The organism is Rothia endophytica (genome assembly GCF_039543885.1).
GTDB classification, from domain to species: Bacteria; Actinomycetota; Actinomycetes; order Actinomycetales; family Micrococcaceae; genus Rothia; species Rothia endophytica.
This window is the reverse complement of the sequence record NZ_BAABKP010000005.1, coordinates 1-57,671: the sequence shown is the minus strand read 5'-3', so window position 1 is coordinate 57,671 and position 57,671 is coordinate 1. Positions and strand designations below refer to the sequence as shown.

The 57,671-nt window shown below is 58.2% G+C and carries 43 protein-coding genes; 21 read left to right on the top strand and 22 right to left on the bottom strand.

Annotation, left to right across the window (positions count from 1 at the left end):
- Nucleotides 1-140 precede the first annotated feature (140 nt).
- From ABD982_RS09655 to ABD982_RS09645, 3 genes are all read left to right on the top strand, one after another.
- Nucleotides 141-5,036: an NAD-glutamate dehydrogenase gene (locus ABD982_RS09655; protein ID WP_345446961.1), complete on the top strand. Its 4,896-nt coding sequence runs from the start codon at nt 141-143 to the stop codon at nt 5,034-5,036.
- Nucleotides 5,037-5,286: 250 nt separating this feature from the next.
- A complete protein-coding gene (locus tag ABD982_RS09650; protein WP_345446959.1) occupies nt 5,287-5,478 on the top strand; it encodes a helix-turn-helix domain-containing protein in 192 nt (63 codons plus the stop codon).
- Nucleotides 5,475-6,677: a type II toxin-antitoxin system HipA family toxin gene (locus tag ABD982_RS09645; protein ID WP_345446957.1), complete on the top strand. Its 1,203-nt coding sequence runs from the start codon at nt 5,475-5,477 to the stop codon at nt 6,675-6,677. Before ABD982_RS09650 ends, ABD982_RS09645 begins: the two co-directional genes overlap by 4 nt.
- A 114-nt stretch (nt 6,678-6,791) precedes the next feature.
- Here ABD982_RS09645 and ABD982_RS09640 read toward each other — a convergent pair whose 3' ends face one another.
- Together ABD982_RS09640 and ABD982_RS09635 are read right to left on the bottom strand one after the other, a co-directional pair.
- Entirely contained in the window at nt 6,792-7,253 is a 462-nt protein-coding gene (locus ABD982_RS09640) for a GyrI-like domain-containing protein (RefSeq protein WP_345446954.1), read from the bottom strand.
- A 54-nt stretch (nt 7,254-7,307) separates the two neighbouring features.
- Nucleotides 7,308-7,955, bottom strand: a complete 648-nt coding sequence (locus ABD982_RS09635) for an arsenic metallochaperone ArsD family protein (RefSeq protein ID WP_345446951.1) — start codon at nt 7,953-7,955, stop codon at nt 7,308-7,310.
- A 178-nt stretch (nt 7,956-8,133) separates the two neighbouring features.
- Between ABD982_RS09635 and ABD982_RS09630 the strand changes: the two genes are divergently transcribed.
- Entirely contained in the window at nt 8,134-8,910 is a 777-nt protein-coding gene (locus tag ABD982_RS09630) for a MerR family transcriptional regulator (RefSeq protein WP_345446949.1), read from the top strand.
- A gap of 93 nt (nt 8,911-9,003) precedes the next feature.
- Here the strand turns inward: ABD982_RS09630 and ABD982_RS09625 are convergent, their stop codons facing one another.
- The 3 genes from ABD982_RS09625 to ABD982_RS09615 all read right to left on the bottom strand — a co-directional run bounded on the left by ABD982_RS09625 (nt 9,004) and on the right by ABD982_RS09615 (nt 10,868).
- Nucleotides 9,004-9,738 carry a hypothetical protein gene (locus ABD982_RS09625; protein WP_345446946.1) on the bottom strand — a complete coding sequence of 245 codons (735 nt, stop codon included), beginning with the start codon at nt 9,736-9,738 and terminating at the stop codon, nt 9,004-9,006.
- Nucleotides 9,739-9,748: 10 nt separating this feature from the next.
- A complete protein-coding gene (locus ABD982_RS09620) occupies nt 9,749-10,078 on the bottom strand; it encodes a PadR family transcriptional regulator (RefSeq protein WP_345446944.1) in 330 nt (109 codons plus the stop codon).
- Nucleotides 10,079-10,178: 100 nt separating this feature from the next.
- Nucleotides 10,179-10,868 carry a TetR/AcrR family transcriptional regulator gene (locus ABD982_RS09615; RefSeq protein WP_345446942.1) on the bottom strand — a complete coding sequence of 230 codons (690 nt, stop codon included), beginning with the start codon at nt 10,866-10,868 and terminating at the stop codon, nt 10,179-10,181.
- A gap of 140 nt (nt 10,869-11,008) precedes the next feature.
- On the opposite strand from ABD982_RS09615, the gene ABD982_RS09610 reads away from it, so the two are divergent.
- From ABD982_RS09610 to ABD982_RS09575, 8 genes are all read left to right on the top strand, one after another.
- Nucleotides 11,009-12,433, top strand: a complete 1,425-nt coding sequence (locus ABD982_RS09610) for a flavin monoamine oxidase family protein (RefSeq protein ID WP_345446939.1) — start codon at nt 11,009-11,011, stop codon at nt 12,431-12,433.
- A gap of 190 nt (nt 12,434-12,623) precedes the next feature.
- Nucleotides 12,624-13,520 (top strand): universal stress protein, encoded by an 897-nt coding sequence (locus tag ABD982_RS09605; RefSeq protein ID WP_345446936.1) that lies wholly within the window; start codon nt 12,624-12,626, stop codon nt 13,518-13,520.
- A gap of 236 nt (nt 13,521-13,756) precedes the next feature.
- On the top strand, nt 13,757-14,920 hold the full coding sequence (locus tag ABD982_RS09600; RefSeq protein ID WP_345446933.1) for an NAD(P)/FAD-dependent oxidoreductase: 1,164 nt from the start codon (nt 13,757-13,759) through the stop codon (nt 14,918-14,920).
- Between the two features lie 11 nt (nt 14,921-14,931).
- Complete coding sequence (locus tag ABD982_RS09595) at nt 14,932-16,395, top strand: cryptochrome/photolyase family protein (protein WP_345446930.1); 1,464 nt, start codon at nt 14,932-14,934, stop codon at nt 16,393-16,395.
- 145 nt (nt 16,396-16,540) lie between these two features.
- Nucleotides 16,541-18,130 carry an APC family permease gene (locus ABD982_RS09590; protein WP_345446927.1) on the top strand — a complete coding sequence of 530 codons (1,590 nt, stop codon included), beginning with the start codon at nt 16,541-16,543 and terminating at the stop codon, nt 18,128-18,130.
- A 98-nt stretch (nt 18,131-18,228) separates the two neighbouring features.
- Nucleotides 18,229-19,716, top strand: coding sequence for an NAD-dependent succinate-semialdehyde dehydrogenase (locus tag ABD982_RS09585; protein WP_345447075.1), 1,488 nt, complete (start codon nt 18,229-18,231; stop codon nt 19,714-19,716).
- Between the two features lie 82 nt (nt 19,717-19,798).
- Entirely contained in the window at nt 19,799-21,154 is a 1,356-nt protein-coding gene (gene gabT / locus ABD982_RS09580) for a 4-aminobutyrate--2-oxoglutarate transaminase (protein WP_425570044.1), read from the top strand.
- A 38-nt stretch (nt 21,155-21,192) separates the two neighbouring features.
- On the top strand, nt 21,193-22,569 hold the full coding sequence (locus tag ABD982_RS09575; protein WP_345446921.1) for an NAD-dependent succinate-semialdehyde dehydrogenase: 1,377 nt from the start codon (nt 21,193-21,195) through the stop codon (nt 22,567-22,569).
- Between the two features lie 146 nt (nt 22,570-22,715).
- On the opposite strand, the gene ABD982_RS09570 is transcribed toward ABD982_RS09575, so the two are convergent.
- The gene (locus ABD982_RS09570) at nt 22,716-24,371 is read right to left on the bottom strand and encodes an alpha-keto acid decarboxylase family protein (protein WP_345446918.1); all 1,656 of its coding nucleotides are present in this window, start codon (nt 24,369-24,371) and stop codon (nt 22,716-22,718) included.
- 175 nt (nt 24,372-24,546) lie between these two features.
- Here ABD982_RS09570 and ABD982_RS09565 point away from each other — a divergent pair, with 175 nt between their 5' ends.
- The 6 genes from ABD982_RS09565 to ABD982_RS09540 all read left to right on the top strand — a co-directional run bounded on the left by ABD982_RS09565 (nt 24,547) and on the right by ABD982_RS09540 (nt 29,492).
- Entirely contained in the window at nt 24,547-25,509 is a 963-nt protein-coding gene (locus tag ABD982_RS09565) for an alpha/beta hydrolase (protein ID WP_345446915.1), read from the top strand.
- 288 nt (nt 25,510-25,797) lie between these two features.
- Nucleotides 25,798-26,529 carry a VIT1/CCC1 transporter family protein gene (locus tag ABD982_RS09560; protein WP_345446913.1) on the top strand — a complete coding sequence of 244 codons (732 nt, stop codon included), beginning with the start codon at nt 25,798-25,800 and terminating at the stop codon, nt 26,527-26,529.
- A 50-nt stretch (nt 26,530-26,579) separates the two neighbouring features.
- The gene (locus tag ABD982_RS09555; RefSeq protein WP_251380435.1) at nt 26,580-26,984 is read left to right on the top strand and encodes an RNA-binding S4 domain-containing protein; all 405 of its coding nucleotides are present in this window, start codon (nt 26,580-26,582) and stop codon (nt 26,982-26,984) included.
- Between the two features lie 7 nt (nt 26,985-26,991).
- Nucleotides 26,992-27,522, top strand: coding sequence for a GNAT family N-acetyltransferase (locus tag ABD982_RS09550; RefSeq protein WP_345446908.1), 531 nt, complete (start codon nt 26,992-26,994; stop codon nt 27,520-27,522).
- A 63-nt stretch (nt 27,523-27,585) separates the two neighbouring features.
- On the top strand, nt 27,586-28,122 hold the full coding sequence (locus ABD982_RS09545; RefSeq protein WP_345446906.1) for a GNAT family N-acetyltransferase: 537 nt from the start codon (nt 27,586-27,588) through the stop codon (nt 28,120-28,122).
- Nucleotides 28,122-29,492, top strand: a complete 1,371-nt coding sequence (locus tag ABD982_RS09540; protein WP_345446903.1) for an MATE family efflux transporter — start codon at nt 28,122-28,124, stop codon at nt 29,490-29,492. Before ABD982_RS09545 ends, ABD982_RS09540 begins: the two co-directional genes overlap by 1 nt.
- A 187-nt stretch (nt 29,493-29,679) precedes the next feature.
- On the opposite strand, the gene ABD982_RS09535 is transcribed toward ABD982_RS09540, so the two are convergent.
- The 9 genes from ABD982_RS09535 to ABD982_RS09495 all read right to left on the bottom strand — a co-directional run bounded on the left by ABD982_RS09535 (nt 29,680) and on the right by ABD982_RS09495 (nt 41,194).
- A complete protein-coding gene (locus ABD982_RS09535) occupies nt 29,680-30,627 on the bottom strand; it encodes a hypothetical protein (RefSeq protein ID WP_345446900.1) in 948 nt (315 codons plus the stop codon).
- 345 nt (nt 30,628-30,972) lie between these two features.
- A complete protein-coding gene (locus tag ABD982_RS09530; RefSeq protein ID WP_345446897.1) occupies nt 30,973-31,161 on the bottom strand; it encodes a hypothetical protein in 189 nt (62 codons plus the stop codon).
- 350 nt (nt 31,162-31,511) lie between these two features.
- Entirely contained in the window at nt 31,512-32,621 is a 1,110-nt protein-coding gene (locus ABD982_RS09525; RefSeq protein WP_345446894.1) for an ImmA/IrrE family metallo-endopeptidase, read from the bottom strand.
- Nucleotides 32,605-33,297 carry a hypothetical protein gene (locus tag ABD982_RS09520; protein ID WP_345446891.1) on the bottom strand — a complete coding sequence of 231 codons (693 nt, stop codon included), beginning with the start codon at nt 33,295-33,297 and terminating at the stop codon, nt 32,605-32,607. Before ABD982_RS09520 ends, ABD982_RS09525 begins: the two co-directional genes overlap by 17 nt.
- A gap of 124 nt (nt 33,298-33,421) precedes the next feature.
- Nucleotides 33,422-35,329 carry a hypothetical protein gene (locus tag ABD982_RS09515; protein ID WP_345446888.1) on the bottom strand — a complete coding sequence of 636 codons (1,908 nt, stop codon included), beginning with the start codon at nt 35,327-35,329 and terminating at the stop codon, nt 33,422-33,424.
- A gap of 8 nt (nt 35,330-35,337) precedes the next feature.
- Entirely contained in the window at nt 35,338-37,185 is a 1,848-nt protein-coding gene (locus tag ABD982_RS09510; protein ID WP_345446885.1) for an HSP90 family protein, read from the bottom strand.
- On the bottom strand, nt 37,186-37,674 hold the full coding sequence (locus ABD982_RS09505; RefSeq protein WP_345446882.1) for a type III secretion system chaperone family protein: 489 nt from the start codon (nt 37,672-37,674) through the stop codon (nt 37,186-37,188).
- A gap of 100 nt (nt 37,675-37,774) precedes the next feature.
- Nucleotides 37,775-40,567, bottom strand: a complete 2,793-nt coding sequence (locus ABD982_RS09500) for a YhgE/Pip family protein (protein WP_345446879.1) — start codon at nt 40,565-40,567, stop codon at nt 37,775-37,777.
- Between the two features lie 57 nt (nt 40,568-40,624).
- Nucleotides 40,625-41,194: a TetR/AcrR family transcriptional regulator gene (locus ABD982_RS09495; RefSeq protein ID WP_345446876.1), complete on the bottom strand. Its 570-nt coding sequence runs from the start codon at nt 41,192-41,194 to the stop codon at nt 40,625-40,627.
- Nucleotides 41,195-41,358: 164 nt separating this feature from the next.
- Between ABD982_RS09495 and ABD982_RS09490 the strand changes: the two genes are divergently transcribed.
- Both ABD982_RS09490 and ABD982_RS09485 read left to right on the top strand, forming a co-directional pair.
- The gene (locus ABD982_RS09490) at nt 41,359-42,816 is read left to right on the top strand and encodes a phospholipase D-like domain-containing protein (RefSeq protein WP_345446874.1); all 1,458 of its coding nucleotides are present in this window, start codon (nt 41,359-41,361) and stop codon (nt 42,814-42,816) included.
- Between the two features lie 107 nt (nt 42,817-42,923).
- Nucleotides 42,924-43,907, top strand: coding sequence for a TPM domain-containing protein (locus tag ABD982_RS09485; protein ID WP_345446871.1), 984 nt, complete (start codon nt 42,924-42,926; stop codon nt 43,905-43,907).
- A 344-nt stretch (nt 43,908-44,251) separates the two neighbouring features.
- Here ABD982_RS09485 and pdxT read toward each other — a convergent pair whose 3' ends face one another.
- The 5 genes from pdxT to ABD982_RS09460 all read right to left on the bottom strand — a co-directional run bounded on the left by pdxT (nt 44,252) and on the right by ABD982_RS09460 (nt 54,666).
- On the bottom strand, nt 44,252-44,848 hold the full coding sequence (gene pdxT, locus ABD982_RS09480; protein WP_345446868.1) for a pyridoxal 5'-phosphate synthase glutaminase subunit PdxT: 597 nt from the start codon (nt 44,846-44,848) through the stop codon (nt 44,252-44,254).
- Between the two features lie 170 nt (nt 44,849-45,018).
- Nucleotides 45,019-45,930, bottom strand: a complete 912-nt coding sequence (gene pdxS, locus ABD982_RS09475; RefSeq protein ID WP_345446865.1) for a pyridoxal 5'-phosphate synthase lyase subunit PdxS — start codon at nt 45,928-45,930, stop codon at nt 45,019-45,021.
- Between the two features lie 137 nt (nt 45,931-46,067).
- Nucleotides 46,068-50,360, bottom strand: a complete 4,293-nt coding sequence (locus ABD982_RS09470; RefSeq protein WP_345446861.1) for a type VII secretion EssC family protein — start codon at nt 50,358-50,360, stop codon at nt 46,068-46,070.
- 37 nt (nt 50,361-50,397) lie between these two features.
- The gene (locus tag ABD982_RS09465; RefSeq protein WP_345446860.1) at nt 50,398-51,660 is read right to left on the bottom strand and encodes an ABC transporter substrate-binding protein; all 1,263 of its coding nucleotides are present in this window, start codon (nt 51,658-51,660) and stop codon (nt 50,398-50,400) included.
- A gap of 3 nt (nt 51,661-51,663) precedes the next feature.
- Nucleotides 51,664-54,666, bottom strand: coding sequence for a hypothetical protein (locus tag ABD982_RS09460; RefSeq protein WP_345446857.1), 3,003 nt, complete (start codon nt 54,664-54,666; stop codon nt 51,664-51,666).
- Nucleotides 54,667-54,825: 159 nt separating this feature from the next.
- On the opposite strand from ABD982_RS09460, the gene ABD982_RS09455 reads away from it, so the two are divergent.
- Complete coding sequence (locus tag ABD982_RS09455) at nt 54,826-56,775, top strand: serine/threonine-protein kinase (protein WP_345446854.1); 1,950 nt, start codon at nt 54,826-54,828, stop codon at nt 56,773-56,775.
- A gap of 69 nt (nt 56,776-56,844) precedes the next feature.
- On the opposite strand, the gene ABD982_RS09450 is transcribed toward ABD982_RS09455, so the two are convergent.
- The gene (locus ABD982_RS09450) at nt 56,845-57,231 is read right to left on the bottom strand and encodes a hypothetical protein (protein ID WP_237225351.1); all 387 of its coding nucleotides are present in this window, start codon (nt 57,229-57,231) and stop codon (nt 56,845-56,847) included.
- Nucleotides 57,232-57,292: 61 nt separating this feature from the next.
- On the bottom strand, nt 57,293-57,671 hold a 379-nt coding region (locus tag ABD982_RS09445; RefSeq protein WP_345446846.1), incomplete at its 5' end, for a hypothetical protein.

Here is a 57,671-nt window from a genome sequence, read left to right as displayed (position 1 = left end):
TGGCATTTGATAAACCCCTCCTTCTGGGTGGTGTTGTAGTTCACCAAACCTAAAGCGGGGTCTACTATTAAGGATGAGGCACGCACTGTTGCGTCCAGATGTCACAAAGACGTGATTAGAAGATAGCGAAAGGTAACCCCTTGCTTACGAACACTCGTTCACCCCAGTGGTCCGGCTCCGAAAGCTGGATTAACGATTACTACCTCCACAGCTCAGCTGAAGAATTAGAAGGTATGACCAGCGAGGAGCTGACCAGCCTCGCACAGACCCACCGCGAACTTGCTGCTCAGCGTCAGCCTGGCGAAGCACTGGTCACCGTGCACCATAACGATGCCGGTAGCACCCTGCTGGTCGTTGTTGATGACACCAGCTTCCTGGTTTCATCCATCACCGCCCAAATTGCCGCCCAGTGGGGTGGTATCTCGGGTCTGATTCACCCCACCTTCTTGGTAGCCCGTAATGACGAGGGAGAGATTACCAGCCTGGCCGGCGCCGGCTTCGATCAGCCCGTTGCCAGCGGCGATACCGCCGTTATGCCCCGGATCGACCAGAACAAGGGTGACTCGCGCGGAACCATCATCGAATCCTGGATTGCAGTGCAACTTACCAGCCGCCTCAATGAGGAAGCCGGCTCAACCCTCGAAGAGGAAATCCAGGCAGTATTAGTGGACGTACGCCGTGCCTCCCGCGACAGTGACGCCATGGCCAGCCGCGTGCTCGATATCGCTGACCGTCTCACCGAACTCTCGGGAGTGACCCTGGGTGGGTCCGAGCATTACACCGGGGAATTGAACTCAGAAGCCGACCCCGCTACCCGTGTGGAATCCGTACAGGAGTTTTTGCGCTGGCTGACCCGCGGTAACTTCCTCTTCATGGGCGTCAAGGAGCGCGACCTCTCAGAGCGCGCTGACCAACTGGTGCTTAGCGACCGTCTGGGTAGCGCCCTGGGCATCCTGGCTGCCACGGAGGGCAATGAACCCACCGTGCTCACAGGGCTAGGGCTACATAACGCCCGCGAACCCAAACCCCTCTATGTCACCAAGGCTAACTCTCGCTCCACCGTGCACCGCCACGAATACCTGGATTACATTGGGGTGCGCGACTTTGACCGCTCTGGCGCCATCGTGGGGGAGTACGTCATCCTAGGCCTCTTCTCCCGCCAGGCCTACGCTCTACCGGCGGTTGAAACCCCCATCGTGCGTGAGCGTATTGCCATTATGCGACGCCACCTGGGCTATCAACCCAGATCTCACTCTGATAAAACTATGGCTGGCATCATCGAAGACTACCCCCGCTTGGAGCTCCTGCATGCTGGCCTTGATGAACTAACCGAAACCTTCCGCGGCATCATGGGCCTGGAGGAGCGTCGCACCACCCGCCTCTTCCTGCGCCCCGACGCCTTTGGTCGTTTCGTGTCCGCCACCGTCTTTCTACCCCGCGACCGCTACAACACCCTGGTACGCCAACGCCTTGAAAAGGTTTTCCACGAATTTTTAGATATCGAGAGTCTAGACTTTGACGTATACCTCTCCACCTCATCGCTGGCCCGTATTTTCTTCCGCCTGCGCCTGAGTGACCCCAACGTGATACCCGCGGTGGACGTTCGCGCTATTGAACGCCGCCTGCAGGAAGCCACCCGCTCCTGGGGTGAGGCTACCGCCGCTGCCGTTGAAGACACCTTCACCCAGCAGGGTCAGGAGCCAGCGTTGGGCCGCGCCGCAGCGTCCGATTGGGCAGAAGCTGTGCCTGCCACCTATCGCGCTGACTACGAAGTAGAGAACGCGGTAGAGGACATCGCGATTTTTGAGTCCCTGACCGAAACCAAGCCGGCTGCTGTGCGTTGTGCAGAGGAGGAGGGTGAAACCCGCCTCAAGACCTACCTCTCGGACGCCCACACCCTCACCGAGCTGTTGCCGGTCATGCAGAACATGGGCATGGTCGTGGTGGATCAGAAGCCCTACGACATCACTCCCGCCGATGGCCGCTCCTTCCTGCTCTATGACTTCGGCGTTAACCTGCCCGAGGGGGTAGTGCCCGGCGAGGTAGCTGACCTCTACGAGGACGCACTGAACGCCTACCTGCTGGGCAAGCGCGAATCGGATAGCCTGGACCGTCTCATTCTGGCTGAAAAGCTATCGTGGGAGCAGGTTCGTATCTTCCGTGCCTACACCCACTACCTGCTGCAGCTGGGCCGCGGCTTCACCGCCGAGTTCATGTCTGACACCCTCTTGGGCTACCCCGAGGCAACCGCTCTGCTGGCCCGTTACTTTGACGTCAGCTTCAACCCCGCAGCCGACTTCGATAGCCAGGACGCCCGTGAGCAAGTCCGCGAGGACGTCTGGGCTCAGCTGGGAGCGGTGCTAGACGCCATTCCCACCCTGGACGTTGACCGCTTCATGCGCTCCCTGGCAACCGTCATGGCAGCCACCCTGCGCACCAACGCCTACATGGGCCGTGATTCCCTGGCGCTCAAGGTCTCACCCCAGCAGATCGACTTCGCACCTTTGCCCCGCCCCCTCTACGAAATCTTCGTCTACTCCCGCCGGGTCGAGGGCGTCCACCTGCGCTTCGGCTCCATAGCCCGCGGTGGCCTGCGCTGGTCTGACCGCCGCGAGGACTTCCGCACCGAGGTCTTAGGTCTGGTTAAGGCGCAGATGGTCAAAAACGCCGTCATTATTCCGACCGGCGCCAAGGGCGGCTTCTACCCCAAGCAGCTACCCAACCCCGCCCTAGACCGCGACGCCTGGCTCAACGAGGGCCGTGAATCTTACAAGGTCTTCATCCGCTCTCTGCTGGATGTCACGGATAACCTCTCGGTAGCAACTGACGGCACCGAAACCGTCGTCCGCCCCGAAGGCGTGCTGGCCCGCGACGGAGATGACTACTACCTGGTCGTAGCAGCCGATAAGGGCACCGCCTCCTTCTCGGATACCGCCAACGCCATCAGCGCCGAATACGACTTCTGGCTGGGCGACGCCTTCGCCTCCGGTGGCTCAGTGGGCTACGACCACAAGGCCATGGGCATTACCGCCCGCGGAGCCTGGGAGTCCGTCAAGCGTCACTTCGCTGAGCTGGGCATTGACTGCCAGCACGAAGAGTTTACCGCCGTTGGTATTGGCGACATGAGTGGCGACGTCTTCGGCAACGGCCTCATGCGCTCGCGCTCCACCCGCCTAGTGGCAGCCTTCGACCACCGCGACATCTTCCTAGACCCCGCCCCGGACGCCGAGGCGTCCTTTGAAGAGCGCGTGCGTCTCTACAAGCTACCCCGCTCGTCCTGGCAGGACTACAACCCCGAGCTCATCTCAGAAGGCGGCGGCGTCTACTCCCGTGGCGCCAAGTCCATCCCCGTTTCAGATCAGGTACGTGAAGTTCTGGGGCTAGACGAGGGCGTCACCGAAATGTCACCGCCCGAGCTGCTCTCAGCCATCCTCAAGGCACCCGTAGACCTGCTCTACAACGGTGGCATCGGCACCTACGTCAAGGGGTCTACCGAGACTCATGCTGAAGTAGGCGATAAAGCCAATGACCCCATCCGGGTGGACGGCGCAGACCTGCGTGCCCGTATCGTAGGTGAAGGCGGCAACCTCGGCTTCACCCAGCTGGGACGTATCGAGGCAGCCCGCAAGGGTATCATCATCAACACCGACGCCATTGATAACTCCGCCGGTGTAGAAACCTCTGACCGCGAGGTCAACATCAAGATTCTGGTGGACCGCCTGGTGGCTCACGGTGAGCTGTCCGGCGAGGAACGTGCCAGCTTTATTGAGGCTCAGCGTGAGGACGTTGGGGCGCAGGTTCTGCAGACCAACCGCCGCCAGAACGTGCTGCTACAGGCTGAGCGTCACGGCGTCATCCCCGGGGTTGAGGGCTACATCCGCCTCATGCACGACCTGGAAAAGAATGCCGGGCTTAACCGCGAGGTGGAGTACCTGCCCACCGATCAGACCATCCGTGAGCGCTACGAAGCGACCGGGGAAACCCTCAACGGCCCAGAGCTGTCCGTGCTAGCAGCCTACGTGAAGATTCACCTAACCGAGCAACTAGAGGCCACCGATATTGCCGATGACCCCTACCTTGCCTGCGTCCTGACCGACTACTTCCCGCCTGCCCTGGTGGAGCGTTTCGATCAGCATCTAGAAACCCACCCGTTGCGCAAGCAGATTATCTGCACCCGCGTTGCCAACGAAATTGTAGATCTTGCCGGTATTACCCACGTTTTCCGCGCAATTGAAGAAACCGGTGTGGGTGTTGATGCGGTAGCGCGTGCCTTCTACGTTTCACGTGAAACTTTTAATGTTGGCAATTCCGCAAGGTTGCACCGCGACCTTCCTGCGAATATTGCCCTGGATGCTTGGCAGTCAGTCATCCGGGACTGGCAGCGTGTACTAGACCGCCTGGTGCGCTGGTTCGCTGCCGAGCGGTCAGTGGTGGTGGGCACCCCCATCACCGAAATGATTGAACGTTTCCGCCCGGTCGCTGAGCTGCTCCCTGAGCTGCCCGACTACTTTGCTGATGACACTCGCGCCCGTGTGCGTGCCATGCGCAACCAGGCAGAAGAGTGGGGTCTGCCCGAGGAGCTGACGGTCAACTGGATCCGCGAATTTGAGGCTTTTGCTCTCATGGATGTAGTGCGCACCGCAGAAGCTCACGGGTTAGATGCCAAACTGGTTGCCCGCGTCTACTACTCGGTCTACGACCGGTTCGCGGTGGACCACCTGCTCACCATGATTTCTAAACTGCCGCGCAATGACCGCTGGGAGACCCTGGCGCGATCTTCCCTGCGCGATGATCTCTATGAAATTGCTGCATCCCTTGCGCTCAAGGTGTTACAGGAGTCTGGCGAGGGAATCGTTGCCGGTGAAGAGGGGGGCGATGAGGCCTTGGAACGCTGGATTACCGCCCATCCCGTGCGTATCAGCCACGTAGATTCAATGCTGGAGGAAATTAAGCAGACAGCCCCTGCCGCTGATGGCCGACCCCGCTTGGCTGTACTGCAGGTAGCCCTGCGCACCCTGCGCGGCGCCGTCAGCTAACTCTGGCGCGAAAGGACGCCGGTGGGTAGCTTGTGTGGCTACCTGCCGGCGTCCTTTTTGTCAGCAACATAGGTAGCCCCTCACGAGTAGGGGATTAGCCCCTGCCGGTGAGGGGTTACCCATGCTAGCGCGGAATGCTGTCTATAATGAACCGAAAAACCGGCAAAGTATTGCCGATATTGGGGTTATAAGACTAAGATAGGGGAAAAATAAGGCTAATCGGCAGAATACTGCCGGGAGTGGGGTTGGTATGGGGCTAGGTCAAAAAATCAAAGCAAAGCGCAAGGAGCTGCGGATGCCGCAAGAGGAACTAGCAGCTCTCAGCGGGGTATCTGAGCGAACCCTGCGCGACTTTGAGCGCGGCAAACTGAGTATTTCCCTGCAGAAGGCCCTGGATATCGCAGAAGTGCTGGGTCTAGAACTGAAACTGGTAGAAGCATGAACCAGCCCCTTGCAGATATCTATAAGCAAGACCGGTTGGCGGGCCATTTCTACAAGACCCGGCACACCACAGAATTCCGTTATGCAACCAGCTACCTGAGCGAGAGCAACCCGCCACTAGCGTCCACCCTCCCGCTGAGTGAAGCTCCGCTCAGTTATCAAGCAGGGGCACTCCCTCCTTTCTTTACCGGTCTACTGCCGGAAGGTCGTCGTCTTACCACCCTGCGGTCCAGCCTTAAAGTTTCCCGAGATGATGAGCTTTCCTTGCTCCTAGCGGTTGGCTCAGACACCGTGGGGGACGTGCGGGTTATTAAACATGGCGGCACCCTACCCCCAGATAAAGACCTTGAAGCTCGTGACATTGACCCGGACAACTTCAAACACATCAGCTTCAAAGAGCTACTCTCTGACCAGGTTTACCGGGACCCGGCATCCCTGCCAGGGGTTCAAGAAAAGGTTTCAGGCAAGATGCTGACCTTCCCCCTGCGTCAGGGTAATGACCTCTACCTACTCAAGCTCACTCCGCCTGAATACCCACTGTTGGTTGAAAACGAAGCCTTCTTTCTCAAGGGAGCAGAGGGACTTAAAGGACGTAACGGAGTGGTTAAATCACAGTTGGTTTTTGACGGTGACGGTGTTTCTGGGCTGCTGGTTAAGCGTTTTGACCGCGGCATCAGCCCAGACGGAAAAATTGCTCGATATGCGGTTGAGGACGCCTGCCAGCTGCTGAACCTCTACCCGGCAGATAAATACGATGTGAGTGCCCTTGAGGTCTCTCGCGCAATTACCGGTCTTGTTCAGCAACCCGTTCTTACAGCCCAAGAACTACTGCGACAGTTTCTCTATGCCTGGCTAACCGGCAACGGGGACTTGCACGCCAAAAACCTTTCGGTCATTACTGCCGGGGGTAAAACCAGGCTGTCGCCGGTCTACGATGTGCCTTCAACTGCGCCCTATGGGGATCAGTCAATGGCACTAAAAATTCTGGGAAAAGAGCGCGGGCTATCGGCACGAATTTTCATTGAATTTGGTGAACAGCTAGGACTGAGAGCGCCAGCAACAACCCGCCTCATCCGCAATACTCTGACTGACACTGAAGGTCTGGTTGAGAAAGCAGCTGAGCTGCCCTTTGACTCAAGCCGCCGTAAGGCCCTCGTGAAAGTCCTAAAAAATCGGCGCCAGTCACTCATACAGGGGTAGTAGTACCCTGCTCACCGGCGTCCTTTTGGTCAGCAACATGGGTAACCCCTCACTAGCAGGGGGATTAGACCATGCTGGGGAGGGGTTACCTATGCGAGCGCGAAATGCTGTGTGCTAGGCTGCCTTAACCGGCACCCAAACCTGCATCTGGTAGTCAGCGGCTGAGGGGTCACCGGGGCCGTAGGCCTCAAACACCGGGCCGTTAGGCTTGAAACCAGCCTTGGGTAAGAAGGTGCCCATCAGGTGATCCACGCCTGCCATGATGCTCATGGGCACCGGGCCTTCAACGTTGGTTACAGCGAACTCCCCGCCGTCCACCTTCAGCGCGTTGAGCCCCAGAGCCTGAGCAGTCTCAAGGTTCTCCACCAGGATGCCCGCCATATAATCGAACTGGCCGCTGGCGTTCATGCCCACAATGACGCCCATGGAATGCACCTCGGGCATCGTCACCCCACGCGCTGTAGCGTGGTCGGTCAGCTTCTTCCACAGCTCACCCATGCCAGCACCCTGCTGAACAGTCTCGCGGAAACCCGCAATAAAAAACTCATCCTTGTGCTCTACACGTGCACCAATCATGACAACTCCCATGGGAAAATAAAAACCTAACCTGCCTGTAGACAGGCGCTAAAACTAAGAGGAACCACACCCGCAGGAGCCACCGCAGCAACCGCCACCGTTACCCACGCCCATCATCGCCTGGGTGATAGAGACGGATGACTGGGCATCGCCCTTGACTGCTACAGATGAACCGTCGCTGGGGATACCATCGCCAAAATCGCCACCCATGAGGTTAAGGCGGTGACCGATATCTGGCCCGCCTGCCGGTTTCTCGGTGACACCAGCTAGGACGGCGGCAAAACCAGCAGGTTCCTGGGTGGGCAGAGTGGGGGCATCTGCACCCCCGCCCACGGGGCCACAAGCGGCTGCTGCTGCTGATACCTTAGGCTGCTTAACCTCTGCAAAGTGGGAAAAGCGCCGCATCTGTTCTACCGAGGGGTAGTTGAAAGACACTTTAACCTGGCCTTCTACCAACACGATGGGTAGAACTTCCCACCCGTTCATGGCAATCTGGTCGGCAACCTGTGGGCAGTCAGTAAACGCTGAAGGGTAGGAATCGGTGGAATAGACGGCGATTTCTAGCCCGGCGTCAAGAAGCTCCTGCGCCTGCTCAAAGAAAGTGTTGCGGGCGACGTCCTGCGGGTCAGCAGGGTTATCACCGGCAGCAGGCACAAATACCTCAAGCGGTGTTGAGCCGATAGTGTCATTAATTTTTGCCACGAGCGCTCCTTAAAGAAGATAAAACCTACCCCACCAGACTACAGTGCACCGCCGGTTTCTCAGGTGTTCAGGGTAGGTGAAGGTAGCTCTCTTAGATCTAGAGTAAATATTGATAGGGAATAGCGCTTGACCCTCACGCAGCGTGAGTACCTAGCCTGGTAACTATCAGGAGGAAAACATGCACCCAGATTTTTTGACCGTAGGTGAAGTCGCCCGGCTCGTAGGGGTGAGCGTCCGTACGCTACACCACTACGAAAGTGTTGGGCTGCTGACCCCCAGCCGGCGCTCGGCTAGCGGCTACCGGCTCTACTCAGCGGACGATATCGACAGGCTTCACACGATTCTTGTCTACCGCGCACTCGAATTTCCGCTGGAAAAAATTCAGCAAATTCTAGTCAGCGGTACCGCGCCCATTGAAGAGCTCATCAGCCAGCGGGACCTTCTGCAAGAAAAACAGGAGCACCTACAGTCCGTGCTGGACTCGGTGCAGACAATGATTGAGGTTCACACCATGAAAAAAACCATGAGCGCGGCTGACCGCGCCAAAGCTAGTCACGCCCAGTACCGTGACGAGGCAGAAGCTGCCTACGGCAGCACTGATGCCTACCAGCAGTCAGCCCAGCGGGTTGCCGGCTTCACCGACCAAGACTGGACGCGGGTTTCTGACCGCATGGACGCCTTTGAACAGGCCTGTGCTCGGGCGCTCGCAGGCGAGGTTGCCCCTGGGTCTGACGAGGCCAACAAGCTGGCCGAAGAGCATCTTAGCCTCATGCAGGACTACTTTGACTGCTCCTATAACCAGCAGGTTCTCATTGGCATGACCTACGTGAGCGACCCCCGCTTTACCGCCCACTACGACCAGCGCTCCACTGGCCTAGCTGCCTGGATCAGCGCAGCTATCAACGCCAACGCTGTCATCCACGGAGTGGATATAGATACCCCCGTCTGGCAGTAGCCTAACGGAAGAAAATCAAAGGGCGAGCCCCTGCCGCATCAACTAAACCTAGGGTGGTGCGGCAGGGGCTTCTATCTTTGTGAGGGTGGGGGCCTAGCTCAGCAGGATGAGGGTGAAGGCGGCATCCAGTACGGCAACTAGGGGGAGCATCCAGATGCCGAAGAACATGAGGAGACGGCTGTTGCGCGATTTACGGTCCAGGGCCTCGGGACTCTCAAAGGGGCTGATCAATGGGTCAGTATCGGGGGAGCGGAGCTCGCGGGCAGTAACAAAGACCGCGGTCCCCACCAATATCACCGCTGCGATCATGGTGACGCCTAAGCTGGGCAGACTCAGTAGTGCTGGCCGGTCCATGCTAGCGGCGAGGGTTCCCATTACGGCGAAGCCTGCAGCAGCGATCGCAAAAATGCTGAAACGTAGCGGTTTTTCTGCCCACCAGCGCATGGTGGAAATAGCTGCCACAGTTGCTACCAGCGCACCAACTATTGCCACCAGCGAGACGTCATTGATTGCGAAATCCTCCGAGCGTGCCCAGGCTTTGAAAGCGGCAGAGAAGATGAAGAAGGCGGCAAGACTCACCGCTGAGGTGATGATGATCGGCAGCAGGGTGGAGTCGGGTGCCCCTGCCAGACCTAGTGAGTGCGCATAGTCCTTGGGGTCACCGAAGGCCTCGTGCGGGGTCTCGCCGCTATCAGCGCAGTGAGCGTGGACGGTTTCAAGGGCGTCACCAATAGCACTGCCGGGTACGTTGTCTAGGCGTAGTTCCAGGATGAAGGGATTCACCCAGCTCTTGTGGGTGGCGATAAAGGTATCCAGTGGAGTTTTCATAGCTATTTCCTTAGTGAGTCAGGTGGGCGGTGACGGTGGTGGAGAAGGTCTGCCAAGTGACGGTGAGGGTGGCGAGTTCTTGGGTGCCGGCGTCCGTCAGGAAGAAGTATTTGCGGCCAGGCCCGCCGTCCCCTTCGCGCCACTGCACCTCAACCAGCCCGCGATTTTCTAGCCGGTTGAGCAGGGGGTAGAGGGTGCCACCTTTGATATCGCCCAGCCCGGCTTCTGCCAGTTGGGTGATGATGGCGTAGCCGTAGGTGGGGCCCTTCTCTAGGGTTTTGAGGACGCAGGTGGTGAGGAGGCCTCGGAGCCAGTCTGCGGGGTATAGTGTTGCGGTCATATCTATATAGTTACATTAACTAGTTAGTCTGTCTAGTTTGTTTGTCTATATAGTCGAAGATTTTTTGCGCGTGTCAAAGCAGGGGGTGTGAACAGGGTGGCTAGGGGAGTCTGGTGCTCAACCCGGCCAGTAGGGCTGCCAGCCCCAGTTCAAAAGCCTCATCTTGCGGGGTGCTGCCCAATTCTGCAAACCCCTCTGCCATGGTGGGGTGGCTGCTTGCGCGCTGCCCCGGATCAAAGATATCGATGGGGGCGTCAACGTCTGTGGCGGAACCTAGCAAGAAAGCTTCGAGCGCCTCTACTGTGAGCAGGGCATCTCGCGGGGTGAATCCAAAGGCAACAAAAGCGCTGGTGACCTGTTCATACATGCCCAGAGTGCCCGGGGCGTTGCGTACCGGGGTGACTGCCAGCATTGTTACCAGGGCGGGAGAGAGGGAAAAGGCGGTGCGATAAGATCGTGCCCAGCTTGCGGTCGCTTCTACCCAGAGGTTCCGTGCTACTCTCGCCGTTAGGTCACTTGCCCTAACGCGGGCGGCGGCTTCCTGCAATTCGTGGGTACTAATACCCTGAGCGATGTGGTCTGACAGCCCTGCTAGTACTTCATCGCGCGAAGCCACGTGGTTGTAAAGCGAGGACGGGGCGACCCCCAGCTTCTTGGCCAGCTGAGACATGGTAAAGTCACCGTTTTTGGACAGTAATTCCTGTGCGGCCAGAGTGATCTTTTGGGCCGTGATAAGGGAGGCGGTGGGCCTACCTGCGGTGCGGTTTCTGGTCATTCTGGTGCCGGTCATATCTACCACCGTATAAGAAAAAATAATTTCGCCGTGCTATGACTCAACACTTCACATTTATAGTGATGTGAGATACCCTAAAACGAACGACATTCGTTTATCAGCGGTTCAGTGTCGAACCACCCAAGGAAAGGCTCCCCATGGCTCCTCAGGAAATCACCCGCGACGTCGTCATTATTGGCGCAGGCCCCGCAGGCCTCACCGCCGCCTACCGCCTCCAACAGGCAGGCCACTCCGTTGCCGTCCTCGAAGCCCGCCACCGCGTAGGCGGCCGCACCTGGAACGGCGATATCGATGGCGCCTTCATTGAAATCGGTGGCCAGTGGATATCCCCTGACCAAACCGAACTCGCAGCCCTGGTGAAAGAACTCGGCCTCACCACCTTCGACCGCTACCGCGAAGGTGACTCTATCTATAAGAACCTTGCCGGCGACGTCATCCAGTACAACGGCGACACCTTCCCCGTCGATGAAGCCACCACCGCAGAAATGCAACGCCTCATCGGACTCATGGACAAACTCACCGCAGAAGTAGACCCTGCCGCCCCCTGGGAACACCCCCGCGCCAAAGAATATGACGCCATCAGCTTCCGTGAATGGCTCAAAACCCAGACTGATAACGACGAAGCCCGCAATAACATCTCCCTCTTCATCGCTGGCGCCATGCTCACCAAGCCCGAGCACGCCTTCTCACTCCTCCAGGCTCTGTTGATGTCCTCATCTGCCGGTTCCTTCTCTCACCTGGTCGACGAAGACTTCATCCTCGACAAGCGCGTACTCGGCGGTATGCAGAAAGTCTCCCTGGGGCTGGCAGAAAAAATCGGTGACGATAACATCGTGCTTGGCCACCCCGTGCGCGTACTACGCTGGCAAGAAGAAGGCGACTACCCCGTACTGGCTGAAGCAGAAGACTTCGGCGAGGACGGCGTAGCCAACCCCGAGGGCGGCGTGAAGGTGCGCGCTCAGTACGCCATCATGGCAGTACCGCCCAACCTCTACTCCCGCGTTTCCTTTGTGCCCTCGCTGGATCGCCGTCAGCACCAGATGCACCAGCACCAGTCCCTGGGCCTGGTCATCAAGGTACACGCTGTCTATGACCGCCCCTTCTGGCGCGACCGTGGGCTTTCAGGCACCTGCTTTGCCTGCGAAAACCTGGTGCAGGAAATCTACGACAACACCAACTACGACCCCGCTACCGGCGAAGAAGAAACCCGCGGAACCCTGGTCGGCTTCATCTCGGATGAGAAAGCTGACCTCATGTTCACCCTCTCAGAAGAAGAACGCAAAACCGCTATCTTGGATGCAATGGCTGAGCTCATCGGTGAAGAAGCCAAGAACCCGGTTACCTTCTACCTCTCTGACTGGGGAGCTGAAGAGTGGACCCGTGGTGCCTACGCCGCTTCCTATGACCTTGGTGGCCTCTCCCGCTGGGGTCAGTACCAGCATGACCCCGTAGGGCCCATCCACTGGGCCTGCTCAGATATCGCCGGTGAAGGCTACCAGCACGTGGACGGCGCCGTACGCATGGGCCAGCAGGTAGCAAAACAGCTCAGCGAAAAATTGTAAATACTCCTAGGCTTATTTAAAAGGTGCTTACCGGTCCCCGCGAGCCCCCTAACCTGTCTGCTGATCCTCTTACCTGGTTCGCAAGCTCACAAGGCAATTCACGCCAGCCCCGAGCCAGCAGGCAGGTTATGAGCTTGCTCCTCCGGGTCACCTTTTGAATAACTCTTAGAACCTGGAAGGAGCCCACCGTATGCGTTACGTTGTTGGCTACTCACCCACCGACCGCGGCCGTGATGCCCTTAACCTGGGCGTCGTGCTCGCACGCTCCCTGGGGGCGCAGCTCGATGTGGTCTACGTGCTCAAAAATGAGAACCCGCACCTCGCTGCCCCACGCAGCAACTTTGGCAGTATCCTGCGGGAGCAGGCGGTAGGCTGGCTCGAAGATGCCCAGTACCTGGTGCCTACCGACCTCACGGCACGTTTTCACCTGCGTCAGGCGGAATCAACTGCCGCCGGTCTGATGGAGTTTGCCGAAGCCACTGACGCCGGGGCAATCGTCGTGGGCGGCGCAAGGACGGGTGGCTGGCTCTTCCACTCCATCGGTGCCGCCGGTAATGCCCTGCTGCACCGATCCCGCACCCCCGTCATCTTAGCGCCGCGAAACTTCGCTTCTGACACTGACATCGAGCAGATTGACTGCGCCGTTTCCCCCGAGATTGATTCAATCTCTTTGGTGGAAGAGGCGATAGCGACTGCCAACCGCACCGGCCTGAAGGTGCGGCTAGTTTCCCTCATTGAGGGTGCAGACTCCGCGGCTGCCGCCAGTGAGGCTGAGGTGGGGGTGCGAGAGCTCATTAAGCAGTCCTCGGTCGCCCTTGAAAAACCTGAGCTACTCAGCGTTACTGTGGGGCACGGGGCCACTGTGCCAGACGCCGTGCAGTCGGTTCACTGGTCACCTCAGTCCGTGCTCATGGCGGGTTCTTCTAAGCTGAGTCAGCGCGGTGAACTCTTCTTGAGCTCCAACACTGCCAAGATTCTTACTCACCTGCCCATTCCGCTGGTTGTGGTGCCGCGTGACTACTCACCCGGACGCCGCGGCTCATCTCAGCAGCCGTGGACAGGCTCAATCCCGGTGGTGGGCAAATAATTTAGCGGCCGTGCGCTATTGCGGCTAGGCCCCGCACTTTCTCTCTTCGGGTAGGCTGACCCTCTTCAGCTCCATGATGATCGGTCTCTCGGTGGTAGCTCCTGCATGCTCCCTCTCTGGTGCTCTGGGCCCTGTCACCCAGTAGGTGCACCTTCTCGCCTTACTCTGAACGTTAAAAAGGAGGGTTGTCTCACGTAAGCTGTAAAGAATTACTGAGCTACAGGAAGGTGCCATCAATGCACACCGTTATCGTAGGGGCTGGAATAGCAGGCCTGAACTCCGCTCGTTATCTCGCTCAATCTGGTCAGAGCGTCACCGTTCTTGAGAAAAACTCTAAGCCCGGCGGCAGAATTGCCACTGATCACATCGATGGTTTTACCTGCGATGTCGGCTTTCAGCTCCTTAACCCTCAGTACCCCGAGGCTAAGAAATCTCTTAACCTTCCTGCCCTTGACCTACATGCTTTCAGTCGCGGTGCAGTGATCTGCGAAGATAACAGGCAGTTCATGCTCAGCGACCCCACCCGTCACCCGCTGGCTTTGCCCTCGCTGCTGCGTGAGTGTTCTGTAACGGATGCCCGTGCGGCCTACTCCCTGCTGAAAGACCGCGAATCAACAACCTTCGACCAGGCTCTTGAGCGGGCCGGTTTCAGCGCCTCCCTTAAACGAGCTGCTCGCACCTTCCTCGCCGCGGTTACCGCTGATTCATCCCTGGAATGCACCCCAGAATTTGGCCGGAAACTCATCTATTACTTCCTCAAAGGCTCACCCTCCCTTCCCGCTCAGGGGATGGAGGCTATTGCCTACCAGATGGCTGATCTTGACGGGGTCACCATCTGCTATTCAACAGAAATCGTTGAAATTATCGAGGAGGATCAACGGGTACTCCTGCGCTGTTCTGATGGAAAAGAGTTGTATGCTGATCGGGTAATTATTGCAGGTGGCCCGCTGGAGAGTGCTTATCTTCTCGATTCTGAGGTGCCAGCTACGGGGGACCTGACAACCTGGTGGTTCGCTGCAGACCAGCGCCCAACCGCATCTACTTACTTGCACCTTGACTGCTCAGATAGCCCTCTCATTAACCATGCCGCTGTCGTGTCCAACGTGTGCCCATCCTACGCACCGGCAGGGCAACACCTCATACAGGCCAGCGTTGTGGGTTCTTCAGACCTGGAGGCTGAGGTGGTCGCCCAGCGTGTTCAGCGAATGTTTGGGTGCGAAGGTGATACGTGGCGTTTGCTCACCTGCCACCGCGTCTCTCCTGCTCTTCCCATCATGACGGGTCGCTCAGCCTGGTCTCCTACCGGGAAGCTGGCGGTCGCCGGTGACTTCAATCAAGCATCCATCCAAGGGGCTCTAGCGTCCGGACGTCAGGCTGCATCACTATCAAGTTCTCAGTAAAGAGTGACGATATGACTACCTCTGTGCATCTGCTTCTTTTCCGTGAAGATCTAAGAACTCGCGATCACCGTGCCCTACGTGCTGCAACCGATCTAGCGCACCGCCACCCAGATACGACAGTGCTTGCCCTCTACGTCCTTGATGAGGAGACGGAAGGGATACGCCCGCTGGGCGGGGCAAGTCGCTGGTGGCTACATCACTCTCTAGTGGAATTACAAGAATCACTGGAAAACCTGGGGATCCCCCTCTTCTTCGCCCGAGGTCAGGGAACGGCTAGCGTTGCCAGCTTGAGCGCCCCACTGGGTGTCACCCATCTCCACTGGAGCCGCCGCTACACCCCGCCTGAGCGCTCGGCCGACGCCGCCCTCAAAACCTGGGCTAAAAGTCAAGGTATAGAAGCGCATAGCTATGCCGGCCATCTCCTGCATGAACCGTGGGAGGTTTCGCCGGCGTCCGGTGATTTTTATAAGGTCTTTACTCCTTTCTGGAAGGCCATATCGGCTCAGGGCTTTAGGGAACCCTATGGCGCCCCTGAACCCCTTACGCAGAATCCTGCGGCCCTATCTCAGGAGGTCAGGAAGCAATGCGCCGCCCTCCTTTCCCTCGAAGAGTTGGATCTTCTGCCTACCCGCCCAGACTGGTCTGGAGGGTTGAAACAACGCTGGACACCCGGTGAGAAGGGAGCATTAGCTGCCTGCAATGAGTTTGTGGACGGGAATCTTGAAGGATATGCCAGAGAAAGGGATTTTCCTGCCGCTCCCTCCACCAGCTTTCTTTCACCCCATCTACGGTTTGGTGAAATAAGCCCCGCGACCGTTTTATATCGTGTGGGGCGTTCAATCTCGGTGATGACCACTGATGCCACTCGGTTTGCAACCGAAGTAGGCTGGCGGGAGTTTTGCTGGCACCTGGCCTTTCACAATCCTGAGCTGCACGAAAAAGAGTTCCGTGCCGAGTGGTCACACTTTCCTTGGGGCAAGGCTGATAACCCAGAAAATAAAGAACTGTTCCACGCCTGGTGCCGGGGGCTTACTGGCGTCCCTCTGGTGGACGCGGGAATGCGCGAACTCTGGGAAACCGGCTATATGCACAATCGGGTACGTATGGTGGCCGCTTCTTATCTCACCAAGAACCTGCTGTTGGATTGGAAGCTGGGAGAAAAATGGTTCTGGGATACTCTCGTGGATGCTGATCTTGCCTCAAACCCGGCTAATTGGCAGTGGGTCGCAGGGTCAGGGGCGGACGCCGCACCCTATTTCAGAATCTTTAATCCCGTAACGCAGGGAAAGAAATTCGATGAAGAAGCTCGGTATATCAAGCGCTGGGTACCTGAGCTGGCCCACCTTAGTGCTGTAGAAATCCATCGAGGCGCCGAGCAAGGGTACGGGGTGCTAGCGCCAGATTACCCGTCTCCCTTGGTTGATCTTAAGCTTTCTCGCGAGGAGGCTTTAGCTGCCTATAGTGACTGGAAATAGACGCTCCGCTCTTTCATCCTAAGAAAAAACGCCACGAGACTTCACAAATCGTATACGAGGTTGTAATCTGGCTAACTAAACGAACAACATTCGTTTAGTTGACTTTTAGTCTCATCTGCCAACGGTGGTAGTGAAAGGAAGGGCGATGTCTCAGACCCCTCAGAACCCGGTACCAGCGGGCAGCGCCCCGGTGACCGCATCAACCAACCCCCACGGCGCAGTAGACACCGGGGCAGCTAACAAAAAGGGCCTCTCTTCGGGTAAGGTCACCCTCTTCAGCTCCATGATTATCGGTATCTCGGTGGTAGCTCCCGCGTACTCACTCTCCGGTGCGTTAGGGCCCGTCGCCGCAGAAGCTGGCCTCTACATGCCAGCCATGTTCCTCATCGGCTTCATTCCTATGCTGCTGGTTGCCATCGGCTATCGCGAGCTCAACGCCGCCATGCCCGACGCTGGGACCACCTTCACCTGGACCACCAAAGCTTTCGGCCCCTACGCCGGCTGGATGGGTGGCTGGGCCCTGCTGGTCGCCACCATCCTGGTGCTCTCCAACCTAGCGGGTATCGCCGTAGACTTCTTTTACCTGGCCCTCTCGCAGGTCCTCTCTAACCCGGGCGTCGCTGACCTTGCTGGCAACAACCTCATCAATATCGCCACCTTCATCGCTTTCATGGCTTTCGGTTGCTACATCACCTACCGCGGTCTGGACGCCACCCAGAAAATCCAAACCGTCTTCATCATCTTCCAGCTGGCCGTCCTCGCCATTTTCTCTGCCGTTGCTTTCTACAAGGCAAGCACCGGCACCGGCTTCGCCAACCTCAGCTTTAGCCTTGAATGGTTCAACCCTTTTGGTATCGATTCCTTCTCAACCCTGGCAGCGGGTATGTCCCTGGTCTTCTTCCTCTACTGGGGGTGGGACGCCGTGCTGACTATGAACGAGGAAACGGAAGGTAAGCACACCACCAGTGGGCACGCCGCTGTCGGTACCATCCTGACTATTGTGGTGCTCTACCTTTTCCTGTCGGTATCCACCCTGGCCTTTGCTGGTACTGGTGAAACCGGTTTGGGCCTGGGGAACCCTGACAACCAGGAAAATATCTTCGCTGCTCTCTCTGGACCGGTCCTGGGTGCCTTTGGCATTCTTATGTCCTTCGCGGTGCTCGTGGCTGCCCTGGCTTCCCTGCAGTCCACCGCAGTGTCCCCGGCACGAACCCTGCTGGCTATGGGCTACTACAAGGCGCTGAGCCCCAAATTCGCTAGCCTTTCCCCTAAGTATCAGGCACCCAGCTACGCCACCATCGTCTCTTGTCTGATTGCTACCGTCTTCTATGTAGTCATGCGCTTTATTTCCACCTCGGTGCTCTGGGATACCATTTCAGCCCTCAGCCTCATGGTCTGCCTCTACTACGGCATCACCGCTTTCGCCTGCGTCTGGTACTTCCGCAAAACCTCCCTATCATCGGGGGTGAAGGCTCTCTTTAATAAGTTCATCTTCCCCCTGCTGGGCGGTCTGATTCTGGTTGTCTTCTTCGCACAGACGTTCTTTGACTCCATGGACCCTGCCTATGGTTCAGGCTCAGAAATTGGTGGTGTGGGGCTGGTCTTCATTCTGTCTTTAGTTCTGCTGGTTTTGGGAGTCATCGCCATGATCTACCAGCGCATCAAGCGCCCGGACTTCTTTGCCGGTAAGGTGCCCATGGATGTCGAGCACATGATTGACCTGCCCGAGGTGTAACCCTGGGAACATGCCAGCCTAGGCGCGTAAACTAAATAAACATGAGCGGTCGCATTGACCCAGGACATATTTTCAATGAAGAGAAAGAAGTGCACATTATGGCTGTCAACGTTCAAGAGCTGCTGGCAAAGGTGCCCACAGGTCTACTGATTAACGGTGAGTGGCGTGAGTCCTCCAACGGTGAAACCTTCGATGTTGAAAACCCCGCCACCGGCGAGATTATCGCAACCCTGGCGTCCGCCACCGAAGAGGACGCAGTGGCCGCCCTGGACGCCGCCTGCGCAGCTGAAAAGGGCGCAGGGGAGCACGGCTGGGCAGCCACCTCTCCGCGTGAACGCGCCGAGATTCTGCGCCGCGCTTTTGAACTGGTCACCGAACGTGCAGATGAGTTCGCCACCCTCATGACCCTGGAAATGGGCAAGCCCTTCGCCGAGGCGCTGGGCGAGGTCAAATACGGTGCTGAGTTCCTGCGCTGGTTCGCTGAAGAAACCCCCCGCCACTACGGCCGCACCTTGAACATGCCCGAGGGTGCCCTGCGCATGATTACCCGCCACAAGCCCGTGGGCCCCTGCCTGCTGATCACCCCCTGGAACTTCCCACTGGCTATGGGCACCCGCAAGGTTGCTCCCGCTATCGCTGCCGGCTGCACCATGGTCCTCAAGCCCGCGCGTCTGACCCCGCTAACTAGCCAGTATTTCGCCCAGACCCTCATGGACGCCGGCCTGCCCGCAGGTGTCCTCAACGTGGTGGCCTCTAAGTCAGCTTCGGCTATCTCAGAGCCACTGATGAGCGATGACCGCCTGCGCAAGGTCTCCTTTACCGGCTCCACCCCCGTGGGCCAGCAGCTGCTGGCTAAGGCTAGCGAGAAGGTACTGCGGACCTCCATGGAGCTAGGTGGCAACGCCCCCTTCATCGTCTTTGAAGACGCCAACATGGAGCAGGCAGTCGCCGGTGCCATGGCCGCCAAGATGCGCAACATGGGTGAGGCCTGCACCGCTGCCAACCGCTTCTTCGTGCACGAATCTGTAGCAGAAGAATTCTCCACCAAGTTCGCTGCCGCCATGGCAGATCTCAAACTGGGCAACGGCCTGGACGAAGGCACCACCTGCGGCCCGCTGATTGAGCAGAAAGCTCAGGACTCAGTAGCTGAACTGGTTGAGGACGCCCTGGCTAAGGGCGCCCGCGCCCTGACTGGTGGCGCCCGCGGTGAGGGGGAGGGCTACTTCTACCAGCCCACCGTGCTGGTGGATGTCCCTGCCGATGCCCGCGTGGCCCGCGAAGAAATCTTCGGCCCCGTAGCTCCCATCTTCACTTTCAGTGACGAGTACGAAGCTTACGAACTCGCCAACGACACCGAATACGGCCTGGCGAGCTATGTCTTCACCGAGAACATTGACCGTCTCTACCGTGCCAGTGACCACCTGGACTTCGGTCTGGTGGGCTTCAATGCCGGAGTTATCTCTAACGCCGCAGCACCCTTTGGCGGTATCAAGCAGTCCGGAATGGGTCGCGAAGGTGGCGCTGAAGGCATCGCTGAATATTCCTCGGTGCAGTACATCGGCCTGCGCGACCCCTACGCCTACTAGGCCACACATCTAACCTCTGACGGCGCCCGGAGGCCGCACCCCGGCGTCCGGGCACCGTCTCGCCCCCGTCCACTCCTAATCTTTGAGAGAAAAAATGTCTGACATCACCTACCGCCTGCCCCAGGAAATCCGCCTCAACGGTGCCGTTCCCGGCCCCCGCTCCGAAGAACTAGCAGCTCGCCGCACCGCTAACGTACCCGGCGGTGTCGCCTCCACCCTGCCTGTCTACGCAGCAGATGCAGACGGCGGTGTGATTGTGGATGTTGATGGCAACTCCTTTGCCGACCTTGGCTCAGGTATTGCTGTAACCTCCGTGGGCGCATCAGCCCCCAAGGTTGTCGCTGCTGTTCAGGAAGCCGCCACCCACTTCACCCACACCTGCTTCATGGTGACCCCCTACGAGGGCTATGTTGCCGTGGCTGAAAAGCTCAACGAGCTGACCCCCGGTGACTTTGATAAGCGCAGCGTGCTCTTTAACTCCGGCGCTGAGGCCGTTGAGAACGCCGTGAAGATTGCCCGCGCCGCTACCGGCCGCAACGCGGTGGTGGTCTTCGATCATGCCTACCACGGCCGCACCAACCTGACCATGGCACTGACCGCTAAGGCTGCCCCCTACAAGCAGGGTTTTGGCCCCTTTGCCCCCGAGGTCTACCGCGCCCCCATGAGCTACCCCTACCGTGACGGCGAGCTGGGCGGCAAAGAGGCAGCTAACCGCGTCATCGAAATGATTGAGAAGCAGATCGGTGCCGACTATGTTGCCGCTATTCTGATTGAACCCATACAGGGTGAAGGTGGCTTCATTGTGCCCGCTGAGGGTTTTCTGCCCGAGCTGGTTACCTGGGCCCGCGAAAAGGGCATTGTCTTTATTGCGGACGAAGTTCAGGCAGGTTTCTGCCGCACCGGCAGCTGGTTTGCCTCCGACCATGAGGGTATTGAACCTGACCTGATGACCACCGCTAAGGGCATTGCCGGCGGTATGCCGCTGTCAGCTGTTACTGGCCGCGCTGAACTCTTCGATAAGGTTCAGCCCGGTGGTCTGGGCGGAACCTACGGCGGTAACCCTGTTGCCTGCGCCGCTGCCTTGGCTACCATCGAAACCATGGAGGAATGGGATCTATCAGCCCGTGCCCGCCATATCGAAGAAACCGCCCGCGAAAAGCTGGGCTCCCTCGTAGAAGAGCTGGACGTCGTGGGTGAAATCCGCGGGCGCGGAGCCATGTTCGCCGTGGAATTTGTGTCTGACTCCGACTCAAAGACCCCCCACCCCACCGCAGCCAAGCAGATTGCTGCCGCCTGCGCTGAGCGCGGCGTCCTCATTCTTACCTGCGGCACCTACGGCAACGTAGTGCGCCTGCTACCTCCTCTGACCATCAGCGATGACCTGCTGAATCAGGCACTGGATATCTTCATTGAAGAAATCCGCGCTGTCGCTGCCTAACCTCCACTAAGACCACCCCACTGTAAGGAGTGAGCACCGTGTCTACCCCTAACTATCGTGTAGAAAACCCTGTCACCGGCAAGGTTGAAGAAACTTTCGAGAGCACCACCGACGCCCAGGCGCTAGAAGCCGTGGATACCGCCCACGCAGCTTTTATCAGCTGGCGAGCGACCCCCATTGAAGAACGTGCCAAGGTTGTGCACCGTATCGCCGAGCTGTTTGAAGAGCGCAAGGATGAGCTGGCGCAGATTATCTCCACCGAAATGGGCAAGCCCCTCTCTGAAGGTGTAGAAGAGGTTGAATTTAGCAGCGCTATCTTCGACTACTACGCTACCAATGGCCCCCGCTTTGCTGCCGATGAAAAAATTCCCAGCGAAGGCGGAGCCGCGCACATCCAGCGTCTGCCCCTGGGCGTTCTGCTGGGCATCATGCCCTGGAACTTCCCCTACTATCAGGTGGCCCGCTTTGCTGCCCCCAACCTCATGTTGGGTAACACCATCGTGCTCAAGCACGCCGAAATTTGCCCCCGCTCTGCCCTGGCTATCCAGCAGATTATGGAGGACGCCGGTCTGCCCGAGGGTGTTTACAACACCGTCTTCGCGACCCATGAGCAGATTGAGAAGGTCATCGAGCACAAGCACCTGCAGGGCGTTTCATTGACCGGTTCAGAACGTGCCGGTGCAGCCGTTGCTGCCATCGCGGGTAAGAACCTCAAGAAGGCTGTGCTGGAGCTGGGTGGCTCGGACCCCTACATCGTGCTAGATACCGATGACGTGAAAGCTGCCGCTGAGCTGGCATGGGGCACGCGTATGTACAACACCGGTCAGGCTTGTAATTCCAACAAGCGCATGATCATCATGGAAGACATCTACGAGGACTTCGTGGCGCACCTGGTGACCCTGGCAGGGGGCATGAAGCCCGCCAAACCTGAAGAAGCTGGTGAAGGAACCTTCACCCCGCTCTCATCCCGCACTGCCGCTGAGGGTCTGAAAAAGCAGCTAGACCGCGCCGTCGAGGCAGGGGCAACCCTACACGCCGGTGGGCAGCTACTCGATGAGGCATCTTCCTACATCAGCCCCGCAGTACTCACTAATGTTCCGGTTGGATCAGAAATATACTACGAGGAGCTCTTTGGCCCGGTAGCTACCGTCTACAAGGTAGCTAGCGAAGAAGAGGCAATCGCCCTTGCCAACGATTCCCAGTACGGCCTGGGTGGTGCAGTCTTTAGTCAGGATGAAGCCCGCGCAGCTACTGTTGCCCGCCAGCTTGAGGTGGGTATGGCTAACGTCAACACCCCTGCCGGTGAAGGTGCCGAGATTCCCTTCGGCGGCGTCAAGCGCTCTGGCTACGGCCGTGAGCTGGGCCCCTACGGCATGGATGAGTTCGTCAACAAGCGTCTCTACTACGTGGCCTAGCCCCTAGTTACATAAGCAGCCCTGGGTCTCATCTCTAGCTGAGATGAGGCCCAGGGTGTTTTATGGGCTCATCTTGGGAAGACCTGATAAATTTGGGTACGAGCAAGGCCTCTGCGGCAGGGGCTCCGGCCGTAGGTAGATTACCGCTAGGAATTAGCGCGGGTCAGGGCTGAGGCGACGTCCGCGAGCAGGGCGGGCACGTCGTCCTTATCCATCATGATTTCCATAAAGACCAGGCGGTCACGGGTCTGCTGGGTAAGGCGGGCAGCGTTCACCAGCTCGGTGGCAGTGTTGACGCGCAACATCAGCACCTCGTCCTCACGGGCACCCAGGGCGGCGGGGAGCAGCTGCCAGTTGTAGGTGCGGATATCGTTGTAGGGCTGGGTGGCGCCGTGGATGGCGCGCTCTACCGTGTAGCCATCGTTGTTGATGAGCACAACCACGGGGTTAATTTTCTGCTCCAGCATGGTGCCCAGTTCCTGGATGGTCAGCTGTGCTGAACCGTCACCGATCAGCAGCACGCCGCGGGCGTCCCTGTCAGCAATAGCAGCGCCCATCATGGCGGGCAGAGTGTAGCCGATGGAACCCCATAGGGGCTGACCGATAAACATAGAGCGTTCTGGGAAGCGGCGTGATGCCATGCCAAAGAATGAGGTGCCCTGGTCTGCGACCACAATGTTGCCGGGGGTTAGCTCGCGGGAGAGCAGCGACCAGAGAACGTCCTGGGTGAGAGGAGCGTCCATATCGACGTCAGCGTGATTTTCTTCTTCCCAGGGCAGCAGGTCCTGGGGTAGTGCGCCGACTTCAAGGGCAACTTCCCGCACGATATCCAGGGAGGTATCCAGGGTGAGAGGAGCGTAAATTTTGCGGCCAAGGCGGGCAGTCTGAGCGTCCAGGAAGACGGTGTGCTCTGGAAGGTTCTGTGAGAACCCGGCGGTGGTGGTGTCGGTAAAGGTGACACCGGCGCAAATGAGAATCTCAGTGTCCTCCACAGCCTTTTTGGTGCGCTCGTTAGAGACCACCCCGGCGTAGATGCCAGCGAACTCGGGCTTGGACTCATCGACTAGGGTCTTACCCCACATGAGGGTGGCGTAGGGTAGGCCGGTGGCGTCCAGCATCTCGGTCAGGTTGCTCTGTGCGCCCATGCGGTGCACCAAAAGATCAGCCAGTACGGTGGTTTTCTTGCCGGCAAGTAAGGTGGTGAGATCCTTGCGGAAGGATTCGCGGGCACCGGGGGAGGAAAGCTTAGCAGGAACATTCAGCGGCGCCGCAGGGGGATCAACCTCCACGCGCGCCACATCGGTAGCTAAAAGGATGTAGCCGGGACGCTTATGGATCATCATCTCGCGTAGCACACGATCAATCTCGCTGACGGCGGTGGCATGCTCTAGGTCAGCCACCGTGCAGGAAACCTCAGATGCCATACGAATGAAGTGGGTGAAATCCCCATCTCCCAGGGTATGGTGCATGGTCAGGTGCGCTGCCTGGGCATCCTTAGAAGGAGCGCCCACAATGTGCAGAACCGGCACCTGCTCAGCGTAAGAACCAGCGGTGGCATTGATAGCAGAAAGCTCACCCACACCGTAGGTAGTGACCAGGGCACCGATGCCGTTCACACGTGCATAACCATCCGCTGCATAACCAGCATTTAGCTCGTTAGCATTGCCCACCCAGGCGATACCCTCATGCTCAATCACATGGTCCAGGAACTGCAGGTTAAAGTCGCCAGGTACGCCAAAAAGGTCGCGCAGGCCCAGCTCATTCAGGCGATCAAGCAGGTAGTCACTTACGGTGTAGGTCATGGTGGTGGCCTTTCAAGAGGTAAGGGGAAAGCCCGACGGGGTGATACGGGTCTCAAAAGGTAGTTGAAAAAAGCATACGTTACCGGCGCCGATTTTTGGGCAGTCTGGGTTCCATGTGGTGATGACGAGGGGTGTACCGATGAAACTCAAGGTGCCCCGATAGTAGAGTGGTGATATGACCGAAGATATCCTAGGCTCCCCCTACACCCGAGAAACCCTAGATTTGGGTGCTGACGCCGAAGGGGCCCTCACCGCCACCCTAGTGCGTCGTCCCGCTGAGAACACCTCAGCCCCGACTGCCGATGGCAAGCCCCGAGGTGCTGTGCTCTACCTCCACGGCTTCGTGGACTACTTCTTTCAGCGCGAACTCGGCGACTGGTGGGCAGCCCAGGGGTACGATTTCTACGCCCTTGACCTCCGAAAATACGGGCGTTCTCACACCGATGGTCAAACTTTTTACTACACCGAAGACCTAGCTGACTACGACCTAGAGATCAACCGTGCCTGGCAGCTCATCACCGGGCGGGACGGGCATCGGAAGGTGGTGCTGATGGCGCACTCCACCGGCGGCCTCATTGCTCCCCTCTGGGCGCACCGCACCCAGCCTGCTGAGCTGACCGCTCTGGTTCTCAATTCCCCCTGGCTGGATCACTTTGACCCGCCGCTAGTCCGAGTGGCACTGACCGCCGGGGTTTCTGCCCTGGCGCGCGTTAAGCCGCGGGCCATCGTCCAACCGCCTAAAAACGATCCGGCCGCTGAGAGCCTGCACCAAAAATTTGGTGGGGAGTGGAGCTTTGACGAGACCTGGAAGACCTTTGACTTCCCACCTATTTACGCCGGCTGGTTGGCGGCCGTCCGCCGGGCGCAGCGTCAGCTCCACCGCGGTCTGGACGTGCGCGTGCCGGTGCTTGTGATGAGTTCAGCACGGTCGGGGCGCATGAAGACGCGCACTCAGAAACATGACTTCGACGCGGTGCTCAACGTGCAACACATTCGTCGGTGGGCTCCGGTGCTGGGTAGGCAGGTCACCAGCCTGGTGATTGAAGGCGCGGTGCACGATATTTTCCTCTCACCCCCGGCCGTCCGGTCGGATGCCTACAGCCAGCTGGGTCACTGGGTACGCCGCTACCTGCACTAAAGAGAGATGCCCCCAGTGCGCCTCCATCTAGGCTCTCTCTGCTTCAGCCCCAACTATTGAATAGTCACACCATCTCATTCGGTATGGGGCTGGCGGTCTACCTTTTGGTTGAGGTAGCGAAACCCCTCCTCTATGCGGGTATGCGTAAAAAGTAGCGCATTTGGCTCCTTTGGTGGTACTGGTGGCAAGGATAGTTTGCCCTTACTAACTCGGTGGTTAAGAGCTACCGAATGGGTGATGACTGTGCACTTGCTAGAAGCTGGTAGGACGCCAGAGTACAGTCGACGTATGACCACACAAGAATTCACCCCGCACCTCTCAGAAGCTCATGACATGGGCACCTATCAGGAGAAACTCAACCGCCTGCGTGCCGCCGTCCTGGGCGCCAATGACGGCATCGTTTCTGTAGCCGCCACCGTGGTTGGTGTAGCAGGTGCTACCACCTCAACACCCACCATCGGGCTTGCGGCTGCTGCTGCCGTGGTAGGCGGCGCTATTTCTATGGCGCTGGGGGAATATGTCTCGGTATCCTCCCAGGTGGACAGCCAAAAGGCACTGGTTGCTAAAGAAAAAGCTGAACTCCGCGACATGCCTGAAGAAGAGTTGGACGAACTGACTCAGATTCTCATGGACCGCGGCATCGCCCCCGATACTGCCCGCAAGGCGGCTATTGAAATGACCGAGAAGGATGCTCTGGGTACCCACCTCCACTTTGAGTTAGGTCTTGATGAAGAGGAAAGCGTCTCGCCCTGGACCGCAGCCTTCGCTTCAGCCGGTGCTTTCCTGGTGGGCGCGCTTCTACCCACCCTGCTCATCCTCCTTCTGCCAGTATCAATTCGTATCCCTGCAACCTTCGCCGGTGTGCTGGTTGCCCTCGCTGTTACGGGTGCCCTGGGCGCCAAGTGGGGAGGCTCCCCGCACTACATTCGTGCTGCAACTCGCGTGGTGATTGGCGGTGCGCTGGCTTTGGTAGTGACCTTCGCAGTGGGATCCCTACTGGGCGCCACCGGCGTGGTCTAAGCTCTGCGCTGACTTCAATCTAGGCACCTGTTTTAGGTAACCTTGAGAGCATGACTCACCCAGATGCCAGCACCCAGTTACCTCAGGCTCCCGTGCGGATTGACGCCTGGCTCTGGGCTGTGCGCATTTTTAAGACTCGCGGGCTGGCGTCCGATGAGGTTAAGGCGGGGCACGTGCGGCTCAATGATTCCCACCCCAAGCCCTCCCAAAAGGTAAAGCCAGGGGACGTGGTCAAGGTGCGCTACCCGGGGTGGGAGCGAACCTTCGTGGTCAAGAAAACCCTGGCCAAGCGAGTGGGTGCACCGGTGGCAGTGACTTGCTATGAGGATATCTCTGGACCCAAACCCGCCTACCTGAGCTCCGGGGTTATGCCACGCCGTGAACGAGGTTCGGGCAGACCCACTAAGGACGAACGCCGCGCTCTGAACCGCTTGCGCGGTTACGAGAAAGAATAGCCTCCCCATGAGTTTTACCCTCCGCGCTGCTACCCCGGCGGACGCTGCAGCTCTCTCGGTTTTTGCTGGCGAGAATTTCCCAGACGCAGCCCCTGCCGTGGTGCCCCGTGAGGCTGTTGAAGCTTTTATCGCTGAGAACCTGAGTGAAGAGGTGCTAGAGCAAGCTATTGCCAGCGGGGTATATACGGTTAATCTTGTGCTTGATACGGAGGGGCAAATCATTGCCTACTCGGCGATAGATACGGCGCAGCCTCAGCCGATCGAGGTTGCTGGGAATGCGGCTTATCTCAGTAAGTTCTATGTGGGGGCAGACGCCCGAGGAGTAGGCATTTCTGGGATGCTGATGGGGCAACTGGTAGAGGATGCTCAATCTGCTGGCTATGACGGTATTCATCTTGGAACCCACCAAGAGAACTACCGTGCGCAGGCATTTTACGAAAAAATGGGTTTTATTAAAGTGGGAACCCGCACATTTGAGTTAACAACCGGCGTGCTGGGGCAGGATTTTATCTATCATCTACCTCTGAGCGCTGTATGATTTTTCTGTGCGCCACTGGATTAGACCTCGTTAGCACATTTGAGGTGGCGCTAAGGGAAGATTATGGATTTTGAAATTCGCGCCCCGCGTGAAGACGAGGCTTTAGCCTGGGAGAAACTGCGCATTGTGTCCTGGCGTAAGGCCTATGCTCACGACTTTACTGCCGATACTTTCGCCCAGCAAGAGGCCCAGGTGCCTGTGCGGGCAGCAGTATTTGCAGAATGGATCGCGTCAACTGCCAATACGGGCCAGGATGTGCAGGACCAACTGGGGCAGCGCCGCAAAGCGTTAGTGGCAGCAAGAACCGATGGAGGTACCTCCCTGGACATGCCAGAGGTCGGTTCTCTCCTAGGGCTAGCTTTTGCTACCTGTATGCCCTACGAAACACAGAAACTAGAGATTCTTTACCTCTTGCCGGAGGCCTTTGGTACAGGTGTGGCACAGGCGCTCATGAAGGGCGTCCTTGTGGATGGCCCAGCTGAGCTAGAAGTGCTCACCACTAATGCCCGAGCCATTCGTTTTTACGAAAAAGAGGGTTTTGCAATCGCCTCTACCGATGAATTTGCCGGCAGAAAAACCTACATTATGAAACGCGCCTAATGTCTAAGACACCGGAACCACGCCCCAGTTTGAACCGCCAGATCCTTGCGCTGGCGGTTCCCGCTTTTGGTGCCCTGATCGCTGAGCCGTTGCTGGTTTTGGCAGACTCTGCCATTGTGGGTCACCTGGGCAGTCTGCAACTGGCTGGGCTGACACTGGGCTCTACGGTGGCCCATACCGTGGTGGGGCTGATGATTTTTCTTGCTTACTCCACCACTCCGGCAGTAGCCCGCGCCTTCGGTGCTGGAGATGCGTCGGGTGCCTATCGCGCTGCCCGTAACGGTCTTTGGGTGGCGCTGGGTTTGGGCGTTCTAATAGCCGCAGGGCTCGCGGTGGGTGCGCGCGGCGTTCTCACAGCCCTGGGCGCCCAGGGGGATGTGCTGACCTACGGGCTTGCCTACCTCTTGCCCTCGCTGGTGGGGCTACCTGGCATGCTACTGGTTTTGGCTGCAACCGGCGCTCTACGCGGTTTTCAAGACACTAAAACACCTCTCTATGTTGCCACCGGCGGCGCTGCGGTTAACGTGGTGCTCAGCTGGGTCTTGGTCTACCCGGTGGGGCTGGGTGTTGCCGGGTCTGCTATCGCTACGGCAGCTGTGCAGTGGGGTATGGCACTGATGCTTTCTGCTCGCGTGGTGGTGGGCGTACGCACCCATGCGGTAGGTTTTGCACCTGATAGCCCCGGCCTGGCGGCTGTTTTTAAGGTGGGGTCATGGCTGATGCTACGGGCGGTGTCGATGCGCATCGCCCTGCTGGCAACCGTCTTTGTGGTGACCGCCCAGGGGCCGGCTAACCTTGCCGCCTACCAGCTGACTTTGAGCTTCTTTAACCTGTTGGCCTTTGCCCTGGATGCTCTGGCGATTGCTGCTCAGGCGCTTCTGGGTAAGGAGATGGGCGCCCAAAACCTTGCGACCCCTGCGGGTAAGGGCGCTGTGGTGCAGTTGAAGAACCGCCTGGTGCGGTGGAGTCTGGGTTTTGGTCTGCTCACCGCGCTCATCTGCCCGGCGCTTGGTTTTGGTCTGGCCTGGATTTTTACTCCGGACCCTGAGGTTCAGCGTCTCTTTGCCCTCTCCCTGCTGGTGCTGGGGGTGGGACAGCCGTTGGCTGCCTACGTCTTTATTCTGGACGGCGTGCTGATCGGCGCCGCCGACGTGCGTTACCTGGGCATGGCTGCCCTGTGCACTCTGGCGGTTTACACTCCTGTGCTGGTGGGTCTGCATCTTTGGTTCGCTGGGCAGGATGCCGGTGCACAAGTTCAGCTTGCCACCCTGGCTTACCTGCTGCTCTGGTGCGCCTACGCCCTCTGGTACATGGGTGCCCGCGCTCTGACCTTGTGGTGGCGGGCGCGCAGCGGAGTATGGATTCGCTAGAGCTAAGCGGTGATTCCGGTCTGGTTGCCGTCAGCGTCATGGAAGAGACGCTGGTAGTAGTCGTCGGTACGTGACTCCACAGTAGATCAGCTCTTACATGAGGTATTAGATAAGCCAAAGGAAATACTAAAACAAAAATGAGAGCCAAGCAGTTTTGCTTAGCTCCTATTCTTCGTTTATCGGGTTCTTACATAGTTAGAGAATCTACAAACTCCGGTAGCTGCGCAACCGTCTCAACAAGCCCATTTCCTACCTCTGCGCCTACAGTGGCTATCACAGCAGTTAGAAACTTCCCCATAAATTTACTTACAACGGTTTGCCTTGCTTCTTCGGATTCTGCCGCTAAGATCTCAGCCTCAGCATTTCTAGTTTCTTCCTCAAGTGCTGCAAGCTGTGTTTGTTCCAGCCCCGTTTTTTGAAGTAGCTCTCGTAAGTTAGTGAAGTAGTCTTGGACTTCTCGCGACTGGTCTGTGTTGAGGGTGTAGTTCGTTTGGTTTTGGACCGAGTTATGCCCGAATGATGTTTGAACGTTTTGTGAGTTGCCGCTAATGTTTGCGGTGTTGTGCTGTGAGTTGTCCACGGTGTTGTAGGTGCTCCCGATTCTAGAGTTTAGGTTACTCCATGCTGGCGGTTCTTGATTTTCCATGCGCGTTATCCACCCCTCACGGATTCTGGCTTGGAAGGGTAGCCTGTAATCTCTAACGTTCCTGTGGCCTTTGGGGATATAGATAGCGCCGTATTCTTCGAGTTCATCTAGAGCTTCATGTATTTCTGCCGCAGAGATTGCTTGCCCGTCTATTTCGGTTTCAAGCAGTTTTTCAAGCGTCATGCCGTTGTTGTTCCCAGCGTCCTCAAATACTTTTAGCTGCACTTTTCCTTTGCGACCGTCACGTTTAACCCATCGACCTACTCTGCCTAGGAACGCTTTTCCGCTCATGGTTAGAAACGCAGACGAAATTTTTCCATTTGCACGTACTTGTACTTTGGCATATCCCGCATCTAACAACGCATATACGAGATCAGTTCCTTCTGTATCTTCGTCAAAGTTGAGTGGAATTATACCGTCTCGTGACTTGCTCATAATGTCGAAAAAAAGAAAATAATCATGTGCATTAAATGTATCTATGTCAATCACTCCTTAATGCTTATTCAAAAGTAGGTGCACACCCATACGCACTAACTAGACAACGGTCCAATCGGAGGGTAATAACCGAGCATAAATTACTACAAACCACTTTTCTGGGGTCCTTGCCTTGAGCATAGACGCAGACCAAGGGTAGGGCAAGCGATAAATCTTTAGGTTCTATAGAACTTGCACCTAGGTCCCTGCCGATAGTTCGCCAAGGTGTCTCGTATCCTTCCGCAACAATGTCATCAAGAGAAGCAGAGTAGTTAGTGCAAGGCTGGCGCATGAGAGTTCGACAGCCAGCAGGTCATAATCCGTGTAGATTCCGTGAATAGTGCTCATGTTCCCTAGCTGCTAGGGCAGGAACTTGATCACGTTCCTTAGCAGGCTACTTTTCACTGACTTATGGCGGTAGGTCAGTTTGAGGCCAGCCTTTTTCTTGCCGAAACTACCGCGTTGTGTGTAGTCCAGATTGGTAAAAACTAGGACAACCGGAATCACAGAGCTAACTAGGGCAACCAGCTGAGACTGCAGTTCGCTCATTCAAGGAATTTCGTCCAAAGGTAGCATATAAACCGCCATGGTTACCCCGAAGAGCAACACTAAATAAGTAAGAATCACCACGTAGTCGTAGGCAAACTCTTGCACCCTCGCTTAGGAGGGGATGGGGTCCAGTCTGTTCAGCATAGTGTACGTGTACCCTGTCGGCACCCTAAAGTTGCCTGGTGAGGTCCTTATCTGGTTGGGGTTGGTTTATCCTCTCTACTATTCTTCTCGTGGTAACGGTTCTCCTCATTTGACTTGAGACTATTTGTGGGGATGTAAGGCTCATTGTTGCCGTCTTGGCGCAACAACTCGTCCAGTAGGTCTTGGACGCGGTGCGCTTGGTTGGTCTAACGGACTACTGAAAGAACCGGTATCTGATAGTCAGAGGAACCTTGCACATCGTCCTGCTTTGAGGCGCTGACAGGTGCCAGAACTTCGCCGAATAAGAAACCGTTCACGTCCTGCATTGTCACCCCCACTTCGGCAGCTAGTTGGGCCATGCTCTGACCTTTTTCTCGCATCTGCGAAACTACAAAAGGAATCACACGCGAACGATCCAGGGGCAAGCCTCCCGGTTCCCCTAAGCGGAAACCGCGTTTAGCCAGTTCTGCATAGTTTTGACGTAGCCCCCACTCTTTCAGAATCCCAAGCTCCCCGCCACGATAATTCATCGCCATTGCAGACACACGATATTTCTTTTTTAGCTTCAATACTGTGGAAACATCAGCGTAAGCAGGCATATCACGGTTAATTGCGCGTGAAGGCATCAAAAACTCCGCCGCAAAGCGGTCTGCTTCCTTCTCTAAATCAGCACCCTCAGTGGCCCCCCGTGCATGCATAACAAGATGACCCAGCTCATGTGCTAGATCAAAACGCACTCGCTCCGCAGTCTTGCTTGTGTTCAAAAAAATATAGGGCTTACCGTCGGTGTACCAGTAACTAAAAGCATCCAGCTTCTGAATAGACTTCGGCAATGACAGCACCCGTATACCCCGAGACTCAAAAAGCTGAATCATATTAGGTAATGGATCTTCACGAAGCGACCACGCGGTGCGGATACGCTGAGCCGCAGCCTCAGGGCTACTGCTATCTACAGTAGGTACGTCAACTGCTGGCAAAGAATAAGGGGCTACAAGTTGAGCATAAAACTGTAAACCCACAGCGCCCAGAGAAGTACTTCCATTTTTAGCTTTTTGAGGGACCTTCTTTGCTGCTCGGAAAAGGACATTCTCAATATCGATACGCTCAAAGGACTCGTCGCTAAAAAACCCGGTAGGGCGTCCTGTTGCTGTGGCTAGAGCTTCCCGGTGCTTATCAGGGGCACCTTCGTTTTCGAATGTGTTGATGGTGCGCGGGGTGACTCCTAAAAATGCGGCCAATTCCACCTTAGTGAGACCAGAAATTTCTCGAGCAACTTGGACTCTGGTGGGGTCAATCGTGTTAGCTTGCTTGTTCATTGCCTATCTCGAAAATAATATCCTCAGGGACATCATCAGACTGTATATCAAGAAGTTCATCCTCGCCTGACAGGTCCATCACCGGAAGGATAAGACGTTCCTCCCATTTTGTAATGAAACCACGATCATCCATTGCGCTAGCGAGTGATAGCTCAGCTCGAATATGGTTGAATTTTTGGCTGTAGAAGTAAAGTAGGACCCAAGTGGCAGGTGTTTGGGACTCAATCGTTTCTACTACTTCTTGGATGACCTGCTGTTCCGAGTCGCTGTTATTCCAAACATCTCGCTGAGTCATTACCCCCTTTGCAGTAGCGTTAGAAGGCGTATCTTTAGTCCCTGTTTTTTCGTTTCCAGTGGCAACCATGATGGAAACATTAAGTTCTGGGTGCATGATTCGGGGAGCGTTTCTGTGATCAGTTTGCTTCCAGCCTTCTTGGATAAGGGAGTCCCTCAGTGCGGCCACGGTTTCATACCAACGATAGGTGCCTGCAGCGGTTTTGGGGTGGACGGCGGTGACCTGCGCTGCCCCGTTATGGCCACTCATTAGGGCTTGCTTGAGAACTTCCAGTTCTATACCAAGCTCAGAGAGTTGGTTCAGCGCTGCATCTCCGCGCAGAAGAGAGGTTGACTTCGGTGAATTTTCTACTGTGAAGAGGGGTTCTGGCGGGTGGTGCACAAGCTACTCCTTGGGGCGAATGTCTGTTGGGGACGTCCTTTCATATTCTCATTAAAAAGGTAAAAACCGGAAGTTTTTTTACTGGTGATTGATGTGTAATTAATTTCTGCGAATAGGGATCAGCCTAGAGTAACCCGTCCAGCAGGTCTTGGACGCGGTGGGTTTGCCCGGTCTTATTAAGCATCTCAATCAGCAGGTTCAGAGCCTTAGCCTTAGACTCCTTGCACTGGGCCGCATCAAGAGCCGCCACGGCACCCTCCAAAAGCTGCGTAGCCTGGGTGCTCTGCCCGGCGTCCCTAGCGCACTGACCAGCCAGCAGTAGCGCGGCACCGCAGCGGGCACTCTGCCCCGCTTGCTCATAGGTCTTAGCCACCTCACCAGCAAGTTGTGCGGCATCATAATACTTTCCCTCTGCGGCATATAGTCTAGCCAAAAGGTCATCAGCATGGGTGACCAGCGTAGCTGCTCCTGCTACTTGCCAGGGTTCAGCGTCCGCCTGTTCTAGCTGATTATGCTCAGCTTCCGCCCGGGCGCGTGCAGCCAGAACTGCCGCTTCTAGCCCCTTATACTGCCCCAGCAGCTCAGCCACCTGCGCGCGGGCGGCCAGTACCGCCAGGAGTAAGCGCGCCGGGGCGCCCCCGGCAAGTAGTAGCTCCCAAGCGCGCTCAAAAAGCTCGGCCGCTTGCCCGCGCTCCCGTAGCTGAGCCAAGCTCTGCGCGGCATCAGCAAAAGCGATACCAGCTTCCATCAGCTGATCGGCAGCTTCTCGTGCTTCCCCGGCACGTTCGTACCAGTAGGCAGCCTGCACCAGGTCGCCCGCGGCAAGAAATCCATCGGCAGTGACGTAGGGGTCGGCGTCCCCGTCGTGCTTGATAGAAGCCGCCCCCCTCTGGTCAGCAACGGGTTGCGCCGCACCGTGTGCCCGGGTGCCGGTGGATAAGTTCAGCCCGGTGTTTTTTTCACTCACCACTACCAGGTCAGCTAGTCTGGGCTCCTGCTGGGCTGCCTCTAAGGACTCGGTAAAGCGACGGTTGCCTGCTCGTTCATCAAAAGCGCGAGCCAGCGGAACGGACTGTTGAACCGCCCAATCATACAGCTCGCCCAGGGTATACGATTGGGGCAGGCGGGTGGGTAACTGGCGTTGTTCTTCAACAGTCCAGGCCAAACCTGCCACCAGGTAGCGCAAAAAGCCGCGGTTATCGCCGGGATCTCCCTCTAACTGCAGTGCCCGCTGGCCGTGAGCCGCCAGTAAATCCAATGCGGCATGAAGCTGACCGCCGCGTGCCAAAATCTCAAACTCCATACCCAGATCATCGGGGTCGTAGTGCCCCCCGCTGGTCGCCTGCGCACGAGCCAGCTGTCGCCCCGCCGCTTCACCATCGCCCAGGTGCAGATAAGCCAGGGCAAGCTGGCGGTGGGAATTGGCGGGTTCCCTGTTGCACAAATCTTCGGTAGGCGCACCCAGAGCAACTGCCTGCTCAAATTCCCCGGCCACCACATACTCACGCAGGGTGCCGCCGATTTTACACGAACCGCAATCCATATCGTCCTCACCGTGTGCCAACCAGATAGCCCGCCAACGTTCGGCCTCCTCGTCCAGCCCCAAGTGCCCTGCCCACATGTACTCGGCGCGGTCTACCGCTGCGGCGCTAAACCCGGCTACGGCGTAGCGTTTGCGCATCTCATCCAGTAGGCCGCGGGCCTGCTGCCGGGAGATTTGCGGCCAGGCGGCAAGGTCTCCGGTCACCCACTTGAACTGCCAAAAAAGGGTGCGGCCATCATGCTCGCTGAAGTATTCGGGGTGGGTGTCCCAGAGGCGCAGCAGCTGAGAAAAGGTGGCGAAGGACGCGGGGTTGGGGGTCCCAAAAACGTAGGCTTCAACCAGCTCAAGCAGGGCTTCGGGCAACTTTTGCTCCGGCCCCTCGTTTTGAATGGTACGGGCGATGAATTCAGCAGCTGCGGTGCGGCCGGTGCCGTAGGGCATCTCCCGCAGACGGGCGATTTTTAGGTTTGCTTCTTCAAGTGACCACATGATGCCCCCTAGTTTTCGGTGCGCAGGGCAGCGGCCAGCAACTGGCTCAGACTGTCACTGAGCAACCCGGTTTCCCGCGATCCCAGCCCCTCACCGGCCAGCATTAGCGCCGAGAGATAAAGGGTGTTCATGCCCGCTTCAAAGGATGTATGGTGCGGCTGGGCCAGCAAGCGGCGGACGCTGTCGTTAGTGTCATTGAGCATCAGCGTGCGGCTGGGTTTACTGTCTGATGGGTCAGTAAAGGACCCCAGCAATCCGCCCCAGACGTTCCCGGCATCTTCGTTTTCCTGGCTGATAGCCCTGCGGCGTTCAGCCTCAGCATCACGCAGGAGTACGGCGGGTACGTCCGCCGGGGCAAAACTGCGTAGCTGCACGTCGCAGTCCTGTTCAGCCAATAGAGCCTTGGCGCGCTCTAGGGCGGCCATGACCTCAAATTCACGGTCGATGCCCACCACTTCAAGGGTCTGGGTCAGTTCACCGGCAGTCATTTCGGTGACCTCCCAGCCAGGGCGGTGCGCCAGCTTTGCAAGAATATCGGCGTCATAGACGTAGCCACCATTGACCACCCAGAGACCCTGGGCGCGCGCCACTGGGGCGATACGGCGGTAGCCCTCGGTGGTGGGGGTGAAGCGGACTGCCCCGCCCTCACGAGCAACCTCAGCCAGAGTGGTAAAGCCCTGGGTGGTTTCAAAAGGCAGAGCCTGGGCCACCACATCCAGCATATCGTCGCTAGCCAGCGCTACAGCACGCAGCGCCAGGTGGTGGGTTTCCAGTAGGCGGGCCTGCACGGGGGAGGGCTCGGTAAGCGTAACGGTAATCCAGCTTTTAAGCTGCTCACCGATAGCCTCCCGGGTCAGCAAAAGCACCTCGTCCTCACGGAGCTGCTCTCGGGATGCCGTGGGGGTCAGGCTCTCAGAATTCAGCACCGCCCGCACGAAAAATGCCCAGTCAGGTAGCAGGGTGTCCTCTCGGCCGCTGACCAGCATCTGCTTCACATAGACACGGTGGCGCCCAGAGCCCGGGGATACCGCCTGCGGCAGAACATAGGCGACGCCGGTGGTGCCGGTTGCCGGAACATTCAGGGAAATGGTGGCTAGGGGAGTGAAGCCCAGGGACGCCTCGGCGTAGTTGGTGAGCGCCATAGCGGTTTCATGGGCGTTGGGCGCAGTGCTGCCATGCTCTGTGCCCTCAGCGCTTTTCTCCACAGCCACTGCCCAGGGTAGCCTGGTGCGGGAAATGCGGCGCCAGACTCGCTGACCGCCAGCGTTTACCCGCACAGAAACCTCCAGGGGCAGCATATCCCCGTAGTCACTCGCCAACGTCACCACAGTTTCCTCAGCAACCCAGTGGGTTGCGTCCGCCCGTGCCTTGAGCGAGATCGTGGTGCCGATTTCAACTTCAGCATCAGCGAGAGTCTGCACTTCAAAAGTGCCGTCAGCCAGGCCTACCCAGCGCACCGGAGCTTCCCCTGGGGTGGCGCTGCGGGAGGTCACCTCAACGGCGTCAGCAATCAAGAAACAGGCCAGCAAACCAATACCGAACTGTCCCAAATATTCGGCACGGCCCTCCCCCAGCACCTCATCACGCTTGGAGGTGCGCCCAATGGTCGCCAAGAATTCTTCCGCCTGGGTGGCGGTCAAACCAATACCGGTATCGGTAATGGTGATACCGGCACCGTCAACCCAAGGCTCCAACCGGACGCGTGCAGGAGCGTCCGGGTCAAGGTCGGTGCGGGCGGTGATAGCGTCTACCCCGTTCTGCAAAACCTCGCGCAAGTAAACCTGCGGGCCCGAGTAGAGATTCTTAGAGAGCAATTCAACCAGGCCACCTAAATCGACCTTAAAACGCTGTGCCATTTATGCCTCACCCAGGTTCTGATTCAGTGCCTCAAAAACGTTAAGTCCGGCTGAAATACCGGTGCTCAGTAGCTCATCCAGCTGCTCATCGGTCAGCCCTGCACCGGTGGGGTGGTTAGTCTCTGCCATCATGATGACCAGCTGCTGGCTATCTTGCTCAAAAACAGTCGGGTAGGTTTTAGGCAGCACCATCTCACGGTTCCAACTCTCAGCAAAAGCACTAGCTACTGGTAGCTTGTCGACGGGTAGAGAGCCGCGCCAGGTGCCGCGAATATTGAGCAACTGCCCCTTCCCCATCAGCAGAAAGAAGAAGTATCCCTGCTCAAATTGGGCAATAAGGTTGCCGCCTTCCTCATCGCAATTCACCTCAAGGCGGGTCAGTGCCTGCTGCAACCTCTCAGCAGTGAGGGGCTGAAGGGCAGCAGCGGGAGCGAGCGCGGAGTCAAAGAAACCCATGGTCAACTTTCTGCGGAGGCTGGTGGTCTTCACCAAGTTTATCCGTGCCCCGCAGATTTGGGCGGCGCTCTGTGCTCATCCACGATTTTGTTGGGTGAATGAGCCCTCTTCCATCCGCCCAAAAGCTGCCTTGCTAGACCGCCTGCGCCTGCCGTGCCGCTGCTAGGGCTACTTCAGCACGTTCTTCGCGGCGGTGGCGCACCCAGATGCTGAAGGCAGTGCCCGCAACGGCAACCAGCGTCCAGCCCAGCAGCCAGAGCACCCCGCTAGCAATGCCCAGGGTTCCACCGGCAATGAGGGAACGCAGGCCTTGCAGGGAGTGGGTGAGCGGTAGCCAGGGGTGAACAGCACGTAGGAAGCCCGGGGCTGTTTCGATGGGGTAGGTGCCGCCCGATGCCCCCACCTGCAGAACCGTCAGAATGAGCGCGATGAACCTGCCTGGGGCGTCCAGCAGGGCGATGAGCGCCTGGTTAATGGTCATGAAGGCGATAGAGGTCAGCATAGAGAAAGCGGCGATGCCCCAGAAAGAGGCCATGTTGATGTCCACTATGAAGTGCAGGACCAGAGCAACCACGAGGCCTTGGATCGCGCCCATAACGCCCACCGGAATGAGCGCGCCCAGCAAAGTAGCGAGGCCGGAGTGACCGCTGCGGGCGAACTTGCGGGAGATCGCAGGGTACATCATGAAGTAGGCAATCGCACCCACCCACATACCCAGTGACATGAAATACGGGGCCAGGCCGTGACCGTAGGTAGCTACCTCATTCAGGCGGGACTTCTCTAGTGTGACCGGGTTGGAGGTCACGTTACTTAGCTGCTGCGCCTGCTCGGTACTAAAGGCGGGAACCTCATCTACTGCTTCACCCAGGGAGGTGGAGAGCTTCTGGTTGCCCTCCTCCAAATCTCCCAGGCCAAGGGAAAGCGAGCTCGCGCCGTCCACCGCACTGCCTGTGCCGGTATTGAGCTGCCCCGCACCGTCTGCAAGAGTCTGCGCCCCGGAGGCCAGTTCGCTGGTTCCATCTGCCAGGGTGCCGGCACCTGATGAGAGATCACCTGCGCCGCTTGCCAGCTTGCCGGTGCCATCGTGCAGGGCGGTAGCACCTGCTGATACATCAGATGCCCCCGTTGCCAGGGTCCCGGTGCCTGCCGCCAGGTCAGATGCGCCAGTAGCCAGAGTGTCGGTGCCGGTGGCAAGATCGGACGCGCCGCTTGCCAGTTTGTCCGTGCCTTCAGAGAGGCCGGTGGCACCGCCCGCTAGCTTCTCGGTTCCCTGCGCTAGAGCGTCTGCCCCATCAGAAGCCTGGGAGATAGCATCTGCTAGGGTGCTTACACCCTCAGGGAGGGCGGCTGCCTTATCCTTCAGTTCGGTGGCGCCGGCTGATAGGGTGTCAGCCCCGTCAGAGAGCGTAGTTGCTCCGGTGGCTAGGGACGACGCCCCGGTCGCTAGGGTGCCTGCCCCGGCAGAAAGTTTGGTGAGGCCACCGTTTTGGTCACCCACAAGGGCAGTGGTGCCCTCGGCTAAGGTGCTGGCACCCGCGTGGGATGTACTGGCGCCGGTGCTGACCGCGTCAGCTCCGACTTTAAGTTCCTGAACGGCAGCCAGCTTCTGTTCGTCAGTCAGTAGAGCCCAGTTATCAATCAGAGTCTGAGTACCGGTGGAAACCTTGTCCGCACCTTCCGCCAAGACCCCCGTGCCATCACGCAGAGCCACAGCACCAGCGTCCAGCTGCTGTGCACCTTCAAGAGCCGCAACAGAACCTTCAGATAGGGCAGAAGCTCCCTCAGAAACTTGCCCGGCACCCTCTTCAAGATCCTGTGCGCCGGTGGCAAGGCCCGCGGCACCATCAGCCAGCGATTGCGTGCCAGCAGCCAGCGCATCGGCCTGGGCGGGTAGTCCAGAAACCCCGGTATTAAGTTGATCCAAGCCGGTCGCCAAAGAACCCGCACCCTCATTCACCGAAGTAGCTCCGGTGGACAGAGCGCTCGCACCCTCATTCACCGAAGTAGCTCCGGTGGACAGAGCGCTCGCGCCCTCCTTAGCGCTGGTTGCGCCTTCTGAGAGCTGACCTGCACCGTCATTGATACTGCTGGCACCTTCAGCTACCTTGCTACTGCCATCGTCTAGGGCGCCGGCGCCGGTATTCACATCGTTTGCGCCGGTCGCCAAAGAACCCGCACCCTGCGCCAGCGAACCGGCACCATCACGAGCGCTGGCAGCGCCGGTAGCAAGGTCGTTAGAGCCGGATGCCAGTGAATCGGCGCCGCTCTTGAGGTCATTCAGGCCCAGAACCAGCTCGTCACTGCCGTCTTTAGCACTGGTAGCGCCGTCGGTCAGCTGACTCGCGCCGTTGGCAGCTTCACCCAGAGAATCGTGCAGGGTCGTGAAACCGGCGTAGATGTTTTGCAGGTACTGATCCGTTACCTGCTCTTTGAGGCGGTCAGCCACCGAGGTGCCCAGAACGTTGGCGATATTGCCAGCGACAAAATTAGACCCATCATTGGTGGCAATATCTAACTGTGCCTTGCGGGCCGCTGCTGGATCGTTATCAGAAACGGAAACTACGTTGGCAGAGAAATCTGAGGGGATAGTCAAAACTGCCATGACCTCACCGTCCTCAAGTGCTTTGCTGGCTGTATCCGCCTCCATCACCCGCCAGTTGAAATTGCTGGTGCTGGTGTTGCTCAGTAGCTCATCGGTGATTTCTGCCCCCAGATTGAGCTGATCACCCTCTGATGGTTGCGCAGGCTGATCTTCATTGACGATGGCAGCAGGCACAGTATCAATCCTGCCCGTGGGATCATAGTTAGCCCAGGTCAGCACCCCTGCGTAGACGGAAGGGATGATGATGACCGCTAGTAGCACCAGGTACTTCATAACGTTAAAGCGGTCGTTGAGCTGCGGTTTTTTAGCTCGGTGTGACGACATCTTAATTCTTCTTTCGGCTTTTAAAATCTTGTGGCAGGTAGGTTCGGTTCTGATGGTTTAGTAGGTTGCCGCGCGGACCGTGGCGGTGAGCCGTTCTGCCATAGCCTCGGGGGCGTTATTTCCGGTGAAGTCCGTGCACAGCCAGCGCATTGCCGACCAGCTCATGCCAGCAGCAATAAACTCGGCGTAACTTTCGTGTTCTATGGTCTTGGACCGCACTTCGGCCGCAAAGGGGGAGTGGTTGAGCAGACGGTTACTAAGAAAGCTGACGAGTTCGCTCATCAGGGCGGAGTCACCGGCGGTTTTGAGTACGTTGCGGCAGAAGGTGGCATCATCACGTAACTCGAGGAGGAGAGCGGTGGTGAACCGGTTGGTGAAGCCCTCAGTCTCGGGGGTGAGATTTTGTGCGTCAACAGCAGCGAAGGTTGCTTTGAGCTTTTCAAGTGCAGCGGCGCGGGTGAGTGCCGTGGTGTCTGGGAAGTGCTGGTAGAAGGTGGGGCGACTGACGCCAGCGGCCTTAACAATGTCTGTGATGTTGATGGCGTCAGGAGTTTGCTGTGTCAGAACGTCGGTGATGGCGTGAATGAGGGCGGTGCGGGAGCGTGCGGGGCGGGGGTCGGTGGTCATGCGTTTCTTCTGCCTAGATTTTCCTTACGTTTGTAAAGTTTACACATGTAAGGAAAATCTGCAAGCGGGGTACGGGTGGTTCTAGGGTCATCGGAGTACCCCCAGGGCACAGTCAAGGAAATATAGAGTGCACAAAATCAAGAGTTAATCGATAGATTGGGTTTATGCACCCTATCGTCAAGCTCACAACAGCCACACTTCTTGCTGCCCCAGTACTGGTGGGGGTCGCTGCCGCCCGCCGTGCCCTGCCCGCCGGTCTGAATGTCAGTGGGCGCGTCCACACGGGGCAGGTGCGCCTTCTGGTTGACCTCACCTACCGAGCTGATGGGCAAAGTATCTCTGACCAGCAGATTTTTGACGCCGTGGAGCAGCTCATTGACCGAGCCGAGCGCTTCCTGGTGCTGGACATGTTCCTCTTCAACGCCGATTACAGCCAGCCTGCCGGCACCTACCCCGCTCTAGCCCAGCGGCTGACCGACGCCCTCCTGGCTAAGCGAGCGGACGCGCCAAATGTTGCGATAGTGCTTATCACCGACCCCATGAACACTTTCTACGGCAGCACGCCCCAGCCCCATTTTGAGGCTCTGCGTACCGCCGGGGTGCAGGTGATGGAAACTAACCTTGAGCCGCTGCGCGACTCTCACCCCCTCTACTCCAGCTTCTACCGCACCTATCTGCGGCACTTGCCGGAGCTGCCCGGCGTTCTACCTAATCCACTCGCTCCTTCTGCTCCCAAGGTGAGCCTGGGCTCTTACCTGCGCCTGCTGAATTTTAAGGCAAATCACCGCAAGGTGGCTATCAACGAGTACGAAGCGGTGGTCAGCTCAGCTAACCCGCACGATGCTTCTGCCCCTAACAACAACCTGGGGTTCTGGGGCACCGGACCGGTGCTAGCTGATCTAGTGGCAAGTGAAGCTGCGGTGTATCGGCTCTCTGGCGGAGATCCTGCGGTCTTTGAGCGTTTCGCCTCTTGGCTGGCACTCGATTCTGAGACAGGTGAGGACGCCGCCGCGGCAGGCAGCGCGCAGGTTCAGCTGGTGACTGAGACAGGTATTCGTGATGCTGCCTTAAAGATGCTGGCGGGCGCCGGTTGCGGTGACCGGGTTCTCCTGGGGATGTTCTACCTTTCTGAACGCAGTATTATCTCTGCCCTCAAGGGTGCTGCTGCCCGCGGTGCGCAGGTGCAGGTCATTTTGGACCAGAACATCGACGCCTTTGGGCGTAGGAAAACCGGGTTACCGGGTAAGCCGGTGGCAGCTGAACTGGTGAAGGCCGAGGTAGAGGTGCGCTGGTACGAGACCCACGGCGAGCAGTTCCACCCCAAGTACCTGGCAGTTTTCACCCCGGGACAGTGCCAGATCCTTGCCGGGTCGGGGAACTTTACCCGCCGCAACGTGAGCGGCTTTAATCTGGAAACTAGTCTGCGTGTACAGGTGCCAGAAAGCTCTCCCCTTGCCGAGGAGTTCGCGGCTATGTGGCAGGTGATCTGGACCAATGACGCCGGTGCACCCGCCCTCTTTACTGTTGACTATGCGGTGCACCCGGCGTCTACCGGGTTACGCGGCGTCCTGCAGAATTTTGCCTACCGCGCCCAGGAGGCAAGTGGCGTCAGCACTTTCTAGGGCGCACCTACCCCTCTAATATCCTCCGCTCGGTGGAGGTAGGGAGTCTACTGCTTGAGTAAGGTGGATATAACAGCTTGCCAATAACGGCTAGAAAGGTGGAAGCCATGACCGCTCGTAAACCCGCCCTGCTTCTGCTGGCTACCGCCGGTGCCCTGGCACTGGGGCTCCCTGCCCAGGGGCAGGAACTGCCCGCCCCTCCACCCAACGGCAACGTACTTGATAGCGCCGAACTGCTGACTGACGGCGAAGAAACCGAGCTGAGCGCGCTCATCGACCGCAAAAACTCTGGCACGGGCGCTGCCCGGGTGGTCGTGCATACCACCGACAGCGCCCCTGGCGGCATTTCTGACTACGCCACCGCTCTGGGCGACGCCTGGGGTGTAGGGGACGCGGGTGAAGACAACGGCGTGGTGGTAGTAGTTGATATGGGTGGGCGGGAAATCTATATTGCTGTAGCAGACGGTGCCGGTGAGCAGATTAGCGACAGTGAAGCTCAGGACGTTGCCGGTAAGGTTCTAAGCCCCGCCCTTGCTGACGAAAACTATGCCGCTGGGCTCACCGATACTGTCACTGAGCTCTACCTGCTGGCTGACGGCGAAGGTAGCGCTTATGACGAGGGTGAAGGTACACCCAGCTATATCGGCTGGGTCGTGGCCGGCATACTGGCCCTTCTTGGCGCCGTCACGGGCACCTGGGTCTGGCTGGATTACCGCAAGGTAGCCCGCAAAGCCAAAGAAGAGATGCGGCGCCACCAGGAGGAAAACCCTGGCTTGGAAATCTCCGACGAGATGCGTGCCTCCTACATCAAGTACCGCTACGCTAACCGCAAGCCACCTGCTGAGAGTACTGAAGAGCAAGACGAAAAACTGCGTAAGGAAGAGGAGGAAAACGGGAAAAAGTACACCCGCTATGCCGGTACCTTTAATAGCTGGTTGCCGCTCTATATGGTAGCTCCTCTGCTCTATTCAGGTAGTAACGTCACGCCCAGTAGCGGTAGTGATGACACCGGTGGTAGCGGGTTTAGCTCCGGTTCATCCTTTGGGGGCGGCGGTGGCTTCAGCGGCGGTGGCGGCGGGTCTAGCTTCTAGAGCAGAATGCTACATTAGACCATCGCCAGTGGTAGCCGAACTCATCCAGGATACTCTGTGAAGTAAATACCTGATTGATAGCATCGACAGCATCATTAGCAGGGCATGAGCACCCGGCCCCGCAGTGGTTTGCTGAGAAGTAAGTTGGCATCTCTTGCTACCTTATAAACATCGTCGCTCATAGAAGAGAGCGTATCTTCCATGAGCGACGAGGTTTATTCATAACGGTTGTATTTACTTATTCAGTGCCAGTAAAACCCCAGAGCGAGTTCCAGCTCGCGCAGTTCATTAACGTTAAGTGAAATAAGTGCAACAACTTTCTTATGTTGCACGTACGGCACTGTTTAGGTCAAACTCAGCAGGTGCCGGTGCACCGTGGTGTCGCCGGTCAGCTCGGGGTGGAAAGAAATGCCGATGATTTTGCCCTGCTGAACACCCACAATTTCTCCGCGGTAGCGGGCCAACACGTCCACCCCAGCGCTCACCTCTACCATCAGCGGGGCGCGAATAAAGGCCGCACGGACGCCCACCTGGTTCCCCTGGTTACCCCAGTCAAGAGTGGTTTCGGCAGAATTGACCTGCGGGCCAAAAGCATTGCGTCGAACCGTCACGCCCATGCACCCAAGGGTTTGCTGGCCTGCTACCGGGTCTTCCACCCGGTCAGCCAGCATAATGAGCCCGGCGCAGGTGCCCAGAGTGGGTAATCCGCCGTTTATGGCGTCCATCAGGGGCTGACGCAGCCCAAAGAGACGGGTGAGACGGTTAAGAACGGTGGATTCGCCGCCGGGTAGAACCAGGGCGTCCAGACCCTCTATCTGCTCAGGCTTTTTAACTAACCGAACCTGCGCTCCCAGACTTTCCAAGAGGGTTGCGTGCTCGGCAACTCCACCCTGCAGGGCTAGGATCCCTACGGTTTTACCGGTTCCGGGTAGGTGGCTCATAGGCGCCTTCCTCTTGTAATTACAAAAAGTTGGGGAAACATGATTCCGGGTTTTTTACGGGTGGACGCAGGCGGTGGTGTGCCGATGACCTGGCTCGGGGCTAGCGTTCAAGGGTGCTCACCGGCAAACCGCCGCTCGTGTCTTACTGAGATGCCGAGAACTTTTGCCGGTTACCAGCCGCGCTCTGCCAGGCGGTGGGGCGCAGGCAGGTCGGAAACATTGATGCCCACCATTGCTTCGCCCAAACCGCGGGAGGCTTCAGCCACCACAGCAGGCTCATCGTAGAAAGCGGTTGCCTTGACGATTGCTTTGGCACGCGCCTCGGGGTTGCCGGACTTGAAAATACCGGAACCCACAAAGACGCCGTCAGCGCCCAGCTGCATCATCATGGCAGCGTCCGCGGGAGTAGCGACGCCACCAGCGGTAAAGAGCACCACGGGCAGTTGGCCGGTGCGCGCTACTTCTTGAACCAGCTGGTAGGGAGCGGCCAGCTCTTTAGCCTTGACGTAGAGCAGGTCTGGCGCGGTAGTGTGCAGAGCCTGCAGCTCGGCGATCTGGGTTTTGATGGTGCGGATGTGCTTGGTGGCTTCTGAAACGTCGCCGGTGCCAGCTTCGCCCTTGGAGCGGATCATGGCGGCACCCTCGGTAATGCGGCGCAGGGCTTCGCCCAGGTTGGTAGCGCCGCAGACAAAGGGCACGGTGAAGCCCTGCTTGTCGATGTGGTTGACGTAGTCAGCAGGTGAGAGCACCTCAGATTCGTCGATGTAGTCCACACCCAGGTGCTGCAGGATTTGGGCTTCAACAAAGTGGCCGATGCGGGCTTTAGCCATGACGGGGATGGAGACGGCATCGATGATGCCCTCAATCATGTCGGGGTCACTCATGCGTGCGACACCGCCCTGGGCACGTATGTCTGCAGGCACTCGTTCTAGTGCCATGACGGCGACGGCGCCTGCGTCCTCAGCGATTTTTGCTTGTTCGGGGGTGACGACGTCCATGATGACGCCGCCTTTGAGCATGTCAGCTAGCCCGGTCTTGAGCAGGGGTGAGCCGGTGGTTTCGGTGGTCTGGTTTTCAGTCATGGGTTCTACTGTGCCCCAGATAACTGGTCTAAAAATAGTGCCAGTTTTGACAAAAGTTTTTAGACCACCTGTTAAGTTTGTTCCCACTCTTGCTTAGTGTCCACCAGTTCACTGGTGTTATGCCGCGAGACTTAAATCTAAGGGCTGACTGCCTGGATGAGCTGGACGGCTCCGTTAGAGATAGCGTAGCCACGGCCCTGGGTAATCTCAACGGGTGCCTTGCGCGGTAGGCGTGCGCCAAAGAGGTCGCCGTCAAGGTCGACGTTAGGCTGCAGGAGCACTCCGCATTTTGCTTTGCGCAGGGTTTTGGTCCAGTGGCTATAGAGCGTGCGTAGCTCGTCTGACCTGCCGGCAGCGATAATGCAGAGGCCCGGCAGGGGCTGATCTAGCAGGCTGCTAATTGACTTATCGCCATCAGCAAAGCCGTCGGCGTCATCAATGAGCAGCACAGAAGGGCCGGTAGATAGACGGAGCTGGGCTACTAGTGCCGGGATTTCGTCATCGCCCACGGCACAGTGCTCGAAGCCTTCTTGGGCTAGGGGGGAGCGGCGGGAGCAGATGGCCCAGATACTGGGCTGCTGGCCACCGTCTGCCGTATGGGCTTGTTCTAGGACGTTACGAAGGGCCAGCAGGAGGGTGGACTTGCCAGAGCGGGCAGGCCCGGCAATTAGAATATGCTCACCCTGGTATGTTTCCAAGTAAACAGGTAGAAGGTTCTGCTCACCTAGTCCCACAGGTAGACGCCAGGGTTCACCTGAAACATCAGCATGAGCACCCAGCTCTGCCACCTTAACCTCGGTGGGTAGTTGGCCAATTACCTCGGGTTTAGGCTCAGCGGTAGGCCAGATAGCCTGGACCTTTCCTACCGCTTCAGCCAGGGAGGTATCGGGAGTTGCCACGTGCATTTGCAGCAGGTGCTCGACGCTCACGCATCGGCCTGCGATGGGCGCAGGGACGGTCTTGCCCTTGACGCCCTGGCCTGAGTAGTCGTAGGCATCGGCCAGGCGGTAGAGCCACTTTTGGGTGGTGACTTCATCCATAGCGGTGGGTATAGCTTTGATACGCGGGGTGGCGATGGCAAAGTGCATGCCCAGGGACGGGCCCTCGGCGTAGGCGCGGTAGAGCAGGTTGAGCAGAGTTTGCCCGTCGTAGTCGTCAAATTCATCGCGCAGGCTTGCCAGACCGTCAATGAGAATGAGCAGGGGTTTTTCGGGGGCTGAACTGGCGCGGCGGCGTTCTAGCTCTGCCTGCAGGAACCGCAAAAACCTGACGCGCTGTTCTTTAGCGCGCCCACCGTGCCCCACGTAGGCAATGGTGTGAGGCAGCATCTGTAGATCTTTGAGGCCGCCTGCGCCAACGTCCAGCACCATGATGTCTACTTCTGCAGGGGAACGATGGCGGGCTGCGGTGAGAGCCAGGGACGCCAGGGTGGTGGTCGTGCCGCTGCCGGGAATGCCAACCAGCATGAGGTTACCCTTGCCCAGATCCCAGCCTGTGGAGATTTGACGTTGCAGGTGGGGCTGATCGGCTAGTGCAAAGTGCAGGTGCTTGCCGTCAAAAGAGCCAACCGGCTGCTGGGTTTTACCCAGATCGGTGACGATGGGTTCTGAGAAACCGTCTAGGGCTACGCGCTTGCCCAGGGCTTCGGGCCAGACCTGGCGGGGTTCTACCAGCCCCAGCTCCTGGTGGGCTTGACAGATGGCGGTAATCAGTAGGTCTAGGTCGTTTTCATCCGAGATAATTTTTGGTTTATCGACCAGGGATTTCTGGGGCACCCCAAAGATGCTGCTGTCTCTCAGCTCTAGCTGTGTGGCACCTTCGACCGGAGTTTGACCGGTAACCAAGGCAGTCTGAACTGCCGAGATGTCCTCTTGGCCCAGTTTCACGTAAGCGCGGCCCATCTGGGTGCGTTCAATGGCCGATGCGTCGGGCACGCCGATAACGTTAGAGGAGTCCTCTTTACTCTGCACGCGCAGGGCCACGCGCAGGTTGGTGTTGGCGAGAATGTCATCATTGACCACACCGGCTGGACGCTGGGTCGCCAGGATCATGTGCACACCCAGGGTTCGGCCCACTGCTGCCACGTTGACCAGGGACTGCAGCACGTCGGGGAAGTCCTTGGCCAGCATAGCGAACTCGTCGATGACCAGCAGGATGCGGGGCATAGGCTCGGGCGGGTTGGTGGCCATATAGTCTTTGATGTTATCGACGCCTTCACCCGCCTGGGAGAAGAGCACCTGGCGGCGGTGCATTTCGGCGTCCAGAGCCCGCAGGGCTCGGTCGGCGAGCTGTTCGTCCAGGTTGCTGATGGTGCCGATGGTGTGCGGTAGTCGTTCGCAGGCTTTGAAGGCGGCACCGCCCTTGAAGTCGATGAGAATGAAGTTGAGCTCATCGGGTGAGTTGCGTGCGGCGAGACCTGCCACGAAGGTGCGCAGGAATTCGCTTTTGCCGGAGCCGGTGGTGCCACCGACCAGGCCGTGGGGGCCATCGCGCACAATATCGAGCACTACCTGACCGTCGTCGCCAATGCCGATGGGGGCTGAGACCCCGCTCTTTTCTTTCCACAGTTTTTGCACTTTTTGGGCGGTTGCTGGGGTTAGGTCAAAGAGCTCTGGGGCGCGTACCAGGCGGGGCAGGGCAGCGCCGGGGATGACCAGTTCGGGGTCATCGAAGTGGGCGAGCTGCATGGCGGCTGTCTCTGTCTGCTCGAGCCCCAGCCCGGCGAGCACCACATCTTTGATGAGGGTGCGGGTTTCGGGTTCGAAGATTTCGGCGTCGGCGTCCTCTCGTACGCGCACGATGCTGGTACAGGAGGCAGGCAGCTGTTCTTCGGAGCTGGCGATTACGATGCCAGAGACTGTGCGTGGCTCCTGCTGGTTCCCAAAGCCCAGGGACCGGCCAGTGGTTTCTCTGCCGTATCCCAGGAGGTCACGGGCCGGGGCGTCGCGCCCTTCGGTAAGCACCTCGGAGTCCAACACCAGCACCAGAGCTGGGGTGATGAAGTGGTCGATGTTTTGCAGGATGTTGCGCAGCATCTCGGTGCTGGTTTGGCGGCCCGAGGCCATCCAGCGTCCGCCGGTGACGCTGCCTGCTTGGCGTGTGTGGGGTAGCCAGGACGCCCAGCTCCAGTCCTGCTCCTTGCCGTGGTCGCAGAAGAGGGCGAGGGTGAGATCGGCCGGCCCTGCGTGGGTGGCCACTTGTAGGGCCAGGCTGCGGGCTAGGGCCAGGCAGCCTTCTCTTTGGCCAACGATACCCACGACGCCACCCTGGTTGAGGTTGGCCATGAGTGGGGCGCCTTTGAGGGTAAAGGAATCGTAGAGTTCTTTTGTTTCCTCTTCGAGATCCGGGTGGGCGCGTTTGTCGAGTTCGGGGCGCCAGTCCCGGTTGCCGGTTCCCACCCTGGTGAGCAGAAAGTCGGCGGAGTCTGCTCGGCGTTGCCAGAGCTGGGTTGAGGGTAGGGCGCTGCGGCGCAGCACGGGGGCGTTATCGGGGGTTAGTTCTTCTCTGCGGGCACGTTCTGTCTCTGCGGCTTCTTCAAGGTCGCGCTCAAAGTCTGCCAGGGCGCCGGCAAACCGTTCTTCTTCTGCGGCCAGCTGTTTCTTGTAGCGGTGTTTACCTTCAAACCAGGTGCCGATGAGCACGAGCGGGCTGAGCAGGGCAAAGACCGCGAATCTGAGGTTACCCATGATGGTGACCATGGCAGCTGCCATGACTAGGGGAGCTAGCACCACTGCCAGGTTAAATCTGGAGTTTTCTGTGACCGGTTCTCGTTTGGGGGGAGTGACGTAACCGGGGAGCTCTGGCAGGGCTGGGCGGGGCGGGCGGTTGAAAGGAGCGGTTCTAGCGGGTGTGAGGTTGTGTAGGCGCCCGGGGGCAGGTGCTGTGAACTCGGTGAGGTGGGGCTGGAAAAACAGCGTGGAGCCGCCGGCTTGTACCTCTGCCGGTTCGGTAATGGTCACCGGGCTACCCGCTTCAAGCTTTTCACTCTGCAGGTAGGTCCCGTTGGTGGAGCCGCTGTCCTGGATCTCTAGCCCGTCGGGGGTAAGGGTGGCGGTGAAATGCTCCCAGGAGGCGCTACTGGTCGGCAGCACGATGTCCGCTTGCTCTGACCGGCCAAAGACCATGGGGCGGGTGCGGGTGACCGGTTTGATCTCGCCTGTTTCTAACCCGGCACTGACGCTCACCACCCACCCCGGAAGAGTAGTGGTTTCAGGTAGGGGGGAACGCGCGATGCGCGAGCCTTCTAGCAGGGGCAGTTTCTCTAGCGTATCTTCTGCCTGTGCGAGGTGAGCGTCGATATAGACCTGCTCATTTTCGCCCAGCCGTGGCCCTCCTACGGCTTCAATCAGCTCGCCGAGCGTGGTGCTACCGCGCCAGCTATCAACATGAACTGAGCGGTGCAGAGAATCAATGCTTATGTGAATGCGCATAGGAAGCCCTTTGGCTGTGGGAGGGGCAGGGAGGTGGTTAGGAGGCTGCGAACCAGACGATATGCGCCGATTCATCCCTAGGTGACGTGCGAATGGTGACATCCTCCAGCGTGGCGGAGAGCAGGGCCGGTGAGCCTGCCACTGCGTGCGGCTGGGAGAAATCAAGACCAGCGGCGGTGATGCCATCGGACGGGGAGAGGGTTAGCGTTCCCAGCTCCTTTTTGATATCTTTGGGTTTCGCCGAAGGTGCCTTTTCGGTTGCTCGTACCAGGGCTACAACCGCGTCGTGGCTTCTGGCGTCTGCGCTAGCTGCGACGTCACTAAACGGCTGTTCGCCCACCGGCCCGTGGGCATCGGGGGAGTCACCCAGCATCTTGACCATTTGCAGGTAGGCAGACATGGAACGGCCCTGACCGTCGGCTTGCAGGGCTACCGAATCGCCGGTGTTAAACCCTACGGTCATAGCGTTGATGACGGTGGAGGGGTTGTCCCGGGTGAAGGTTTCGCTGAAGGCGGGGCTGGTGGCTTCGTTGCCGAGCACGATGCTGGCCTGGGTGCCTGCCTCTTGCAGGGCGCGGGTCAGTCGGGCCTGTGTGTAGGAATCTGCGTTGATGAAGATAGCTGCACCGGCCTTACCATCAGAGATACGGCGGGCGATATCTTGGGCAGTCTTATCGAGATCGCTAGAACTGTTGACCGTTACGGTTTCTTCTGCCCGCACCTCTGGCCCGGGGAAGCTTTCCTGATCAATACGAACCACGCGGGGGGTGCCGCTGTAGTGGCTTTCGAGCAGGCTGGTGACGTCGCTGGGTGAAGGCGTCAGTGACCAGGCTCCGCCTACCGCGTCGGTGTAGGGGAGGATGACGGGGATCCCGCGTTCTTCGGCAGCCTTAACTGCCTCTTCTACGTGGTTGCCGCGGGAAGCGATGACGATCCCTGACACGTTCTGCTGTGCCAGAACCTCCACTGCCCGCGCAGCGCCTGCTGAGGTGCCTCGGTCATCCTCGGTGATAAGGGTCAGGTTGGCACCAGAACGGTTGAAACGTTCAATAGCTACCTGCGCTCCTGCCGCAGCTTGGTTCCATTCAGAGCCCTGCGCACCTTCGTTACCTACCGTGAGAATCAGGCCGATGGAGGAGCTACGGGCTTGCTCTGAGGCAGTGAGTTCTACGGGCACGGTGACTGCCACCGCGGCGTCCTTTTCTTGGCCCTGGTACTTCACGATCGCTGCGACAACCAGCCCCACAATCAGCAGGATCAGGGCGAGTGGTACACCGATATTGAGGATTTTATTCTTCATCGGTTACTGCTCACCACCGATGGTGAAGGTGTAGATGGTCTTGACGGTGGCACCTGAGGACGCTGAAAGGTGGAAGGCAGGCAGAGCAGAGAGCTTGCGCAGGGAGGCGTTGTACTGCTCCTGTTTGAGGCGGATCGCACCCATATCCTCTTCGCGGATTGTGGCGTACTTTTCTGCATTCTGGGTAGCCAGTGAGAGCTGGTAGTCGGCGTTACCCGCACTACCCGCGTTATTTTGCAGGGAGCCAAGCAGGCCGGAGCCGTTGACTGAGGTGTCACCCACGTCCAGCATGAGTTTTTGCAGCTCGCCGGTGAGGGTTGCTGAGGCGCCGGCGACGTCCTGGGTGGCGGAGTCGTGGCTTTGCTGGATGCGCTCCAGGGAGGACTTAGTGCGGGCATCGGCTTCTTCTACCTGGCGCTGGGCGGCGGCGTTGAGCTTATCGCCCTGCTCTTTCAGCAGCACTTCGGTGCCGGTTGAGATGCTCTCTGAGGTGCCGGTGAGGTTGGTGACCTGCTGGGAGAAGAGGTCGGTAATAGTCAGCTCACTGTCCGTGCGCTGCTGGGAGACGTTACGTGCCTGGGTGGCGAGGATGCTGCTGATCTCTTCAACATTTTCAGCCGGCGCAGCTTCGATGATCTCAGCTAGAGCGTCGTTGAGTTTCTGCTGCTGGGCTGAGAGATCATCGAGGCTGGTGGAGAGGCTATCAAAGCTGGCGTGAAGCCCGGGCATGGCATCTTTAACGGCCTGGACGCTGGTGTCGGGCTCAACCGGGGTTTCGGGGCTGGGCTCGGCGGTAGGTTCCTGGGTGGGTTCAGGTGCCGCGGTGGGTTCCTGCGGTTCGGGGGTTGCTGAGGGCGATGCCGAGGGGCTGGGCGCAGGTGACGCGGCTTGCTCTAGCAGGGTGCGCATGGCGGCAGTTTTTTCGCTGACCTGGGTGAGGTCTTCCTTTATAGCAGCGATTTTCTGGGTGGTCTCTGACTCTTCACCCGTCACGTCACTTGCGGTGAACACGCTGTTCCAGAGTTCTACCTGGTGGGTTAGACGCTGGCTCAGTGGCTGCTGGTAGTTCTCCGGGGTGGGGAGCTTTTCGTCGCTGGCGGGTTCAGCGATATCAGCGCAGGGGGTATCGGTTAGGTAGCCGCGCAGTCTCTCGACTTCCTCAGCGGGCAGTTTGCCTGCCTGTGCGGTGCCACCGTCTGAAAGCTGGCAGAGCTGGTCAGCAAGTTCCTGGTTCTGGGTGAGTATTGAACCGGTCTCGTCGGTGTCAACGTTGAGTTCAGCCAGGGCCTCCTGAGCGGTGGTGTTGATGCTGCCTAGCAACTCTTCAAGGTCAGCGATGTGATCGTTTGAAGCTTCGGTGTGCTGGTCAATGGCGTCCAGGCTGGCTAGTAGTTCTTGGGTAGGCAGGGGAGACGGCTGTGGGGTAGCTGTGGGGCTGACGCTGGGAGTAGGGCTGGGCTCGGTGCTGGGTGTAGCACTGGGGGTAGGTGAAGCTGATTCGGTGGGGGCGGGGGCTACGGGCTGCTGTAGCGCATCAACCTGCTGCTGCAGGGTATCGAGGGCAGCGCTGGCGCTCTGGTAGTTACCCAGAACCTCGCTGAGTGCACCGGGGTTCAGCTGTTCAATGAGCTGGTTGGTCTGCTGAGCGGACTGCAGCAGGCTGGCGGTGAGCACGACCTGGGAGTTAAAAACTGAGCAGGAGGCTGAGACTGAGTCCCTGCAGGTCTCCGGGGTGGGGTTTTCGGGGCCTAGCACGGTGTTGACGACCTCCACCACCTGGTCGCGACAGTCGATGTTGGCTTCGCTGTAGGCACCCAGGACGTTAGAGAGCTGCACCATGTTGGAGTAAACGGTGGAGCCGTTGGCGGGCTGGGCGATGTTGACTTCGCAAGTGCCGGCGTCAAAGACGGGGGCGGGAACATCGTCGCCTTCTTGACCAAAGAAGTTCTGCAGGGATTCAACGGTTTGTTGCATCTGGGCGACGAGTTCGTCTTGGGAGCCCTGGGCGCTTTCGTCCAGGTTAGTGCGCAGGCCTGAGAGCTTTTCTTGCAGGTCAGATAGCTGCCCGGTGAGCTGCTCTGAGCTCTGCTGCAGCTCTTGCACGGTGGAGGACTTGAGGGATTCTGAGGTGGTGTTGAGGTTATCGCGGATGTCCGAGATGGTGCTACCGGCGTCGGCAAGCGCCTGGTTGGCTTCAGCGACTACTTCAACGGTCTGCTGCATGAGTTCCATGGTGGAGTCTTGATTAGCACTGAATGCTGAGCTGACGGCTCCTGAGGAGGTCAGGTCATTGGTGAGACCCGGGTGCACGGCGATATTGAACTCGGGGACTTTCAGGTCTTCTGCCTGCAGGTTCACAGTGAAGGTGCTGCTGGCGCTGGTGCTGGGCCCTGCCAGGATTTTTGCCCACTGCAGGGAGGCGTCACCGTTCTCCTTGGTGCTGATAATGCCGTTGGTAGTTCCGTTGCCCACGGTGGCTTCTGAGAGGATGCTCTGCGGCTTGACGCCTTCGAAGGTGGTGGACGCAGCAACGGATAGGGGTGCCCCGACCAGGGTGCTCTTGGTTTTCTGGGTGCCCGCGACATCGTAGGTGAGATCCTCGGGCTGCACGGTGAGATTCTCCACGGTGATGTCGATGCTGACATCACCGGTGTAACCGTCTAGGTCGTTGAGGTCGTTACCGGAGCCGTGATCGGTGGTGTAGCGGGTGGTGATGCGCACGGGCAGGTCGTTGACGGCGTCCCGCAGGGCGTAGGTCTGCTCTTCGCTGGAGGACTTGCCACTGAAGGCGTCAAAGGAGACCACGGTGGAGCTGATGTCTGAGATTTCTGCGGACGAGGTGAGGCCCACGTTGACGTTTTGTAGCACGTTGGAGGCGTTCATCACGGCAGTGTTGTCTGAGGTGCACCCAGCCAGCATGAAGGTAGCTGCGACGGCCAGCGCCGATGCGGCTTTTATGCGACGTGAAGAAGTACGGCCGTGAGGACTTTTGTTGGTGAAAAGCATGCAGTTTCCGTCTCAGGTGGTGTGTGTGGAGCCGAAAGTAAATACTAGCTTAGAAAAGGTTGTTATCTCTGGGTTTTAGAAGGTATATCATCATCACTCTTGACTGGGGTGAACTACACTGTTGGGAGGTTGTAGATGAGTACTGTTTGAGGAGCTGGCATGGCAGCAACCACCCCTGGGGCACCGCTAGGGGCGTCCTATACCCTGGTGAGTTTGGTGGGTAAAGGTGCCTCTGGCCAGGTGTGGTCCGTGCAGCATGCTCGCCAGAAGGCCCCTTTGGTGGCCAAGATTTTGCACTCTCACTTAGCTGAGGACGCCGCGGTGGTAGAGCGGTTTGTGCGGGAGCGTTCTGTGCTGATGGGTCTTGATCATCGTCATATTGTGACAGTTCATGACTTGGTGGTTGAGGGTAGCACCCTGGCTTTGGTGATGGATTATTACGGTGGTGGGTCGCTGCGCGATGTGCTGGCCCAGCAGGGCACTGTGAGGCCCGCTGTGGCGCTGCGGCTTGTGGCGACCGTGCTGGAAACTCTTGCTTATGCTCATGGGCAGGGCGTGGTGCACCGCGATATTAAGCCCGATAACATCCTCTTCGAGAGTGAGTCGGAGCAGTTGCAGCCAGAGGCTTTGCGGGTCACGGACTTTGGTATCTCATCCATTATTAGGGCTGATCAGACCAATACCACGGGTATTGTGGGCACCCCCTATTATCTGCCGCCGGAGCTTATTCAGAGCGGCACTAGTGGGCCTGCCGCTGATGTGTATTCCACGGGCATTATGCTCTATGAGTTGTTGGCTGGGCGCACGCCTTTTGCGGGGGAGAGCACTGATTTCACGGTGGCGTACCGGCATGTGACCAAGGAGGTGCCGCCGCTTGAGTTGCCTGAGCCGGTCATGCAGGAGCTTCTGTCGATGCTGGATAAGAACCCGGCGCGTAGGTCTCACCCTCTTGACGCTGCAGCTCGCCTGCGCACTTTAGCTGACCGGTTTGAGAAGACGCCGGCTTTGACCCCGGTTCAAGACCCGCAGGCCTTTACCGAGGTGCACCGCCCGCAGACGGTGGTGCGCGGCTTGAGCCCCGCACTGACCTCCGATGATATTCAGCAGGTGCAGGACCCCGACGCCCCGGTGCTTGGCGCGGCGGCGGGTGCAACGATCATTAGGCCCCAGCAGATTGAGCGGCCGGCTTACAAGGTTGAATACCCTGCTGATGATGAGGCTAAGGACGCTAAGGAGCCGCGTTCCAAGGCCCTGTGGCTGGGCGTTTTGGGGGTAGTCCTGCTGTTGGGAACGGGTTTTGGTATCTACTGGGCTGTTACTTCTAGTAGCGGCCCGTCGGAGCCTTTCAGTGCTACGGGCAGCCAGGAGTCACCGCTGCCCACCGGTTTGTCGGTGCGCCGTGAGGCCACCTACAACCCCAGCTCTTCAACTATTGACCTCACGATTACTTACAGTGCCCAGAAAGCGCCGTTGTCAGGGGAGTTTCTGGAGGTTGTGCCGGTAGTGACCGAAGGGGCCTCTTGCCCCAATGTCACGTGGAGCCAGGCTTCTGGCCAGCGTAACCAGCCCATGGTGACGGACATGAATGTTGAGTGCGGCTGGACCTTGCAGGGTATTGATATTAAGCCTAACCAGCAGGTTGAGGTGAAGGGGTCTGTGGCGGCTGAGGTTGCTGATGAGCAGCAGTTGGAGGGCTGGCTTGAGCAGGTGTCAGAGCAGACCCAGCAGGCGATTGCATCTGAGGAGTACAAGAGCACTTCTTACCCGGTGCAGCGGCTGACGGATGTAGTGGTGAAGGTACCTGCTCGTACGGTGGGGCAGAGCGCCCTGCCTATTACACTTTTGCCGGTGTGGCCCAGCGGCGAGGACAGCCTCAATCCGCTCTTTTCGTCGGAGAGCGCTGGTAAGCCGTCGGGCATGTTGCAGGCGGTGGCTGGGGATGAGAACCCGGTGCGGTTCTCGGATGGTTGCGCGGGGCACCTGATGGTGGACGCCAGTGGCCTTAAGGTGACTGCTTTGTCGGTGGCGGATCAGTGCGCGGTGAATGCTCAGGTGGGTAATTTTACTGATCTGCGTAGCAGTAATTTCACGATTAGTACCAGGGATTAAAGCGGGAGTCGGCGCCTAGCCGATGGTGTGGCAGGCGGGATAGGAATGATTAGTTTTCTTGTCCGAGAACTATTCAACAGGAGTCGTCGAAGTAATACCATCCGAGCTTCGCATATCGTTACCCAGTGAAAGCCCCATAACATTAAACTCGAACTTCTTGCCAACATTAGCCGCAAGGAACTCTGCTAATCCAGCCTCATTCATTCCTGCCGGTGTATTCATCTTAGAAACACTTAGATTTCCACACTCCTCAGTTTCTACCAGCACTGAAGTAGTAGGAACAGGACCCCTTGAACCACCACTAGAATTTGATTTAAGCTCCGCTGAAACCACCGTACACACCCGATGCTGGGCACCAGAATTATCAATAAATGATAACAAGACGGCCCCAACAACAATTAAGCCCAAAATAACACCAGTAACAGTACTAGCCAGTGACTTCTTTTTCTTACTCATACAAAAATGCTTTCTTGTGGCTAATTCAGCGACTCAGTCTCAACATTATCAACATGTTTTATCACCGATTAAATGATTTCCCTAAATCTTCAGTAGCCCCCTTTCCCACAGTAGTCAGACCACTATTATTAGCATCTCTTCGGTTCCATTCATCCAGATTAGTAGTCAACGCGTAGCTCCCCGCACCCACCACATAATCCTTCACCCGGTCAACCCCATAATCCGCCACAGCATTACCTGTCTTCGGCACCACCGGCTTCAAACCACCCATCAAACTACCACCACCAGTAGCCCCAGCCATACCCCCAACCCCCCAATCCTCACGCACACTAAAACTACCAGTCTCCGGCATCGTATAAGTCAACCCATTGGACACCCCACCAGCAGCAGAACCATTCACACCCTTACCCAACCAGGTCTCACCAAACCTCGCAGCATCC

Excerpts from the sequence above, each read along its gene's own strand:
- ABD982_RS09650 (WP_345446959.1), top strand. The coding sequence starts at position 5,287 with ATGGGGCTAGGTCAAAAAATCAAAGCAAAGCGCAAGGAGCTGCGGATG.
- ABD982_RS09645 (WP_345446957.1), top strand. The coding sequence starts at position 5,475 with ATGAACCAGCCCCTTGCAGATATCTATAAGCAAGACCGGTTGGCGGGC.
- ABD982_RS09640 (WP_345446954.1), bottom strand. The coding sequence starts at position 7,253 with ATGATTGGTGCACGTGTAGAGCACAAGGATGAGTTTTTTATTGCGGGT.
- ABD982_RS09630 (WP_345446949.1), top strand. The coding sequence starts at position 8,134 with ATGCACCCAGATTTTTTGACCGTAGGTGAAGTCGCCCGGCTCGTAGGG.
- ABD982_RS09625 (WP_345446946.1), bottom strand. The coding sequence starts at position 9,738 with ATGAAAACTCCACTGGATACCTTTATCGCCACCCACAAGAGCTGGGTG.
- ABD982_RS09620 (WP_345446944.1), bottom strand. The coding sequence starts at position 10,078 with ATGACCGCAACACTATACCCCGCAGACTGGCTCCGAGGCCTCCTCACC.
- ABD982_RS09615 (WP_345446942.1), bottom strand. The coding sequence starts at position 10,868 with ATGACCGGCACCAGAATGACCAGAAACCGCACCGCAGGTAGGCCCACC.
- ABD982_RS09610 (WP_345446939.1), top strand. The coding sequence starts at position 11,009 with ATGGCTCCTCAGGAAATCACCCGCGACGTCGTCATTATTGGCGCAGGC.
- ABD982_RS09605 (WP_345446936.1), top strand. The coding sequence starts at position 12,624 with ATGCGTTACGTTGTTGGCTACTCACCCACCGACCGCGGCCGTGATGCC.
- ABD982_RS09600 (WP_345446933.1), top strand. The coding sequence starts at position 13,757 with ATGCACACCGTTATCGTAGGGGCTGGAATAGCAGGCCTGAACTCCGCT.
- ABD982_RS09595 (WP_345446930.1), top strand. The coding sequence starts at position 14,932 with ATGACTACCTCTGTGCATCTGCTTCTTTTCCGTGAAGATCTAAGAACT.
- ABD982_RS09590 (WP_345446927.1), top strand. The coding sequence starts at position 16,541 with ATGTCTCAGACCCCTCAGAACCCGGTACCAGCGGGCAGCGCCCCGGTG.
- ABD982_RS09585 (WP_345447075.1), top strand. The coding sequence starts at position 18,229 with ATGGCTGTCAACGTTCAAGAGCTGCTGGCAAAGGTGCCCACAGGTCTA.
- ABD982_RS09570 (WP_345446918.1), bottom strand. The coding sequence starts at position 24,371 with ATGACCTACACCGTAAGTGACTACCTGCTTGATCGCCTGAATGAGCTG.
- ABD982_RS09565 (WP_345446915.1), top strand. The coding sequence starts at position 24,547 with ATGACCGAAGATATCCTAGGCTCCCCCTACACCCGAGAAACCCTAGAT.
- ABD982_RS09560 (WP_345446913.1), top strand. The coding sequence starts at position 25,798 with ATGACCACACAAGAATTCACCCCGCACCTCTCAGAAGCTCATGACATG.
- ABD982_RS09555 (WP_251380435.1), top strand. The coding sequence starts at position 26,580 with ATGACTCACCCAGATGCCAGCACCCAGTTACCTCAGGCTCCCGTGCGG.
- ABD982_RS09550 (WP_345446908.1), top strand. The coding sequence starts at position 26,992 with ATGAGTTTTACCCTCCGCGCTGCTACCCCGGCGGACGCTGCAGCTCTC.
- ABD982_RS09545 (WP_345446906.1), top strand. The coding sequence starts at position 27,586 with ATGGATTTTGAAATTCGCGCCCCGCGTGAAGACGAGGCTTTAGCCTGG.
- ABD982_RS09540 (WP_345446903.1), top strand. The coding sequence starts at position 28,122 with ATGTCTAAGACACCGGAACCACGCCCCAGTTTGAACCGCCAGATCCTT.
- ABD982_RS09530 (WP_345446897.1), bottom strand. The coding sequence starts at position 31,161 with ATGAGCGAACTGCAGTCTCAGCTGGTTGCCCTAGTTAGCTCTGTGATT.
- ABD982_RS09525 (WP_345446894.1), bottom strand. The coding sequence starts at position 32,621 with ATGAACAAGCAAGCTAACACGATTGACCCCACCAGAGTCCAAGTTGCT.
- ABD982_RS09515 (WP_345446888.1), bottom strand. The coding sequence starts at position 35,329 with ATGTGGTCACTTGAAGAAGCAAACCTAAAAATCGCCCGTCTGCGGGAG.
- ABD982_RS09510 (WP_345446885.1), bottom strand. The coding sequence starts at position 37,185 with ATGGCACAGCGTTTTAAGGTCGATTTAGGTGGCCTGGTTGAATTGCTC.
- ABD982_RS09500 (WP_345446879.1), bottom strand. The coding sequence starts at position 40,567 with ATGTCGTCACACCGAGCTAAAAAACCGCAGCTCAACGACCGCTTTAAC.
- ABD982_RS09495 (WP_345446876.1), bottom strand. The coding sequence starts at position 41,194 with ATGACCACCGACCCCCGCCCCGCACGCTCCCGCACCGCCCTCATTCAC.
- ABD982_RS09490 (WP_345446874.1), top strand. The coding sequence starts at position 41,359 with ATGCACCCTATCGTCAAGCTCACAACAGCCACACTTCTTGCTGCCCCA.
- ABD982_RS09485 (WP_345446871.1), top strand. The coding sequence starts at position 42,924 with ATGACCGCTCGTAAACCCGCCCTGCTTCTGCTGGCTACCGCCGGTGCC.
- pdxT (WP_345446868.1), bottom strand. The coding sequence starts at position 44,848 with ATGAGCCACCTACCCGGAACCGGTAAAACCGTAGGGATCCTAGCCCTG.
- pdxS (WP_345446865.1), bottom strand. The coding sequence starts at position 45,930 with ATGACTGAAAACCAGACCACCGAAACCACCGGCTCACCCCTGCTCAAG.
- ABD982_RS09470 (WP_345446861.1), bottom strand. The coding sequence starts at position 50,360 with ATGCGCATTCACATAAGCATTGATTCTCTGCACCGCTCAGTTCATGTT.
- ABD982_RS09465 (WP_345446860.1), bottom strand. The coding sequence starts at position 51,660 with ATGAAGAATAAAATCCTCAATATCGGTGTACCACTCGCCCTGATCCTG.
- ABD982_RS09460 (WP_345446857.1), bottom strand. The coding sequence starts at position 54,666 with ATGCTTTTCACCAACAAAAGTCCTCACGGCCGTACTTCTTCACGTCGC.
- ABD982_RS09455 (WP_345446854.1), top strand. The coding sequence starts at position 54,826 with ATGGCAGCAACCACCCCTGGGGCACCGCTAGGGGCGTCCTATACCCTG.
- ABD982_RS09450 (WP_237225351.1), bottom strand. The coding sequence starts at position 57,231 with ATGAGTAAGAAAAAGAAGTCACTGGCTAGTACTGTTACTGGTGTTATT.